Origin of the sequence: Staphylococcus simulans, from assembly GCF_002994445.1 — a bacterium.
GTDB classification, from domain to species: domain Bacteria; phylum Bacillota; class Bacilli; order Staphylococcales; family Staphylococcaceae; genus Staphylococcus; species Staphylococcus simulans_B.
Window position 1 is genome coordinate 286,633 of sequence record NZ_MRZJ01000002.1, and the last position, 41,815, is coordinate 328,447.

41 protein-coding genes (1 of these 41 cut by a window edge) are annotated in these 41,815 nt (G+C 36.7%); 32 read left to right on the forward strand and 9 right to left on the reverse strand.

The genetic code is table 11. The annotated features are described in order from the left end of the window. From C7N65_RS04810 to C7N65_RS04845, 8 genes are all read left to right on the forward strand, one after another. Positions 1-821, forward strand: the 3' portion of a protein-coding gene (locus C7N65_RS04810; RefSeq protein ID WP_105993332.1) for an energy-coupling factor transporter ATPase. Its footprint begins 40 nt before the window's first position; 821 of the gene's 861 nt are visible here — the last part of the coding sequence; the start codon falls outside the window, past its left edge; the stop codon is at positions 819-821. Then, a complete protein-coding gene (locus tag C7N65_RS04815) occupies positions 811-1,617 on the forward strand; it encodes an energy-coupling factor transporter transmembrane component T family protein (protein WP_105993333.1) in 807 nt (268 codons plus the stop codon). The genes C7N65_RS04810 and C7N65_RS04815 overlap by 11 nt, the downstream gene beginning before the upstream one ends. A 4-nt stretch (positions 1,618-1,621) precedes the next feature. After that, the gene (truA, locus tag C7N65_RS04820) at positions 1,622-2,425 is read left to right on the forward strand and encodes a tRNA pseudouridine(38-40) synthase TruA (protein ID WP_105993334.1); all 804 of its coding nucleotides are present in this window, start codon (positions 1,622-1,624) and stop codon (positions 2,423-2,425) included. Positions 2,426-2,636: 211 nt separating this feature from the next. Beyond that, on the forward strand, positions 2,637-3,074 hold the full coding sequence (gene rplM / locus C7N65_RS04825) for a 50S ribosomal protein L13 (protein WP_105993335.1): 438 nt from the start codon (positions 2,637-2,639) through the stop codon (positions 3,072-3,074). Between the two features lie 19 nt (positions 3,075-3,093). Then, positions 3,094-3,486 carry a 30S ribosomal protein S9 gene (gene rpsI, locus C7N65_RS04830; protein WP_199790651.1) on the forward strand — a complete coding sequence of 131 codons (393 nt, stop codon included), beginning with the start codon at positions 3,094-3,096 and terminating at the stop codon, positions 3,484-3,486. A 121-nt stretch (positions 3,487-3,607) separates the two neighbouring features. Next, on the forward strand, positions 3,608-3,841 hold the full coding sequence (locus C7N65_RS04835; protein ID WP_105993337.1) for a hypothetical protein: 234 nt from the start codon (positions 3,608-3,610) through the stop codon (positions 3,839-3,841). 49 nt (positions 3,842-3,890) lie between these two features. Beyond that, positions 3,891-4,193: a histidine phosphatase family protein gene (locus C7N65_RS04840; protein WP_105993338.1), complete on the forward strand. Its 303-nt coding sequence runs from the start codon at positions 3,891-3,893 to the stop codon at positions 4,191-4,193. A 96-nt stretch (positions 4,194-4,289) separates the two neighbouring features. Beyond that, entirely contained in the window at positions 4,290-5,507 is a 1,218-nt protein-coding gene (locus C7N65_RS04845; protein WP_105993339.1) for a PAS domain-containing protein, read from the forward strand. Positions 5,508-5,558: 51 nt separating this feature from the next. Here C7N65_RS04845 and C7N65_RS04850 read toward each other — a convergent pair whose 3' ends face one another. The 6 genes from C7N65_RS04850 to C7N65_RS04875 all read right to left on the reverse strand — a co-directional run bounded on the left by C7N65_RS04850 (position 5,559) and on the right by C7N65_RS04875 (position 10,637). Beyond that, complete coding sequence (locus C7N65_RS04850) at positions 5,559-6,389, reverse strand: CPBP family intramembrane glutamic endopeptidase (protein WP_105993340.1); 831 nt, start codon at positions 6,387-6,389, stop codon at positions 5,559-5,561. A gap of 148 nt (positions 6,390-6,537) precedes the next feature. Continuing rightward, positions 6,538-7,011, reverse strand: a complete 474-nt coding sequence (locus C7N65_RS04855) for a PTS sugar transporter subunit IIA (RefSeq protein ID WP_105993341.1) — start codon at positions 7,009-7,011, stop codon at positions 6,538-6,540. A 175-nt stretch (positions 7,012-7,186) separates the two neighbouring features. Next, positions 7,187-7,705, reverse strand: coding sequence for a YfiT family bacillithiol transferase (locus C7N65_RS04860; protein WP_105993342.1), 519 nt, complete (start codon positions 7,703-7,705; stop codon positions 7,187-7,189). Positions 7,706-7,817: 112 nt separating this feature from the next. Further along, positions 7,818-8,033, reverse strand: a complete 216-nt coding sequence (locus C7N65_RS04865) for a heavy-metal-associated domain-containing protein (RefSeq protein WP_105993343.1) — start codon at positions 8,031-8,033, stop codon at positions 7,818-7,820. After that, positions 7,981-9,909, reverse strand: a complete 1,929-nt coding sequence (locus C7N65_RS04870) for a heavy metal translocating P-type ATPase (protein ID WP_105993344.1) — start codon at positions 9,907-9,909, stop codon at positions 7,981-7,983. The genes C7N65_RS04865 and C7N65_RS04870 overlap by 53 nt, the downstream gene beginning before the upstream one ends. 86 nt (positions 9,910-9,995) lie before the next feature. Beyond that, positions 9,996-10,637 carry a Crp/Fnr family transcriptional regulator gene (locus tag C7N65_RS04875; protein ID WP_105993345.1) on the reverse strand — a complete coding sequence of 214 codons (642 nt, stop codon included), beginning with the start codon at positions 10,635-10,637 and terminating at the stop codon, positions 9,996-9,998. Positions 10,638-10,854: 217 nt separating this feature from the next. Here C7N65_RS04875 and ppdK point away from each other — a divergent pair, with 217 nt between their 5' ends. From ppdK to C7N65_RS04920, 9 genes are all read left to right on the forward strand, one after another. After that, complete coding sequence (gene ppdK / locus C7N65_RS04880) at positions 10,855-13,497, forward strand: pyruvate, phosphate dikinase (protein WP_105993346.1); 2,643 nt, start codon at positions 10,855-10,857, stop codon at positions 13,495-13,497. Continuing rightward, positions 13,484-14,299 (forward strand): pyruvate, water dikinase regulatory protein, encoded by an 816-nt coding sequence (locus tag C7N65_RS04885; RefSeq protein WP_105993347.1) that lies wholly within the window; start codon positions 13,484-13,486, stop codon positions 14,297-14,299. The genes ppdK and C7N65_RS04885 overlap by 14 nt, the downstream gene beginning before the upstream one ends. Positions 14,300-14,540: 241 nt before the next feature. Next, positions 14,541-15,416, forward strand: coding sequence for an alpha/beta hydrolase (locus C7N65_RS04890; RefSeq protein ID WP_105993348.1), 876 nt, complete (start codon positions 14,541-14,543; stop codon positions 15,414-15,416). A gap of 72 nt (positions 15,417-15,488) precedes the next feature. After that, positions 15,489-16,502 (forward strand): zinc-binding alcohol dehydrogenase family protein, encoded by a 1,014-nt coding sequence (locus tag C7N65_RS04895; RefSeq protein WP_105993349.1) that lies wholly within the window; start codon positions 15,489-15,491, stop codon positions 16,500-16,502. A gap of 136 nt (positions 16,503-16,638) precedes the next feature. Further along, positions 16,639-17,652 (forward strand): zinc-binding alcohol dehydrogenase family protein, encoded by a 1,014-nt coding sequence (locus C7N65_RS04900; protein ID WP_105993350.1) that lies wholly within the window; start codon positions 16,639-16,641, stop codon positions 17,650-17,652. A 152-nt stretch (positions 17,653-17,804) separates the two neighbouring features. Next, positions 17,805-19,367: a BCCT family transporter gene (locus C7N65_RS04905; protein WP_105993351.1), complete on the forward strand. Its 1,563-nt coding sequence runs from the start codon at positions 17,805-17,807 to the stop codon at positions 19,365-19,367. 155 nt (positions 19,368-19,522) lie between these two features. Further along, a complete protein-coding gene (gene amaP, locus C7N65_RS04910) occupies positions 19,523-20,071 on the forward strand; it encodes an alkaline shock response membrane anchor protein AmaP (RefSeq protein WP_105993352.1) in 549 nt (182 codons plus the stop codon). Positions 20,072-20,086: 15 nt separating this feature from the next. After that, complete coding sequence (locus tag C7N65_RS04915) at positions 20,087-20,326, forward strand: DUF2273 domain-containing protein (protein WP_105993353.1); 240 nt, start codon at positions 20,087-20,089, stop codon at positions 20,324-20,326. 64 nt (positions 20,327-20,390) lie between these two features. Beyond that, a complete protein-coding gene (locus C7N65_RS04920) occupies positions 20,391-20,885 on the forward strand; it encodes an Asp23/Gls24 family envelope stress response protein (RefSeq protein ID WP_105993354.1) in 495 nt (164 codons plus the stop codon). 120 nt (positions 20,886-21,005) lie between these two features. Here C7N65_RS04920 and C7N65_RS04925 read toward each other — a convergent pair whose 3' ends face one another. Beyond that, positions 21,006-22,973 carry an IucA/IucC family protein gene (locus tag C7N65_RS04925; protein WP_105993355.1) on the reverse strand — a complete coding sequence of 656 codons (1,968 nt, stop codon included), beginning with the start codon at positions 22,971-22,973 and terminating at the stop codon, positions 21,006-21,008. Between the two features lie 107 nt (positions 22,974-23,080). Between C7N65_RS04925 and C7N65_RS04930 the strand changes: the two genes are divergently transcribed. The 7 genes from C7N65_RS04930 to C7N65_RS04960 all read left to right on the forward strand — a co-directional run bounded on the left by C7N65_RS04930 (position 23,081) and on the right by C7N65_RS04960 (position 31,914). Beyond that, on the forward strand, positions 23,081-24,259 hold the full coding sequence (locus C7N65_RS04930; protein ID WP_105993356.1) for an MFS transporter: 1,179 nt from the start codon (positions 23,081-23,083) through the stop codon (positions 24,257-24,259). Next, entirely contained in the window at positions 24,260-26,014 is a 1,755-nt protein-coding gene (locus tag C7N65_RS04935) for an IucA/IucC family protein (protein WP_105993357.1), read from the forward strand. Positions 26,015-26,019: 5 nt separating this feature from the next. After that, complete coding sequence (locus tag C7N65_RS04940) at positions 26,020-27,090, forward strand: alanine racemase (protein ID WP_105993358.1); 1,071 nt, start codon at positions 26,020-26,022, stop codon at positions 27,088-27,090. A gap of 277 nt (positions 27,091-27,367) precedes the next feature. Continuing rightward, on the forward strand, positions 27,368-28,357 hold the full coding sequence (locus C7N65_RS04945) for an ABC transporter substrate-binding protein (RefSeq protein WP_105993359.1): 990 nt from the start codon (positions 27,368-27,370) through the stop codon (positions 28,355-28,357). A gap of 31 nt (positions 28,358-28,388) precedes the next feature. Next, positions 28,389-29,414, forward strand: coding sequence for a FecCD family ABC transporter permease (locus C7N65_RS04950; protein WP_105993360.1), 1,026 nt, complete (start codon positions 28,389-28,391; stop codon positions 29,412-29,414). Next, positions 29,411-30,373 carry a FecCD family ABC transporter permease gene (locus C7N65_RS04955; RefSeq protein WP_105993361.1) on the forward strand — a complete coding sequence of 321 codons (963 nt, stop codon included), beginning with the start codon at positions 29,411-29,413 and terminating at the stop codon, positions 30,371-30,373. The genes C7N65_RS04950 and C7N65_RS04955 overlap by 4 nt, the downstream gene beginning before the upstream one ends. A gap of 170 nt (positions 30,374-30,543) precedes the next feature. Continuing rightward, complete coding sequence (locus C7N65_RS04960) at positions 30,544-31,914, forward strand: YjiH family protein (RefSeq protein ID WP_105993362.1); 1,371 nt, start codon at positions 30,544-30,546, stop codon at positions 31,912-31,914. Between the two features lie 96 nt (positions 31,915-32,010). Here the strand turns inward: C7N65_RS04960 and C7N65_RS04965 are convergent, their stop codons facing one another. Continuing rightward, positions 32,011-32,346, reverse strand: coding sequence for a heme oxygenase (locus C7N65_RS04965; RefSeq protein ID WP_105993363.1), 336 nt, complete (start codon positions 32,344-32,346; stop codon positions 32,011-32,013). Between the two features lie 149 nt (positions 32,347-32,495). Between C7N65_RS04965 and C7N65_RS04970 the strand changes: the two genes are divergently transcribed. Further along, positions 32,496-33,593 (forward strand): low temperature requirement protein A, encoded by a 1,098-nt coding sequence (locus C7N65_RS04970; protein WP_105993364.1) that lies wholly within the window; start codon positions 32,496-32,498, stop codon positions 33,591-33,593. A gap of 67 nt (positions 33,594-33,660) precedes the next feature. On the opposite strand, the gene C7N65_RS04975 is transcribed toward C7N65_RS04970, so the two are convergent. After that, positions 33,661-33,921 carry a hypothetical protein gene (locus tag C7N65_RS04975; RefSeq protein WP_105993365.1) on the reverse strand — a complete coding sequence of 87 codons (261 nt, stop codon included), beginning with the start codon at positions 33,919-33,921 and terminating at the stop codon, positions 33,661-33,663. 188 nt (positions 33,922-34,109) lie between these two features. Here C7N65_RS04975 and C7N65_RS04980 point away from each other — a divergent pair, with 188 nt between their 5' ends. From C7N65_RS04980 to C7N65_RS05010, 7 genes are all read left to right on the forward strand, one after another. Next, positions 34,110-34,625 carry a metal-dependent hydrolase gene (locus C7N65_RS04980; RefSeq protein ID WP_105993366.1) on the forward strand — a complete coding sequence of 172 codons (516 nt, stop codon included), beginning with the start codon at positions 34,110-34,112 and terminating at the stop codon, positions 34,623-34,625. 198 nt (positions 34,626-34,823) lie between these two features. Beyond that, entirely contained in the window at positions 34,824-36,017 is a 1,194-nt protein-coding gene (locus C7N65_RS04985; protein ID WP_105993367.1) for a UTP--glucose-1-phosphate uridylyltransferase, read from the forward strand. Between the two features lie 21 nt (positions 36,018-36,038). After that, positions 36,039-36,722, forward strand: a complete 684-nt coding sequence (gene trhA, locus C7N65_RS04990; protein WP_105993368.1) for a PAQR family membrane homeostasis protein TrhA — start codon at positions 36,039-36,041, stop codon at positions 36,720-36,722. Positions 36,723-36,809: 87 nt separating this feature from the next. Next, complete coding sequence (gene sdrM, locus C7N65_RS04995; RefSeq protein WP_105993369.1) at positions 36,810-38,144, forward strand: multidrug efflux MFS transporter SdrM; 1,335 nt, start codon at positions 36,810-36,812, stop codon at positions 38,142-38,144. Positions 38,145-38,242: 98 nt separating this feature from the next. Continuing rightward, positions 38,243-38,710: a SepA family multidrug efflux transporter gene (locus C7N65_RS05000; protein ID WP_105993370.1), complete on the forward strand. Its 468-nt coding sequence runs from the start codon at positions 38,243-38,245 to the stop codon at positions 38,708-38,710. An 82-nt stretch (positions 38,711-38,792) separates the two neighbouring features. Further along, complete coding sequence (locus tag C7N65_RS05005; RefSeq protein WP_105993371.1) at positions 38,793-40,250, forward strand: MDR family MFS transporter; 1,458 nt, start codon at positions 38,793-38,795, stop codon at positions 40,248-40,250. A 173-nt stretch (positions 40,251-40,423) separates the two neighbouring features. After that, positions 40,424-41,494, forward strand: coding sequence for an Mrp/NBP35 family ATP-binding protein (locus tag C7N65_RS05010; protein ID WP_105993372.1), 1,071 nt, complete (start codon positions 40,424-40,426; stop codon positions 41,492-41,494). The last annotated feature ends 321 nt before the right edge of the window (positions 41,495-41,815 follow it).

Here is a 41,815-nt window from a genome sequence, read left to right on the forward strand (position 1 = left end):
AAGGTACACCTTTTGAATATGAAGCATTGCATCATATTAATACTGAATTTGAAGCAGGTCAGTATTATGCGGTTATAGGCCAAACAGGATCTGGTAAATCAACGTTAATACAACATTTCAACGGCTTATTAAAACCTACTTACGGTCATGTTGCACTTGATGATTTAGTCATCAAGAAAAAAACAAAAGATAAAGCAATTCGTCCAATGAGACAACGTGTGGGACTGGTATTTCAGTTTCCGGAAGCACAATTATTCGAAGACAGTGTAGAACGAGAAGTCTTATTCGGACCTAAAAACTTTCATATGGATTTAGAAAAGGTAAAAGACTATGCATATCGTTTGTTAAAGCGTTTGGGCTTTGACCGTAACATTATGGCGAAATCACCGTTTCAAATGTCTGGAGGTCAAATGCGTAAAATAGCGATTGTATCTATTTTAGCGATGAATCCGGATATTATCGTATTGGATGAACCGACCGCAGGACTAGATCCGCATAGCCGAGAACAAGTCATGGACCTGTTAAAACAATTACAGCAAGAGGGCAAAACAATTGTGCTTGTGACACATGATATGAATGATGTGGCACGTTATGCAGACCAAGTTAAAGTGTTGCAGCAAGGGGCAATTGTATATGAAGGGACACCTAGAGTACTCTTTGGCAATCAAGATAATGTCAATCAATTTCATTTAGATTTGCCTGATATCGTGCAGCTGCAGCGCGATTTTGAACAAAAGTACAATATACGTTTACCAGAAACAGCATTAACAGACCAAGAATTTATCAAGCTCTATAAGGAGTGGCAGCACCATGAAGAATAAATTTATCATAGGCCGCTATTTACCTTTAGATTCCATCATTCATAAAATGGATCCTAGAGCTAAATTAGCTTTTGTATTCTTTTATATTATATTAGTATTCTTTTGTCACAGCTTTACGATGTATGCCTGGATGTTATTGGTTCTGTTGGTATTTATGTATAGTGCAAAAATCAAATTGTTGTATTTATTAAAAGGCCTGACACCGATTTTGTTCTTTTTAATTTTCACCTTTTTAATGCATCTCTTTTTAACTAAGGGAGGCACCACGTTATTTACATGGAAATTCATTTCCATAGATTCAGGCGGTATTATAGAAGGGATATTTATCTCAATGCGTTTAATGTTTATTATGATGGCTTCAACGATTATGACATTGACAACAAATCCTATCGCATTGACCGATGCTTTTGATAAAATATTGTCCCCTTTAAAAGTTATTAAAGTCCCTGTACAGCAATTAAGCATGATGATGTCGATTGCTTTACGATTTATACCGACGCTTATGGAAGAGTTGGATAAAATTATTCTGGCTCAAAAATCCAGAGGTTCTGAAATTAGTTCCGGATCAATCGGACAGCGTATTAAAGCGTTTATTCCTTTGTTGATTCCATTGTTTATTTCTGCCTTTCAAAGAGCTGAAGATTTAGCAGTCGCAATGGAAGTCAGAGGGTATGATATGAATGCAAAACGTACAAGTTTTCGTAAACTTGAATGGCAATCAAAGGATACAATGCTCGTAGGTGCATTAATCCCGATTGCAGCAGTACTATTTGTATTGAAATATTTAGGAGTGTAGCCGTGTGCGTATATTAGTAAATATTACTTATCAAGGAAGCAACTTTTATGGCTTTCAGATACAGCAGCACGAAAGAACCGTGCAGCAGCAATTCGAAAAGATTTTAAAACGCATGCATAAACGTCATGTACGTATTCATCCTTCAAGCAGAACGGATCGAGGTGTGCATGCGCTAGAACAATATTTCCATTTTGATACAGAACTTGATATTGCGCCGAAGCAATGGCAATATGCGATGAACAGCGCTTTGCCTGACGACATCTATGTTAAAGAGGTATCTATTGTCGATGATGACTTTCATTGCCGCTACGACTGCGTAGGGAAGCGTTATCGCTATAAAGTGTATCAAGCAGCACACCGTGATGTATTTATGAGCGGTTTGAAGACGTTCAATAATTATGAATTAGATTTAGATAAAATGAACGAAGCAGCACAACAGTTTATAGGTACGCATGATTTTACCGGCTTTTGTTCTCAAAAGACAGAAGTTGAAAGCAAAGAACGTACCCTGTATCAAAGTGAAATTATTCAAACAGAAAACGGCTTCGACTATATTGTGACTGGCTCAGGTTTCTTATATAATATGGTACGTGTGTTAGTCGCATTTTTAATCGAAGTCGGTAAAGGCAAACGTGCACCAGAGGATGTATTGCCTCTGTTAGAAGCGAAAGATCGCAACCAAGTTCCGTTTACTGCACCGGCAGAAGGGCTTTATTTGGAGAAGATCTATTTATCGCCGGAAGCACTGACACAAGACTTCGGAACAGATATCAAAATTCATTGCAAAAAATCACTTGAAAATGATTGATTCGTATTGACAAATACATCAATAAATTATACGATTATAAACGGTATTGTTTTATATCACCCCACGATAAGCCCCGGAAACTTATTGTGTTACTAGATATAGAAGCAAAGTCGAACGAACTCAACAAATGAACTTATCTGAGCTTTGAATCGTAACATTGTTTTTTAAAAAAGCAACTCAACACGCAGTTATTATTAGGAGGACAATTATTATGCGTCAAACATTTATGGCTAATGAATCAAACATTGAGCGCAAATGGTATGTTATTGATGCGGCTGGCCAAACTTTAGGTCGTTTATCATCAGAAGTAGCATCTATTTTACGCGGAAAACATAAAGTAACTTTCACACCACACGTAGACAGCGGTGACTATGTAATCATCATCAACGCTGGACAAATCGAAATGACAGGTAACAAAGAATCTGACAAAGTTTATTACCGTCACTCAAACTACCCAGGTGGTATTAAATCAATCACAGCTGGTGAATTAAAAGAGAAAAACCCAGCACGTTTACTTGAAATTTCAATTAAAGGTATGTTACCAAGCAACCGATTAGGCGAAAAACAAGGTAAAAAATTATTTGTATATGGTGGCGCTGAACATCCACACGCTGCACAACAACCAGAAAACTACGAGTTACGTGGTTAATTAGAAGGAGGAAATTACATTGGCACAAGTTGAATATAGAGGCACAGGCCGTCGTAAACACTCAGTAGCACGTGTACGTTTAGTACCAGGCGAAGGTAACATCACTGTAAATGGTGAAGACGTACGTGAATATTTACCATTTGAATCATTAATCTTAGACTTAAACCAACCATTCGACGTTACAGAAACTCAAGGTAACTATGATGTTTTAGTTAACGTACACGGTGGCGGTTTCACAGGTCAAGCACAAGCTATCCGTCATGGTATCGCTCGTGCATTATTAGAAGCTGATCCTGAATACAGAAGTTCTTTAAAACGCGCTGGATTACTTACTCGTGACCCACGTATGAAAGAACGTAAAAAACCAGGTCTTAAAAAAGCACGTCGTTCACCACAATTCTCAAAACGTTAATTGTCGGAATATACGATGTTTCTATACAACACTTCCCAGATTTGTCGGGAAGTGTTTTTTTTATGAGAAAAAGTTATAATTAAGAAAATAGAGTTAGCAATACTTGAAAGAAGGGAACATCATGAAGAAAATCATCAGAAATATTGCGAGATGCAAAATGTGTGGAGACATTATTGAATCAAAACATAGACATGATTTTGTTGGTTGTAAATGCGGTTGTATCTATTTAGATGGCGGAACAGATTATCAAAGATTTTTGTGGCATACCCAAGAAGGAAAAGGGAAAGAAAGTTCGAACTACATTGATTTGAGCCTAACTGTTTATGAAGAAGAGGATGAAAATAAAACAGAATGAGAATATACTTTGTCAGACATTCATTAAGAGATAATAGTGTGAAAGAAAAATAGGACGCTGGGTAGAAAATTTTAATGAATTTGCGGAAAGTCAGTGGCAAGATTTTGACTATAAGTTGGAGAATGGTGAGTCATTAAATGAAGTTCAAGATCGTATTATGAAAACCTATCATCAAATTATAGAGAACAATGAAGCAGAAACATTATTAATTTGTGGTCATGGTACCGCATTGTCACTTTTATTTAATCACTTAACAAATGGTCGTTTTGGTTATAAAGACTTTCTACAAATGAAAATGCCATCTATCTATTTATTTGAAACAAAGTCACAAGCATTAACACGGATCCAGTGATATTTCGTATTAAAATCAGTGAATACGCTAATATCATCTTATGACGAATGTGTTTATACTTGAAGAGAGGAAATTTAAGAATTGCAGGTGTTTGTGATGTTTAATATTAGTTCAGTATCAAATGAGGTTAAAGAAGAAGTTAAAGCACTCATTGATCAACATATACATCAAGAAGATATTAATGGCATGTTAATAGAGCTCTCTCAAACTGTCTCAAGCAGTAAAATTACAGAAGCACTTAGACAGCTTTACTTTATAGAAAAATTTACGTCTATGTATGGAATAGAACGATTTGTTTTAACATATGAAAAAGTGACAAATCAATCACTGACAGAAATCACACTTTCACACGATAGCATTCATCCATTGAATATCTTTTTACAAGAAATTCGCGCACTTCAGTCATTGATTCAAGAAACAGGCAAGTTAATGTACAAAGTTGAAAGCAATGATACAGAAGCGGTGACATCATTTAAAGAGAACGTACAAGCACTTTCAGGCGTGATTCCGCATTTTAACCGTAAAGAAAAGATTATCTTTCCTGTTATTGAGCGAAGAGGCCAGTATATTATGCCTCGTAAAATGTGGGCAGATGATGACGCTATTCGTTTTGCGTTAAACAAATTGCAAAAACGTGCAGTTAAACTTGAAGAAGTAGAATGGCGACATATAGAAAGTGCCTATATTGAATTAGAAAGCAGTTTAATGGACATGTTGCGCCAAGAAGAGATCCTATTCATCCCCTTAATGCAAGAAGATATCAGTGCAGTTGAGTGGCAGCAAATTGCACAAGAAAGCAGCGCTTTTGGGTATGCGATAGAAGTTACTGAGACATGGCAAGATTCTGATATAGAATTAACACCTATTGATGCACAATTTGATGCAAAACAAGGACAACAGAATTTACGCTTTGGCGGAGGGTTCTTAACGACAAAAGAAGCAGATCTTATTTTAAATAACTTGCCAGTTGAGATTACATTCGTTGATAAAAATGGTACTTTTAAATACTTTAATGATTTAGTCGAAGCGTCAGAAATGATGTTTATTCGTACACCAATCTCGATTGGAAGAAATGTGGCAAACTGTCACCCGCCTAAAAGTTTAAGTAAAGTTATGCAGATTATCCGTGATTTAAAAACGAAACAGAAAGCTTCAGAATCTATGTGGTTTAAAAAAGGTGACAAGTTTATTCATGTCACATATAAAGCTTTGTTTGATGAGAACGATGAATATATGGGAATACTAGAATATGTACAAGATATACAACCATTCTTTGAATTGCCGCAGAAATTCAAAAGAAATGCGGAAAAATAATTTATGTGAAATAGAAAATCCTCGAGTCAATCTGATTCGAGGATTTTCTTATTATTTAAACCAATAAGTGATGAGATACAAAGGGAAATTCATACAAACGTGAATGAGTATCAATAAATAGATATTTCGATACTTTGCCCAGAAGAAACCAAGGAATATTCCTGCAAGTGCATGTGTAACTAGCGCTTGGGCTGATAATTCTAGCAGATTGCCTTGTCCTTGTATGCCAGCATGCCATAATGACCAAAGAATTGTACTGATACAAACAGAAGCAAGGACACCTAAATGTTCTAAACGAGTTTGAAGCCATACTCGATAAAAGACTTCTTCCAACACAGCGTTCATTAATATCGAAATCACTGTAAAGATAAGTACAAATAGATATGGCTCATCATAAGAGATATGAGATAAGTTATTCAAAGGACTAAAATACAATACTAACCAAATGACAAAGATAATAGGTGCTAACGACCAATTAATGAAGGGCTGAGTTATAGAAAGTATAGAGCGTTTTTCACGCTTGATTACCCATAAAGGAATTATTAACAACAACACCAGCTTATAAATATAAAACAACTCAAAATAAGGTTGAGGTGTAAGGAAAACCAAAACGATATAGACTATGCTTGATATAAGTAAAATACGTGTTGATTTTAAAGGTTTCTGAATGAGCGGCTGAAATTTAAAGTGCCAAGGCAATATAAATAAAGCAGCAAGCGGAATTAAATAGATCAGCCAAATGTTGATAAAATGGGTTTTATCTTGAGCATCTGCACTTGTTTGAATCAGACCGTGTTGTGCAGTCTGTACGTATAAAGCTGAAATCAAAACTAATAATAATGTAATAGCAGGGATAAGCAAACGTAATCTGTTTTTCTGCATGGCGTATCTCCTTAGTATTGAATTATAAAAGTATTTAACTAATAATACCCTACTTTATTCAACTTTGTCTTTTTAAATGAAAAATCCTCAAACCAATTTGATTTGAGGATTAAAGCCATATATTCATGCCATAAGCAGAACTTTGGTATTAAAATTTTGCTTGAAGATACTCATAAATCGCATCTGCATCTGTAAGTTTAAAGAATTTTTCCATCTCTTTTTTATCTTCTTTTTGGAAGAAAAGAATAAGATCAGATAATAAGTGCACTTGACTTGATTTGTTTGCGTTTAAAATCAAGAATACGAAATCAACTGGTAAATCTTTATGAGGTGAACTCATATTTTGGAAAACTACAGGATTTGTTAATTTAACAGGTACAATTTTAGTTGTGTTCACAAATTCTGGTTCTGTATGCGGTACAGCGATATTAGGGAATGTTTCACTGATATTAGATAGAATGAGACCTGTTGGATAATTTTTCTCACGCTCTAAAACATGTTCTAAATAATTGTCTTTAACATAACCTGCTTTTAATAAAGCCTCTGTTACTTCTGCAAGTACCGCTTCTTTACTATCCGCACTCGACACGAATACACTATCTTTTGAAAATAAATAACTCATAAGCTGCTCCTTCTCTGCTGCATAGATTTTTCGTTTTCTCTTTTCATTTAAAGTATAGAAAAGTAATTAGATGTCTGTCAATCTATTATGTGTGAAATATAACAGGTGAGCAGCAAGCCATTTAACATAAAAGACAAAAATAAAACTCTGCTGCTGAGCAACAGAGTCTTATTGATTATCTATGCGCTTCCAACGCTAATTTGATATGTTCTAAATGATGATTACCATGCCATGCCATTTTCGCGACAATATCTGCTAATCTGCCTTCTCCTTCTTCAGGGTGAGAGAAGGTACGCTCAAATGCTGCTTCAGGTAATTTGCGAAGCAGGATTGCCCAACGTTTGTGCATGCCGTCAATTAATTCAAGCGAATATTCTAAAGGTGCTTTGTTATCTAAAGTATTGACCCAATCATCTTGAGAGAATGTTGAGACGTGGGGATGATCTTCAGTTAATACTAACTTAGTTCGGATGAAACCATGCATATGGCTGTCCGCTATATGATGGATTAATGTTTCTACATCCCAACTGCCTTCACGGTATGTCGCATGGCGTTCAGGTTCAGAAGCGTTAGATGTCAGTGTCGTAAGTTTATCTGGAAGTGTTTCAATCGCTTCAATCCAAGTATTTAAATCTTCTTTACTATAACTGTCAGGTTTTTGAAACTTTCCAATCGGAAATTGATTTTGTAACATGGATACTCTGCCTTTCATCATATATTTAATTAAGTGTCAGTATATCACAGACGAAATTAAATAGATAATTTATGGGGTTACGACCATGTCATTTTACAAAATTTTAAAAAAGTTAAGCCGTTTTCAATACTTGATAGCCTAGTTGTTCAATTTTATGACTGATTTCCTCTGTACTAAGTTTCGATTCATCAAAGCCGACTTTAACTTTACTGCTGTTAAAGAGCACTTTAGCATTTTCAACGCCGTCAGTTTGGTTTAAGGCACCTTCAATTTTCTTAATGCACGTAGGGCATGTCAGTGTTTCTAATTGTAGTTTGATTTGTTTCATTAATATCTTCTCCTTTAATTTTAAATCGAATTAAGCGCATCGCATTTAAGATAACGATGAGCACGCTTGCTTCATGAATAAACATTCCAATGGCTAAATTCACACCGCCGAGCAGTACACCAATGAGTAAACTAAATACTGTAATCATGGCGATTGCTATATTTTGCTTGATATTTCTGCTGGTTGCTTGTGCTAATAAGAAGGCATGTGCATACTGTTTTAAACGATCGGCCATTAAGACTATATCTGCTGTTTCCATTGAGACATCTGTACCGCCGTCTCCCATCGCAATACCGATATCCGCTGTCGCAATGGCAGGGGCATCATTAATACCATCTCCAGCCATCGCTGTGTGATAACCTTCTTGTTTTAGTTTCTCAATATAAGCCGTCTTATCTTCAGGCAGCAATTCAGCTTTGATGACATCAATATTTAATGCTTCGCCGATTGCCTTGGCTGTCTGCGGATTATCTCCGGTCAACATAACGGTTTGTTTAACACCGTGTGCCTTCATTAATTCAATCGCAGCTTTTGCGTCTTCTCGTATTTCATCTTTGATAGATAGGATATAAGCTAATTGCTGGTTGACTGCGACATAGACTAAAGTATGTGCAGTTTGTTCTTCGGCTTTTGCGTGCTGCATTGCTTGTGGACTTATCTGTACATGTTCAGCTTCCATTAATGCACGGTTGCCCGCACTGATGTGATAGCCGTCAATAGTACCTTGCAAGCCTTTGCCTTTATGGTGATCAGTCGTTTGCACATTATAATCATTCAGGTTGTAATGCTTGCTTGCATAGTCGACAATCGCTTTGCCGAGATGGTGTTCTGATGTTTGTTCTAAACTGCCGAGCATCCCTAAAAGTTCAGGAGGTGCTGTGTTAAAGCTTTCAATGTGAACGACTTCAGGTGTACCTTTGGTTAATGTGCCGGTTTTATCAAAGACCATGACATCGATTTTTGAGAGTGTTTCCATAATATCGCTGCCTTTGATCAAAGCACCATGTTTCGCACCATTACCAATTCCTGCAACACTTGACACTGGCGCACCGATAATTAATGCACCTGGACAAGCAATCACTAAGAAAGTAATCGCAAGGTGCAGATTCCATGTGATGAGTCCGACAAGTACAGCTAAGATGATAACACCAGGTGTATACCATTTAGCGAAGCGGTCTAAGAAACGTTCAGTATCAGATTTGGTTTCTTGTGCTTCTTCAATTAAATCTATAATTTTCGCAAAGGCTGTATCTTCTCCGACTTTATCCGCAATCATTTCAACGTATCCTGAATCTAAAATCGTACTGCTGAAAAGTGTGTCGTTCTGTGTTTTAGTTTTGGGTACAGATTCTCCTGTTATTGAGGCTTCATTCAATGTGCCTTCTCCTTTGACAATATGTCCATCGACAGGGACACGGCTGCCGGGAGTTAAAACAAGTCGGTCGCCTTTAACGACTTCATCAACACTGATTACAGAACGTGTTTTGTCTTCATTAAGTAATACTGCTTCTGTCGGTGCGAGCTCTGTCAATGATTGGATAGAGCGGCGTGTACGTTCTAATGTTTTCTTTTCAAGGTAGGTTCCAAATAAAAATAAGAACGTCACGACGGCAGATTCAATATACTCTCCGATAAACAGCGCCCCAATCACCGCTATACTGATTAACAACTCGATACTAAACATTTTAAATCTTAAAGCTTGTATGGCTTTTAAACCGATGACCAACATTGCAAGAACAGTGGCTATGATTAATAAAGCATTGCTGTAGAGGTGCAGGTCTTTTGGCACAAAACGTAAAATAATACCGATAACCAATCCTATGAATGACAGCAATGTCAGTTTCTGTTCATTACGGTAAATCCATTTAGTAAACATAAAAATCCTCCTCTCGTTTTTATTTGATGTGTGCTGCTTTCATCTTTAATGATACGAGAGAAGGGGAGAAATAAAATTGACCTAGATCAATTTTTCAGTACTTTATAGGTATTGTGGTTGATTTTGTCTAAAATACCTTCTTGTTCCAGCTGTTTGAAGGTACGATTCAGAGTTTCCGGCTGCATGCTTAAATAAGTCGCTAAATGTTTTTTAGTCATCGGTAATTTTAATATATTATCTTTAGTTTCAAGTTCAATATAAGCCATGAGGCGTTCTTTACTGCTCATCAGTGCGATTTGCGTTGTCATAGATTCTGTCTGATTCAAACGTTTGGCTAAACCTTCAATCATCTTTATACCGATATCTGGATAATCTTGTATCAGCGCATGGATTGCGGATTGGTCGATGGTACAAACTTGACTGTCTTCTATTGCTTCTGCGTAGGTTTGTGCACTGGACACAGCATCGAATAATGTCAGTTCGCCAGTAAAATCGCTATGATCCAATATGCGTATTAATTGTTCTTCGCCCTCATCAGTAAGTCTGAAAATCCTCACTTTGCCTGAATGTATGACAAATAATGTATGCACATCATCGCCGGCCATAAAGAGATATTCACCTTTCTTTATGGTATTAGAATGTACTTTTGAAAAGACATGTTCTAGTGCTGTACGATCCAAATTTTGAAAAATCGGTACTTTACTTACACATAACTGATAGCCTTTCATAATTATTCGCTCCTTTTTCATCCTTATATTAAGCATATGCTAATTTTTAAAAAGGGTAAATAACCTTGCTTTTAAGGTAAATGTAACGAATTAGTGAAAAGATCAACAAATTAATTTGAGAAATAGTATGTTTTTTATTGTCAAAACGCTTTCAGTGTGACATACTTTAAAATAATTAGTATGACACATTATGAAAAATATACGAGGTGATCTACAAATGACAAAATTAATCTATGCATTTGAAGAAGGCAGTCAATCAATGAAGGACCTACTTGGCGGTAAAGGTGCCAACTTAGCTGAAATGATGCGCTTAGGCTTACCTGTACCTGATGGATTTACTATCACTACAGAAGCTTGTATAGAATATTTAAAACAAGGTGCTACATTATCAGATGAATTAATAGAGGAATTACATACACAATTAGCAGCTTTCTCAGAACGTACTGGGAAATCTTTTTCATCTGACGACAATTTATTGTTAGTTTCCGTACGAAGCGGCGCAAAAATTTCAATGCCAGGTATGATGGATACAATTTTAAACTTAGGTTTAAATGATGAAAACGTTGAAAAGCTTGCGAAGAAAACAGACGATGCACGATTTGCATATGACTGTTACCGCCGTTTATTACAAATGTTCGGTCAAGTGGTTTATGGAATTTCAATGACAGCGTTCGACCGCTATTTCGATCAATACAAAGCAGAACATGGTTATGAAACAGATGCAGAGATTCCTGCAGAAGGTTTAAAAACTATCAGTGAACGTTTCAAAGAAATTTATGTAGAAGAAGTCTACAAACCATTCCCTCAAGAACCGTTAGAACAATTAACAGAAGCAGTTGAAGCGGTATTCAAATCTTGGGATAACGACCGTGCGCGTGTATACCGTGATTTAAACGATATTCCGCATGATATCGGTACAGGTGTCAACGTTCAAGAAATGGTCTTCGGCAACAGCGGTGAAAAAAGCGGTACAGGTGTTGCATTTACTAGAAACCCTGTAACTGGTGAAAACCACGTCTTCGGCGAGTATTTATTAAATGCACAAGGTGAAGATGTTGTGGCAGGTATTCGTACACCTAAAGAAATTGATACATTAGCACAACAAATGCCTGATGTTTATCAAGAATTTGTAGATGTCACTGAAAAATTAGAATTACATTATAAAGATATGCAAGATATCGAGTTTACGATTGAAAACGGTAAACTTTATATTTTACAAACACGTAATGGTAAACGTACAGCAAGAGCAGCAATGCAAATTGCGGTGGATCTTGTAGACGAAGGGGTTATTACAAAAGACGAGGCGCTGACAAAGGTAGATGTGAAATCAATCGATACATTATTGCACCCCGCATTCAAAGCAGAAGCTATTGAAGCAGCAGAAGCAATTTCAGATGCAGGCTTGCCAGCAAGTCCAGGTGCGTCTACAGGTAAAGTCGTATTCTCAGCTGAAGATGCGAAAGTACAAGCAGAACAAGGCGAAAAAGTAATTTTAATGCGTCCTGAAACATCACCAGAAGATATCGAAGGTATGGTCGCAAGTGAAGCAATTGTTACAACACACGGCGGCATGACATCGCACGCAGCTGTAGTTGCTCGCGGTATGGGTAAATGCTGTGTGACAGGATGTTCAAACTTGAATATTGATACTGAAGGCAAAACAGTAACTTATCATGGTCAAACATTGCATGAAGGCGATGTGATTTCTGTAGATGGTTCTACAGGTAATATTTATCTTGGCGAAATTGAAAAGACAGATGCTGAGCATAGTGAAGCGTTCGATCGTTTCATGCAATGGGCACAAGATGCTGCGCGCATGAATGTACGTATGAATGCAGAAACACCTCAAGATATTACATCTGGCTATAAATTCGACGCTGCAGGTATCGGTCTTGTAAGAACTGAGCATATGTTCTTTGGTGCAGAGCGTTTAGTACAAATGCGCCGCTTTATCTTAGCTGCATCTCAAGAAGAGCGCATTGAAGCATTGAATGAAATCCGTAAATATCAAATTGAAGATTTCGAACAGATCTTCAGATTATCAAACGGCAGACCAACGATTGTACGTTTGCTGGATCCGCCATTGCATGAATTCCTTCCTAAATCAGAAGATGAAATTCAAATGGTGTCACAACAATTAAACGTCGAAAAAGATGTTTTAAGAAAACGTATTACAGACTTGCATGAAACTAACCCGATGCTCGGTCACCGCGGCTGTCGTTTAGCTGTCACTTATCCGGAACTTGCGGAAATGCAGACGGAAGCTATAATCGGAAGTGTACTGAAATTAAAAGAAGAGGGTATCGAAAGCGAACCGGAAATCATGGTACCGCTTGTTTCAACAGCAGAAGAATTTAAAACATTGAAATCAACAATTCAAATGACTGCAGAAAGCATGTTGGAAGCAGCAGGTGTCTCTATCGATTACTTAATCGGTACAATGATTGAAACACCGCGTGCATGTCTGATTGCAGGAGAACTTGCAAAAGAATCAGAGTTCTTCAGTTTCGGTACAAATGATTTAACACAATTAACGTTTGGATTCTCTCGTGATGACGCGGGTAAATTCATCGGTGAATATATTAATAGAGGCTTGCTTGCAGTTGATCCGTTCCAAACATTAGATGTTGACGGTGTAGGACAACTCATTAAAACAGCAGTAGAACAAGCAAAAGCAACAAATCCAGAGATTAAAATCGGGGTTTGCGGCGAATTAGGCGGTGATCCTAAATCGATTCATTACTTCAATGACTTAGCGATTGATTACGTTTCATGCTCTCCATTCAGAGTTCCAGGTGCTATGTTAGCTGCTGCACAAAGCCATGTAGAAAGCGAGAGAGTGGTCGGTGCAAAACAATAAAGAACATTTAGCTTTATATGTCGTATCAGATTCTATCGGAGAAACTGCACAACGTATGATTCATGCGACTTTGACGCAGTTTCCCGGTTTAGAAGAAAGTGCGGAAATAAAAAAGTTTCCATTCATTAAAAATGAAGAAGAATTTTTAACCATTTTAAAATTGGCGAAACAACGTGATGCAATCGTTGTCACAACACTTGTGAGTCCGAAGTTTAATAAAATCGGACGCACATATGCTGAAGAGGAAGGTATTCCTTATATAGATTACATGACAGATTTATTGCGTTTGATTGAAGAAAAGACACAAACGCATGCAGTGAGAGAAAGCGGTGCATTACGCAAAATGGACCAGCATTATTTCCAACGTATCGAAGCGATGGAATTCTCAGTGAAATATGATGACGGCAAAGTGTTTGACGGCATCGAAGATGCAGATGCGGTGATTTTAGGAGTATCCCGAACATCTAAAACACCACTCAGTATGTATCTAGCCAATAAAGGTTATAAAATTGCTAACATTCCATTAGTACCTGAAGCACCTATCCCAGAAGAGGTGTTCAGCAAGAAAATGCTGGTATTTGGTTTAACCGCAAGTCCCGATTATATTATGAATATCCGTACACAACGCATCCGTGTACTGGGTATGAAAGGTTCAGCCAATTACAACAGCTTACAAAGAATCAAACAAGAATTAAGTTATGCAGAAGAAGTATTCGATAAATTTAATGCCACAGTCATTAATACAGAATACAAGTCCATTGAAGAATCTGCATTTTACATTGAAAAATATTTAAACAAATAGTCATTCATCCATCCATAACTATAATAGAAAATTCCATAATAACTTCTCACAAATATAAACTTGAAGCCGCAGCTGTCTCCATTTAGTTGCGGCTTTTAAAATTGAAATCATTTATAAGCGTGCTTTTTCAAGAAAATTGAATTTTTCTATTCATATTTTTATTGCGGGAAATTCCAGAAACCACTATACTTAAGTGAAAATATACAACCACCAAGAAGACACAAAGTTAGGGGATAGAGAGATGGAGAAACAAAATCAACCTGATGCCAAGACAATAAGGTTAATTGCGATTATCGCAGTGGCTTTGGGCGTACTTGGAATTATTAAATATATCTGGACTGAACATAGTCAGAATAATCCGATAGATCAAGGTAATAAAATCGCAACACCGACTTTATTTATGCATGGTTATGGCGGCAGTGTAAATTCCGAACGCTACTTTGCACAGCAAGCCAAGAAAGAAGGTTACGCAAAAGACGCTGTGGTTGCGACAGTAGGTTCGAACGGTCACGTTACTTTAAAAGGGAAGATTGAAGCTGATGACAAACATCCGATTGTCTTAGTGAACTTAAAAGACAATAAGAACAGTGATATGAAGCTGAATGCTTTATGGATTAAAAATGTCTTAGAAGCTTTGAAACAAGACTATCAATTCAAGCAATACAATATTGTCACTCATTCAATGAGTAATCTGTCGTTTGCGAATTACATGCTCAAATACGGGAACAATGCAGATTTGCCTGAGTTAAACAAACAAGTCAATATCGCTGGTACATTCAATGGTATTATCGGTATCAATGATGAACCGGGAAAAGTGACAGTAGATGACAACGGCAAGCCTGATCAAATGACAGATGGTTATCTAGATTTATTGAATTTGAAAAAGGTTGCGGCTTATGAAAAAGTATCGATTTTAAACATTTACGGTGATATCGGTGATGGTTCAAATAGCGATGGCCGTGTGACGAATGCTTCTTCAAAATCATTAAAATATATAATGAATCATCATGCGAAAAGCTATCAGGAACACTTGATTAAAGGCAAACAAGGACAGCATAGCCAATTGCATGAAAGCAAAGAAGTAGCAGATCATATATTCAAATTCTTATGGAAATAAGTGCAAAGGTTAGAAAAAATACAAATAGGCAATATAATAAATAGAAGTATTAGAATAAATGAGGTGTAAAACATGAAAGCAATAGGTGCAGATAAAGCCTTTGAATTATCAGAAGGCAACTTATTTTATGAATTCGACAAAGAAAAACCTGTTCCTAAAGACAGAGAGTTATTAGTTAATATTAAGGCTATCAGTGTCAACCCGATAGATACGAAACAACGCAAGCGACCTATCGAAAATCCGCCGAGAATTTTAGGCTATGACGCAGTAGGTGTGGTAGAAGCAACAGGTCCTAATTGCGAACTGTTTAAGACGGGCGATGAAGTGTTTTATTCCGGCTCGTTATTATTTGATGGGTCAAATGCGGAGTATCAAGTGATGGATGAACGCTATGCGGCAGCAAAACCTAGCAATGTGTCATACAATGAAGCAGCAAGCTTCCCATTAACTTCTATTACAGCATATGAAGTGCTCTTTGATATTTTCAATATTTCTTCAAACCCTGATAACAACAAAGGCAAAACATTATTGATTATTAATGGTGCAGGCGGTGTCGGCAGTATTGCGACACAAATTGCTAAAGCATATGGTCTTAAAGTGATTACTACCGCAGGCAGAGAAGAAACAACAGAATGGTCAAAACAAATGGGTGCAGACTTAGTCATTAATTACAAAGAAGATTTAAAAGCACAGTTGGATGCTAATGGTGTCAAAGAGATTGATTTTATCTTCTGTACTTTTAATACAGATATGTATTATAAAACAATGATTGATTTAGTCAAACCAAGAGGCATTTTAGCAACAATCGTCGCATTTAATGAAAATCAAGACTTGAACTTGCTTAAAGGCAAAAGCTTAACATTTGCGCATGAAAATATGTTTGCACGTTCTATCAATGATACAGATATTATTCAATATCACCGTTATTTGACAGATGTGTCTAAAAAGGTAGAAGCGGGTGTCTACCAGCCGACAGTCACAAAAGTTGTTGATCAGCTGACACCAGAGACGCTTTATGAAGCACATCAATCTTTAGAACAACATAAGATTAATGGTAAATTAGTATTCAATTTAGAAAATAAATAATGAATAGAGACATCAGAAACAGTTGGAAATACTGTTTTCTGGTGTTTTTTTAAAATTGTATCAAAGCTAAACAATTGCTTAATCTTCAACTAAGTTCTATGATGAGGCAACAATCACAAATAAAGGAAGTGTTCATATGAAAGCGATTGGTGCAGATCGCAGTTTTGAATTATCAGAAGGTAATTTGTTTTATGAATTTGATAAAGAAGTACCGACGCCTAAAGGTAATGAAATTTTAGTGAAAGTCAAAGCTATTAGTGTGAATCCTGTCGATACAAAAATCAGAAAATCACCAGTAGAAAAAGCACCAAGAATTTTAGGTTATGATGCTGCAGGTGTGGTAGAGGCAGTCGGACCTAAAAGCGAATTGTTTAATGTCGGTGATGAAGTATTTTATTCCGGTTCAAGTTTCTATGACGGTTCAAATGAACAATATCAAGTGATGGACGAGCGTGTGGTTGGAAAGAAACCAAATAATGTTTCATACAGCGAAGCAGCGAGTCTGCCTTTAACAGCATTAACAGCTTATGAAGTGTTGTTTGATGTCTTCGGCATTTCTTCAAACCCTGATAATAATAAAGGCAAATCTATTTTGATTATAAATGGTGCTGGCGGTGTCGGCAGTATTGCGACACAAATCGCAAAAGTCTATGGTCTTCATGTTGTAACAACAGCAGGCAGACAAGAAACAAAAGAATGGTCTGAATCTATGGGCGCTGATATTGTCTTAAATTATAAAGAAGATTTAAAAGATCAATTAGCTGACCATCAAATCCAATACTTTGACTACATCTTCTGTACGCATGATACAGACGAGTATTATGACCTCATGATTGACTTAATCAAACCAAGAGGACATATTACAACGATTGTAGCTTTCAAAGAGAAACAAGATTTGAATTTATTAAAAGGCAAAAGCCTGACATTCACACATGACTATATGTTCGGAAGATTAGACTATGGTGTGGATGAAATTCAGTACCACCGCTATTTAACGGACTTATCCCAAAAAGTAGAGGCAGGCAGTTATCAACCAACGATGACAAAAGAAGTGAAGGGTTTAACATCAGAAACATTGTTTGAAGCACATCAATTATTAGAAAGCCAATCTATGATTGGAAAATTAGTTATTAATATGGAAAATGAATAAGATTAGGTTATGCACTGAGGTAAACACTTCAGTGCTTTTTTCTTAAAAAAAGTAATGCACAACCCAGTATAATACCGCAAAAAATAATAAAGGTTAAAAAGCGCCATATCGGGTAATGACATCATATCAACGTTTAGAAGGGATTTAGGTTTATGAAAGTCAATAAGATGACCAAAGTGTTTTGGTTTGCGCTTACGATATGCACGCTATTTGTGATTTTCGGCGCAATTTTCCCAAAACACCTTGAGACAGGGACACAACAAATTACAACTTTCATCGCAAAATATTTCACTTGGTATTATCTGATTTTATTATTAGTGATTTTGATTGTTTGTATTTATTTGTTGTTCTCACGTTATTCTAGTATCACTTTAGGTGAGGAAGGAGAAGATCCTGAGTTTTCACTGCAATCTTGGTTTGCGATGCTGTTTAGTGCAGGTATGGGAATTGGTTTAGTATTCTGGACAACAGCAGAACCTATCAGCCATGCTTATACACAAACTCCGTTACATAAAGCAGGGACGCAAGCAGCCATTGATGATGCGATGCAGTTCGCATTCTTCCACTGGGGTGTGCATGCTTGGGCAGTATACGGTATTGTCGCATTAGTCTTTGCCTATTTCAGTTTCCATAGGGGCTATGCAGGATTAGTCAGTGCAACATTAGTGCCGTTATTCGGCGAAAAGCGCATGCGCGGTCCTATCGGCGGAATGATTGACGTACTTGCGATTATTGCGACGGTAACCGGTGTAGCTGCAACTTTAGGATTCGGTGCATTGCAGATTAATGAAGGGCTGCACTATTTATTCAAACTGCCGTCTAACTTTGGAATGCAAGTTGTCATTGTAGTAATTTCGACAATCTTATTCACATGGAGTGCTTGGTCAGGGATTGATAAAGGGATTAAAACACTCAGCAATATCAATATGGTATTAGCATTTATCGTATTGATTGTCTTGTTTGCGGTCGGACCAACATTATTCACATTGAATAACTTTACGAACTCATTAGGGAATTATATTTTCAATTTCTTCGGTATGAGTTTGCGTATTCCGCAAAATGGCGGCGACAAATTCCAATGGATGCAGAACTGGACAGTATTCTATTGGGCATGGTGGATTTCATGGGCACCATTCGTCGGTATTTTTATTGCCCGTGTTTCACGCGGCCGTACAATTAAAGAATTTATTTTAGGTGTATTATTTGTGCCGGCATTAGTATGTTTCTTCTTCTTTGCGGTATTCGGTTCAGCTGCGATTTATTTACAGAAAAATGGTATTGCAGATATTGCAAAAGAGGCAACTGAAACAGCTACATTTGCGACACTGCAGCATTATCCTTTAGGTTTCATTTTAAGTTTAGTGTCGTTAGCAGTCATTATGATTTTCTTCGTCACATCAGCTGACTCAGCGACTTATGTATTAGGTATGCTGAGTTCAAAAGGCAGCATCAGTCCTTCATCTTCAGTCAAAGTTTCATGGGGTGTGATTTTAGCCTTGTTCGCATTGATCATGATTTATACAGGAGGAACACAAGCGATTCAAAACTTATTGATTATCGCTGCATTGCCTTTCTCCGTTGTCATTATTTTCATGATGTGGTCGCTGTTTATAGCGTTAGGCGAAGAAAAACCGAGGTATCACACGGCAAATCATAAACAGCGTAAAGTGCTGTCTAAAAAGCATAACCGCAATATTTCAGAGTCAGATTCTTAACTATAAAGCATAAGCTGCTATATACAATACGTCTTGTATATAGAGCTTATGCTTTTTAATTTTTAATTGGTTAAATTCAATGTGTTTTCCAATTGTTTAGCAGGGGTATTTAAATATTAAAGTAATTAACATTAGGATTGAGGAGGTGCAGCACCGTGAGAAGATTGAAAAATTTTATATTAGGTATTTTGATTGTGGCAGTTGTCGGTATGCTTGTCTTTATGCTTGTGAAAGTACCTCAAGTACCGCAAGTTGATACTTATCAGCAACAGCTTCTGACTTTCGCATGGTTCTTGCCAGTACTGTTTACCTTAGCAGGTTTACTGATTTTACTCGGCATCATACTGATTTTCAGTCTGTTTGCGCCCACACATCGAAAACCAGGGTTGTATAAACTCTATTCGGATGGTCATATCTATATATCAAGAAAATCAATTGATAAAGTTGCACTTGATACTATGGCACAATATGATCAGCTCATGCAGCCGAATGTGGTGACAAAATGCTATAGCAAGAAGAAAAAGTCTTACATAGACTTAAAGGCTGATTTCTTTTTACCAGATCAATCACATGCACAAACGATAACTGAAAATGTCAGAACAGATATTAAGAAAAACGTAGAGTATTTTGCGGAAGTACCTATTAGAAAATTAGAAGTAAATGTCAAGGATCAAAAAAGTCCATCAAGTCCAAGAGTGTTATAAAGGAGGGGGAACAGGATGTCTAACGAAAACAAACAAAAACCGAATGATTCTACACAACACGTTGTTGATTTTATAAAGAGTTACATTGGAAGAATTGTTGGCTTTTTAGTCTTTTTAATCATTGCGATTTTATTTTTAACCATCGGCTTTTGGAAAACCGTCCTGATTATCGTGTTGTGTTTAATCGGAATAGGAATCGGGTACATTAAAGACCGTAGACAACAATTTCTAAACTTTTTAAATCGGTGGAGCTAACTTATAATTTTAGTAAATATTTGAGACGCATATGGAAATTTCTAAATAAAAAGGAGAATGCACTATGGCAGTTGATAATACTAAAGCAAAACAAGCATATGACCAAGAAACAGGGGTAAACCAAGTGGAGCAGCAAGAAAACCAAGCGAACCAACAACCTAAATTCCAAAACAAATTAACATTCGCAGATGAAGTTATTGAAAAAATTGCCGGTATTGCGGCACGCGAAGTAGATGGGATTCTGTCATTGAAAGGCAACTTCGTAGACAGCATCAGCAACCAATTCTCTAGTACTGAAAATGTCACACAAGGTGTATCGGTTGAAGTAGGAGAAAAACAAACAGCAGTAGACTTAAAAGTCATTTTAGAATACGGTGAAGCAGCACCTAAAATCTTCCGTAAAGTGACAGACTTGATTAAAGAACAAGTAAAACACATGACTGGCTTGCAAGTTGTTGAAGTGAATATGCGTGTTGAAGATGTGATGACACGTAAAGAATTCGAACAAAAACAAAAAGATAATAAAGAGCAGCAAAAACAAGAAAAAGGATTACAATAAGTAATCTGAAGCATAAAGTAATGGCAGAGGACGGAAATAGGTTTCCGCCCTCTTTTTTTGGAAGAAATACAAAAAAGACAGGAAGTCTATGCTTCCTGCCAGAATATAAGAGTATTTGATTTAGTGAGATGCTAAAGGATTGTCGACTTTCACGTAAGTATATTCATGTGCCTCATCTTCTAAACGCATGGTTGTCACGCACTTATAGTCAATAGTCTGATCAAAGAAGACTTGTTCGATACGTGATAAACGTTCATTATCAATCTCTTTATCCTCATGCATTTGTTGGAACTTGGCTTGTGTTATACGTTTAACTTCGTTCCACAGGTTGTTTTCAAATGCGGCGCTATCTTCTGCGTGTTGTGCAATAGTAAGAATCATTTCGCCTAAATGATTTTGAATCGTTGAATAGAAGGCTTTGTTGAAAACAGAAACGGATTTATCAGTTAATATACGTGATTTCTCATGGAAATGAGCAGTTGGATAACCAAGTTGATTCAACTGTGATTCATCAATTCTCAGGCCTTCAAAATCTCTGATAAAGATATGGTTGAAGCTGCCGTCTAGGTTAAATGAAGCAACCGCATTTTGAAGGTGTGCTTCTAATGCAATGCCGTATTTAACCATCAGCGGAACAACTAAATCTACTAGGGCTTGTGCATAATCTGAAAGCCATGATAATGCGGCAGATTCGAATGCATCAAACTTTTGTGCTGCTTTGAAACGTGTAATCAATGCATTGACCACCGCAGTGCCTTCATTAGGGTTCACTGACACAAAGCTTGATGGAATGATATTAATCGTATTGTCTTCTGTAAGATGATAAACGTTTTCGCGCAATAATGAACCTAATTGTTCGCTGCGTTCAGTTTGATATTCGCCTTGATCATTCGCATTATAAAAATGAATACCTGCTGTTTCAGGAATCGTTGAAGCTTGGATGTCTTTAAATAATGCATCTTGTGCTAAGATGCGATTGACGATATGTGTCACTAACGGTCCATTGAAAGTAGTTTGTTCAGATAGGGTACGAATTTCACCTGTAATATGCACATTGGTAGATAACTTCACATGCGGTGTAGTTTGCGGCAGTTTCGGTATCAATGTTCTAAAGGATAGACCGGCATAATACGTTGTATCATAATCAATGTCTAAGATAAGCCCTTGATTGATTTCATCTTGGTAATCGCGATGTAAAATTTCATCATATTGCCACGGATGCAAAATAATAATACTGTAAGCTTCTTTGGCATCATTTGGTACAGCTTGCTCAAAAGCTGTTTTCAAACCATCAAAAGCATTAAAGAGCGTGTCATTATATGTATGCTCAAGTGTTTGTGTTCGAACTAAGTCATTATGCACAGCAATCCATTTTAAGGCTTGTTTATGCTGAAACTCTGAAGAATAGCGGATATTCATTTCAGGCGTTAAGCCTTTACGCAGTTTGGCACCCGGGTGAAGCGGATGACCTTCGATGACTGCTTGTTCAGAACGTAAATAACTGTCTGAAGCCTGTTCGATAATTTCAAGCATTGAATGTGTATCGTCTTTTAAAGCAGTTGCTTGATAGCTTAATGCAAGTGCCATATTGGCTGCACTGTTCATCATATCATCACTGAATTGCTGGCTTGCAGGACCCGTATATTGCGGCGCCTCTTTCAAGATGACATTCAATACTTCTTCTGGATGCATAATACGCTGTACATGATCAGAATCAGAAAGGGATACAAAATAAAAAGGTCCCTGCATATCAATGCGGTCAAAAGCATGGAATCCTGAGATAGGGGCATAAAGTGATTGATCAGAAGCCGGCCAATCCATTTTCATAACCTTTTGTGTTGGGGACACAAGCGCAAACGGAACTTCTTCAGCATTAAGAATTTGTGAAGTATGCGCTTGGTTCACCATATTTTCTCTATAAATTGAAACCACGAGACGTTTTGTAATTAAATCTCTGGCTGTAAGTAAAACTTTAGTAAATTGTTCAGCCCACAATGGGTGGTTGGCACTAAGAAAATCATATGCTGATTGTTCCTCTTGTGTCAGGTTGATTGGTTGCTGATGAGTATCTTGTAAATTATTTTTCATAATACACCTCTTAATTAATCATTTTACAAAACTACTAAAGATTTGTATAATCCATCATATCGGTAATGATAATCATTATCAATTAAAAAGACAGGTGGAATTTTGAAATGGCCAAATATTTTTTTCCAAGTTCATTCCTACTGTTTTTGGGGAATTGGATCGGACAAATTGCATTAAACTGGTATGTTTATGACTCTTACCATAATGCGTTTTATCTTGGTCTTGTCAATTTCGTACGGCTCATTCCTATTTTATTTTTAAGCATTTGGGCTGGTGCGATTGCAGATAAGTATGATAGAGGCGTATTAATTCGTATTACGATTACATCTTCTGCCGTTTTAACTGCAATCTTATGTTTTTTAAGTTTTGAAATCGGGGAATTGCCAATATACATTATTTTGATTTATGCCTGCGGGAGAGGCATACTTAATGCTGTAGAGACGCCGATCAGACAAGCAATTTTACCAGATTTATCTGAAAAGCTCAGTACAGTCAAGGCAGTTTCATATCATTCATTTATTATCAATATCTGCAGATCAATCGGTCCTGCAGTTGCAGGTGCTATTATAGCAGTGCTGAATGTAAAATTTGCCTTTTTAGCACAAGCTGTTGTTTATGTCGGTGCTGCACTTTTATGTGTACCGCTGCACTTTAAAACAGCTTCAGCTTCTACCGAAGAAGCAGATGCCCGCTTTTCAGTGTCGGTCGTCAAAGATTATTTTAACACTCATGTACAAGGACTCAATATTTTTATCACATCATTGCTTATCATGGCAACTGGCTTTTCATATACCACGCTTTTACCGGTATTAACCAGTTTGAACTTTCCAGGTCAAGCCTCTGTCTTTGGTATTGCAATGACATTTAGTGCACTCGGCGGTATTACTGCTACATTGCTTTTACCGCAATTATTGAAATTATTTTATTCAATCAATGTGTATTATTTGAGTTCGATTTTATTTGGTATCACATTATTGATGGTGATCATGCCGAACTCGATTTTACTTTTTGGATGTATCTTCTTAATAGGATTATTCAGTCAATGCGCACGTACGACCAATCGTGTTTATTTCCAAACACATATCGAACCAGAGAAGCGCGGTCGTATATTAAGTATAGTCATGATGGACCGCGGTATGATTCCGTTAGGTGCTGTCATTATGAGTGCTTTAACAGAGATGATTGGTATCGTGCCTACATTTATTACGATGGGAATCAGTACGATTATCATCGCGACCTTGTTTTACGGGGTTAAAGAACTGAAGAATAGAGGAAGTGTAATATAAATGGAAACAACAATTCAACAAGCAGATATGAATATGCAGCACCGTGTATTCAATGCATGGGTCAAAGAGCATATCTATCCAGAAGGTACGCATATCCGTCATTTAGAAGACAGATTAGAAGTACAATATAAAGGACAGCTGCTGTTTGTAAAAATTACTGACCGCGGTGCCTTTGAACGTTATAAAATGGTGGGTCAAATTCAATATCAAGTCGGTAACCAAACAACACCGATTGCTTCCTTAGAAGCTTTAGTAGAAATATTAGAAACACATTTCGATACACCTTTTCCTGAACGCTTGAAACAAGAATTGATTCACAGCAGAAGAGGTTTTGATTTAACCTATGCGCAAATGGAGCAGCGTAGAAACTTGATTCAAGACAGCATGAAATTCTCAAGGATGCCTGTAAGTTTGAATTACTTTGCGTGGATGTCGCATATGACTGCGTTGGGTGAAATGGATGATTTGCTTTACTCTGAAAGTTTAGTCGCAGAAGGGCATCCGACACATCCATTATCGAAAACAAAATTGCCCTTAACAAATGAAGAAGTGCAGCGCTATGCGCCTGAATTCGAACAAATCATTCCATTAAAAGTTATGCTGTTGAAGAAGGCAGATGCAGTGACAACTAGTGCATCGCACGATCAAGACTTTATGTTGAATGAAGTTTTGAAACATCACAAACAGCAACTGAAAGATTATGCGAAAGCACTCGGCTATAATATTGATGATTTTGAAGTGGTGATTGTACATCCTTGGCAATATGAACATGTCATAGTGGAGCAATTTAAGTCATGGATGATTGAACAGCGATTAATTCCGACACCCGTTACGTTGAAGTCTAAAGCGACTTTATCATTTAGAACGATGGCGCTGTTAGATGATTCGTTTCATATTAAATTGCCGGTACAAGTACAAGCAACAAGTGCTGTTCGTACTGTGTCTTCTGTAACAACAGTAGACGGACCTAAACTCAGCTATGAACTGCAAGATATGTTAGATGTTTACCCGCAGCTGAAAGTCGCAAAAGAACCGTTTGGTCTGCATGCTAAAACAGAACCGGATCAAGCGCGTCAATTAGCATATATAGTGCGGGAAAAACCTGAGCTAGATGGAGAAGGCGTCACTGTCGTCACAGCAAGTTTAGTCAATTTTAATCCTGTAGATAATAAGAAAATTGCGGAAAGCTATTTAGAATGGGTGGATAATGCAGTGACACCTGAATCCATCAAACAATTCATTACTGTCTATGCACATACATTAATACCGCCTTTGATTGCTTATATTCAAGAATACGGTATAGCATTAGAAGCACATATGCAAAATACCATTGTGAAATTAGGCAAGGATTATAAAATGACTTTCATGGTCAGAGATTTAGGCGGTTCGCGTATTGATTTAGAAACACTCAGAAAGAAAATACCGAATGTACGCGTTGAAAACGAAAGTTTAATTGCAAAAGACATGGAAGCAGTGATTGCGAAATTTCAACATGCAGTGATTCAAAATCAATTAGGAGAATTGATTTATCATTTGAGCCAATATGAAGGTGTGACGGAAGCGGAATTGTTTGAAATTGTGCAGCATATTACGAAACAAGCGATAGATCCTAACCAACCGCATGCAGAAGTACTGCATCGTGTGCTGTTCGGACCGACAATCAAAGTGAAGTCGCTGCTTCGAATGCGTATGGAAGGCAAAGTGAAACGCTATGTCAATACAGTTCTAGAGAATCCGTTGCGAAAAGGAGAGTGAGTCATGTGGCTTATGTAGAAATAGATTTAGCTAAAATCAAATTTAATGCGCTGATGCTGAAACAAAAGCTGGACCAAAGAAATTTGGAAATGATGCCGGTTATAAAATGTGTTGCCGGAGATAAGCTGATTGTAGAAGCTTTAAAAAGTTTAGGATTTGATCAAATGGGTGATGCACGTATGGTCAATATCGATCAACTTAATGATGAAGCACTCTCCTATATGCTGATACGGACACCGAACCGCAGTGAATTAGAAGATTGCGTCAATAAGACAGCCATCAGTATTCAAACAGATATTGAAACCATTCGTTTATTAAATGAAACAGCTAAAGCACAAGGGCGCAAACATAAAATACTTTTAATGGTAGATTGGAAAGACAGCCGCGAAGGTGTATTAACCTATGATGTCGTGCGTTATATCAATGAAATCATGTATATGCCTAATATCTGTCTAGCAGGACTGGCTTTCAACTTTATGTGTTTTATGGACTTTCCGCCGACGGAAGAAGATATCTTACGTATTAATCAATTCATACAAAATGTAGAAAAAGACACAGGCTATCCGTTGAATATGATTTCCGGAGGTAATTCTAGTGCTTTGCCGCTGCTGGATTATTGTACGTTCGGCAGAATCAATCATCTGCGCATTGGAGAATCATTATTCAGAGGTGTCAGCACAGTAGATCAGCAGCCGATTCATTATTTATATCAAAATGCGATTACGTTGAAAGCTGAAATTATAGAGATTAAACCAAGAATTGATGTGAAGCGGGATACATCTTACTTGCAAGCTATTTTAGATATTGGACATATCGATACAGTTGTAGAAGATATCATGCCGCTTAATAATCAAATCAAAGTGATGGGTGCAACCAGCGACCATTTAATGATTGATTTGCAGAATGCTGATTATTATCAAACTGGAGATGTGATTGAATTTACATTAGGCTATAATGCATTGGCACAAAGTATGTATCAAAAAACATTGAAGCATGTCTACATTAAAGATGCAGGTGTGCAAGTGTTAGTAGACCACTTTAAAACACATCCTGACCATGTACAAATCAGGCCTTAACGCTTGAAAATAAGAAAGTATTGTGAAAACCGGACTAATTTGTTCGGTTTTTTCTTAAAAAATTTATATCTATATTGACATTGAGAATCGTTATCAATAAAATAAAAAGTAAGATGATTGAATGAGCGCTAAATGGGATATATCATAATGAATGAAAGCGATTGTAATCCTTTCTGGCATACATAACTTGGGCGATTTTATGATAGCTTCAAAGTTAACAAAAGCGTCATTTCATTTGTGTCTCATAAAGCATCTAACCATATTAAGGAGTGAAAGCATGAACAGATTAAAGTTTCTTGGTATTCTTATGTTAGTACTCGCTTTGACAGTAGTTGCTGCATGCGGAAATAACAGCAAAGACAGTTCAAAGGAATCTGACAGCAAATCTTCAGAAGATACAATTGCAGTAAAAAATGAAGCAGGCACTACAAAAGTTAAGAAAGATGCTAAACGTGTTGTTGCTTTAGAATATTCATTCGTTGATGCCTTAGCGGCATTAGATGTGAAACCTGTCGGTGTGGCAGATGACAACAAGAAAGATCGTATTATTAAACCGATTCGCGAAAAAATCGGTGATTATGAGTCAGTAGGTACACGTAAACAACCTAACTTAGAAGTCATCAGTAAAGAAAAACCTGATTTGATTATTGCGGATGCGCAACGTCATAAAGGTATTTATAAAGAATTGAACAAAATAGCTCCAACAATCTTATTACCAAGTTTCGATGGAGACTATAAAGAAAATCTTGAATCATTCAAAACTATCGCAAAAGCCTTGAATAAAGAAAAAGAAGGCCAAAAACGCTTAGATGAACATAAAAAGAAAATGGATGAGTATTCAAAAGATATTACTTTAAACAAAGATTTAGCTGCTTTACCAGCTGTTTTAACTAAAACAGATATCATGGCACACTCAGATAAATCTTATGTAGGTCAAGTATTCAATGAATTAGGATTTAAAGAAGCGTTAAACAAAGATGTTTCAAAAGACTTGCCTAAATATTTAGAAGGTCCGTACTTGAAAATGACAACTGAACAAGTTGCTAAAGTAAATCCTAAACAAATGTTCATTATGATTGATGAAAAAGACAAACCGTTATTGAAAAAACAAGAAAATGACAAAGTATGGCAAACAATCGATGCAGTTAAAAACAAACGTGTTTACACTGTAGACCGCAGTACTTGGTCAAGATCTCGCGGCTTGATTTCATCAGAGGAAATTGCGAAAGAATTAGTAAAACTATCTAAAGAACAAGACAACAAATAAGCGATTAAGAATAATAGAAGGGTGAACGGCTATGACGAACCAATCTAGCCACAGCCTGGTTGAAAAGAAACAAAGAAGACGCACAACGCTCCTGTTTATCGGGAGTGTGTGCTTTCTTTTTCTTATTATCTATTTCAATTTGACTGTAGGCTCAACACATATGAAGTTTAAAGACGTTGCAGATTATTTACTTTGGCATCATGACACGAAAAACACATTTATTATACATAATATCCGTATGCCTAGAATGGTAGGCGGTTTATTGATTGGTGCGGCTTTAGCAGTAGCCGGTTTGTTTATGCAGGCTATGACACGCAACCCGCTTGCGTCGCCGCAAATATTCGGTGTGAACGCAGGTGCCTCATTTGTAATTGTTGTGATTACAGTAATTTTTCCGGCATTAACTGCGATTTCAACATTATTAGCATTTATCGGCGCTTTGATCGGCGGCAGTATTGTTTATATGTTGTCGGATTCTACGCGAGGTATGACACCAGTTAAGTTAGCATTAGCTGGTATGACTGTGCATCTTTTCTTCACAAGTTTGACGCAAGGGATTATTTTATTGAATGAAGATTCTACAACAACTGTTTACTTTTGGCTTGTAGGTACATTATCTACATTGAAATGGGCGGATGTCCTTTCCATTATGCCTTGGATTATCGGCGCATTTATCGGCGCGTTGTTTATGGCACGCCAAATCTCTGTATTGGAACTTGGAGATGAATTAGCACGCGGACTAGGACAAAATATTAAACTCACACGTATGCTGCTGGGGGTACTGGTTGTGATTCTAGCTGGTGCTTCAGTATCAATTGCAGGGCCAATCGGCTTTATCGGATTGATTGTACCGCATATTGTTAAATATTATACCTCTCATAACTATTTCGTGATTATTCCGTTGACGATGATCTTCGGTGCAGCATTGCTGCTGTTATCAGATGTATTAAGCCGTTTGATTTCATTTCCGTTTGAGACACCTGTCGGTATTGTGACATCATTCGTCGGAGCAATTTACTTCTTAGCATTAACATTGAGAGGGGTGAAACGGACATGACAAAGCATTTAGGACGCAAATATTCTATTGTCATCGCCATTTTGATTATTGTTTCTATCTTCTCATTATGTGTCGGTGCAGTGTTTGTCAATCCGCTGCAAGCAGTTAAAGGTTTAATTCTGCAAGATGACTTCATTGTGAATCAATATCGTGAGCCGAGATTATTTGTCGGCTTGCTGGTCGGCAGCAGTTTAGCGATTTCCGGTGCAGTCATTCAAGGTGTAGTCCGCAACCCGTTAGCTTCACCTGACGTCATCGGTATTACAAAAGGTGCAAGTTTAGCGGCAGTTACAGTCTTGATTCTGTTTCCGAAAGCACCTATTTATGTCTTGCCTGTCGCATCGTTTGCCGGTGCATTAGTCATCAGCTTACTATTGTCTTACTTAATTGCACGAAAAGAAGTGCAAGGTTCGAATTTAGCATTAATCGGTTTAGCAATCGGTGCGATTTGTATGGCGGTTGTACAATACTTATTAATCCGTTTCCCAATTGAAGCGAACTTAGCATTAGTCTGGTTGACGGGTAGTTTATTCGGACGTTCTATGGAACATGTGATTTCCATTTTACCGTGGTTCATTGTGACCGTACCGCTTATTCTCTTTTTAGCACAGCGCTTGGACATCTTGCATTTAGGCGATCAAGTGGCGACAGCACTAGGTACGCGAGTGCGTCCTGTTAAAATGGTATTGCTGATATTAGCAGTAATGCTTGCAGGTTCATCTATCGCTGTTGTAGGGGGATTAAGTTTCTTAGGCTTGATTGCACCGCATATTGCGCGTTCTATCGTAGGACACAAACATCTTCATATTATTATGATGTCTGGGTTGGTTGGCGCTATTTTAATTGTGGTCAGCGATACACTGGCAAGAGGAATTCATCCGCCGCTCGATATACCGGTCGGTGTGATCATTGCGATTGTCGGTGCACCTTACTTTATTTATGTTTTACGCAAAATGTAATAGGGAATGTTTAAACTGTCTCATTAAAACGTGAGACAGTTTTTTAACGGACTAAATTATTAGAATATTATAACAATTAATTTTATACATATTTATGTATTAATATTAAAATTCTTATTGCTTAGTCTTCTCAATATGATTATAATGTATTGTAATGAGAGGGAGATTCTATGAAAAAATATACAAAATCAGAAATCTTAAAGGGACGTATTAAATTTATTGTGATGTCAGCAATCGGTATCTTACTCTTCTTAGTGCCGATTCCAGTTACACAAGATGGGAAGAAACAAACAACATTAACGGTAGCCTTTTTAGCCAATTGGTTAAAAGAAACATTAGGGCCGTCAATGCCGTATCTCATCTTAATTGTTATAACTTTATCAGGAGTTTTAAGTTTATTTTGTTCTACTTTTTTAAAGAAGCACTTAAAACCTGACGGTTTAATGAATAAAGTCTTTAATGTAACTCCGATATGGCTGATCGTGAGATTGCTTGCAGTAGTATTTGCGTGGATGACATTTTTACATATTGGAACAAAGATGGTTTATTCAGATGATACCGGAAATTTAGTCTTTTCAAGCTTATTACCTACATTATTTACAGTGTTCTTCTTTGCGGCGCTTTTCTTACCGCTATTAATGGAGTTTGGTCTGTTAGAAATGTTAGGACCTATTTTCAGACCGATTATGCGACCATTGTTTACATTGCCGGGACGTTCAACGGTCGATAACTTAGCTTCATTTATCGGCGACGGCACTGTCGGTGTTATTATTACAAGCCGTCAATATGAAGAAGGCTTTTATTCAAGACGTGAGGCCACTGTTATTTCAACAACTTTCAGTGTAGTATCACTGACCTTTGCGATTGTTGTCGCAGAAACAGTGGGTATGCAGAATCATTTCTTCTATTTCTACCTAACAGTCATTGTTTCTTGTTTAGTAGCAGCAATGATTATGCCGAGAATCTGGCCGTTGCGCAGTGTACCTGAAGAATATGCAGTTGATAACAGCGACTATGTTAAAGATGAATCGAAGCCTGAAGGTGTTTCTGCAGTCAGACATGGTTTCAACTTAGCAACTGAAAAAGGTGTCAAATCGCCTGGTTTCGTACAATTCTTCAAATCAGGATTGGGTACAGTGATTGACATGTGGTTTGCGATTTTACCAGTAGTTATGGCAATTGGTACATTAGCTACAATTATCGCAACTTATACGCCGGTCTTTGAAATTATCGGTAAACCATTTGTGCCGATTTTAGAGCTGTTGCAAATTCCTGAAGCAGGACGTGCTTCTGAAACTATGCTGATCGGCTTTGCGGACATGTTCTTGCCATCGATTTTAATTGAAGGTGTGAAGAGTCAGATTACATTATTTGTTGTAGGAGCATTAAGTATTTCTCAATTGATTTACTTATCTGAAGTAGGGGGCGTCATCTTAGGTTCTAAGATTCCAGTCAGCATCGGTAAATTATTTGTGATTTTCTTACTCAGAACAATTATTGTGCTGCCGATTATTGCTATAATGGCACACTTATATTTCTAAATTAATGAAAGACTTAGAATAAAAATATAAATACGCAACACGTCGTGCACATATTGCATAAACGTGTTGCGTATTTTTGTTTCTCTTAAAGAAAAATCACGAAATATCTCCTAATGAAGATAGTACAGTAGATTTAATACGTCTGCTTTTGATAACAGGAGATTTGCTTTGTTCTTTATCTGAATCGGATTTAGGACGTTGATGGGCTTTTTTGAAAGCATCGCTGTTCACCCAGTTTTCATAGTCTTCTAGGCTATCCCACCAAGTTGTTACATTTATTGTTTCTGTATCTTCTATGTCATCTTCAAGCAAGCTGACTTCAACGCGATTGAAACCAGGTACCTTTTTTAGATCTTGGTTAGAAGTAAAACGAGGTGCCATTTTTTCGGCATAACCTTTTTTAATTTCTATTTGATTCGTTACAATATACATAACCATCAGTCCTTTCAAAATATGTCTCAATGTTCTTTACCCGATTTTTACATTTTGAATAAGAAGTAATTTTAGTTATTTTAAAAGCAAGTTGTGTGGTACAATATTTAAACAGAAAAAGAAGAGTCTATCAGTAGAGGGGAAAAGTGATGAAGAAAAAAGAAGTAAGTATGGCGGAATTGTTTTTTGACTTGGTCTTTGTTTACGTCCTTTCGACAATCAATATTACGGTTGAACAAATTTCCAGTTCGCTTGTGAATGTTGAAAGTCTGGGCAAAAATTTTATGTTGTTTTTAGTGTTTTTCTCAATATGGATTTATCATACGTTGTTTATTAATCGGTTTTTCGAGCAAAAATGGTATCAATACGTGTTCTTATTTATAGACATGTTCCTTATTTTATATTTGTCAAAAGCGATTAACGGACACTTTCAAGAGACCTTTATACCATTTGCGGCGACTACAACTGTCATATTTATCAGTATTATGATTCAATATGCACTAAGCTACAAGTTGATTGATCATTCGATTGATTCGCGTTTTTTAAAAGTTTATATTTCAGGATTAGCATTAACAGTTGCTTTTTCTATTGTAGGTATACTATTGCCTAAAGGCATTAACTTTTGGGTGTACTTCGTAGGTATCGTTATCTCAGCGATTTATCCGGCATTATTTGCGAGAGCATCAAAAGAGAATCCGGTTATTTTCCAGCATTTAACAGAACGATTGAGTTTATTTATGATTTTACTGTTTGGGGAAGGTATTGTACAAATTGTCAGCAATATGCATCTATCGCACTTTAAAATTTTAGATATTGTATATTTCTTGATGATCATTAGTTTATTTGTAATTTACTCTTTCCATTACAAAGGCAGCTTGGATCAAGAAAAAGATGAAGCTACCGGTTTTTTAACAATTTATCTGCATTTGTTCATCATTTATAATGCAAACTTTATTTTCCTGATTATGAATAAAGGATTATCTGAACATCCATTAAGTTTTGGAGAGGGCATCGGCTATACTGTTGCGTTTTGTGTCTTTTTATTTGGTGTATTCTTTGACACAATTTTGCATCGCAATATCACAAAGAAAAAAGGTGTATATATTGCAATTATATTAGTGACGACCTTGATAGGTTTTATTATTCCGAATATACATCTCATTACAGTTGTACAAATTATCGGTATTATTGTGTTATGCGGTATGTATTATCATGAAAACAAAGATATTTTAAAGAATTTTGAGTAATTGCATAACGAAAAAACTTCCGTTTCAATCAATACGAAACGGAAGTTTTTGTGCTTATTTTAAAGATTTATTTTGTGAGTTCATTATAGACTTTCTTATCATTGAAAGTGAAGATGATGTATTCGTGATCTTCAGTATCAATAATAACACGGTTAGTTTTACCGAATGTTGAACCGATACGAGAAACTTCTTTGTCTCCTGCATCTACAAGTGCGTGGATATCTTGATCTTCTGTTACGCTTTTAATACTTTCTGTAGGGATTTTGATATCTGCTACTCTCCATTGGATACGAACTTCGTTATTATCTTTCTTTACTGTCATTGCCATTATGGAACACATCCTTTATTTATTTTGTAAAGCTATCATACACTATTTAGAAACCGTTTTCAACAAATGTGAGATACTTTTTTGATTAATATGACATACTAATTAAAAAGCGAACATACAGTCCGAAAATATGTTCGTGTTTATGTGGAAAATGTGCTAAAATAATAAAATCAGAAAGGAGTATAGAGATGACAGGGAAAACACACTTATCATGCGGGTTTCTAATAGGAACGCTTGCGATAAATTATTACCATCCGGATTTATTCACTTCCGTGACTGCTGTAGTATTGGCAGGGGCTGGAAGCTTATTGCCAGACATTTGCCATGCACAAAGCAAAATCGGACGGCGTTTTAAATTTTTAAGCATTATCGTTCGGCTTTTGTTCGGTCATCGCACATTCACACATTCTATTTTATTTACGCTTATTATTGCGCTGCTGTTATCTACTATACATACACCGCCTGTATATATGGCAGCCATTATAGGCGGCATGGCTTCGCATATCATTCTTGATATGCTGACACCAAGAGGTGTTAAGTTATTATATCCATTTCCACTGTCAGTTAAACTGCCTGTGCAATTTAAAACAGGGGGAATGGTAGATCTCTCATTGGCTACTGCATTTACTTTCGGCGGGACATATGTTATATTTCGCGAAGTTATCAATCAATGGTTAACCCATTGGCTGCATTTAAACTTTTAATGATTTCAAGTTTGTGTTATGTATAGATTAATAGAATCGTTTTAAAAGGAACCTCTGCTTATGAATTAAGCGGAGGTTTGCGCTTGATGTATCTATTTATGATATAATTTGAGAATGTTGAAAGGTTCGAACATACCAATGTATACTGCATGAGGGAAAGAACGCTTTTTAATCGCGGAAAACTTAAGGAGAGGTATCATGTTTGATAAGAGTAAATTAGAGAAATTTAATCAACAGCATTTTTTAGAATTGGAAAAGTTGATGAGTGCCAATGAAAAAGAAAATATTGCTAATAAATTAGAATCATTAGATTTATCTTCTATTATGGATATGTATCAATCGTTATATGTTGAACAATCACAAAATAAATCAGAAGCGGCATTGGAAGCGTCAGAAGTAAAATACAGAGTACGCGAAGATTTCTCTGCTGAAGAGTTGAACGCATATTATGATAAAGGTATTGCTGCGATTAAGAATGGCGAATTTGCAGTTGTATTAATGGCTGGCGGTCAAGGTACGCGTCTTGGCTATGATGGTCCGAAAGGTTCTTTTGAAATTGAAGGAGTCAGCTTATTTGAATTACAAGCAAGACAGCTTTTAAAACTTAAAGAACAGACAGGTCATACTGTGGACTGGTATATCATGACAAGCGACATTAATGATGAAGCAACACAAAAATTCTTTAAAGATCAAAATTACTTTGGTTACGATCCTGAAGCCATTCACTTCTTCAAACAAGAAAATATTGTCGCATTGAATGAAGACGGCGGTATTATTTTAACTGAAAAAGCTGAAGTGATGGAAACGCCGAACGGAAACGGCGGTGTATTTAAAGCCTTAGATGAATATGGTTATTTAGATAAGATGGAAGAAGACGGTGTTAAATTTATCTTTATGAACAATATTGATAATGTATTAGCACGTGTGCTGGATCCGGTATTTGCAGGTTTTACTGCAGAAGCTAACCGCGACATCAGTACGAAATCCATCAGACCTAAAGAAAATGAAAGTGTCGGTCGTCTTGTAAATATCGACAGCAAAGATGCAGTGCTTGAGTATTCTGAGTTGGGCGATTCTGATGTACATCAATTCCAAAATGCGAACATCGGCATCCATGCATTTAAACTTGCGTTTATTCAATCAGCTGTCAATCGCGAAATGCCATATCATTTAGCAGTGAAACAGCTGAAACAATTAGATGAAGATTATAATGTAGTGAAAGATACGGCATTGAAATTCGAATTGTTCTATTTTGATATCTTTAAATACGCAACAAGTTTTATTACTTTGCAAGTTCCGAGAGAAGAAGAGTTTTCACCGCTTAAAAACCGTGAAGGCAAAGATAGTGTAGAAACTGCAACAGAAGATTTAAAACGAAGAAATCTTATTTAATGAAAAAAGGTGGAGTCATTATTGAAACAGACTTCAAATTCACACACAGGCCATGGGCTCAATCGCTTTAAAGATATTATTCCACTGTCATTCGGAGAAGAGATAGGCAATGCTGTATCTCATGGTGCAGCTGCCTTTATCGCATTGCTTGTTTTGCCGTATGCCTCTGTACATAGTTACATACATGGCGGCTTATTAGCGTCAGTCAGTGTCTCGATTTATATTATCAGCATCTTTTTGATGCTGCTGTCATCAACGATTTATCATGTGATGGAGAATAACTCTCCCCATAAGTATATATTGCGTATTATTGATCATAGTATGATTTATATCGCAATATCCGGTACATATACACCTGTTTCGCTGGTTGTTGTCGGCGGCTGGTTCGGTTGGATTATTATGCTGCTGTTGTGGGGGATTACCATTTGGGGTATCCTTTATAAAGCAATCGGAGAGAATGTGAATCCGAAACTGAGTTTGTTTATGTACTTGATTATGGGATGGGTCGGAATTTTATATCTTCCGATTATTTGGAGAGAAGCATCTTGGCAATTTATGCTGTTTATTTTATTAGGCGGCATTGCTTATACCATCGGTGCATGGTTTTATGCACAAAAAAATCGTCCTTATTTTCATATGATATGGCATATTTTTATTGTGATCGCATCCATATGCCATTTTATCGGTATTTTATACTTTATGTAGTGCTAAGAGGATGAGGCTTTTGATAATCAGAAGTCTCAACCTCTTTCTTCATTAAGAGAGATTAATCAGAAAGAAAGAGGTGTACGTATGAATATAAAATCAATTGGTGTCGTAACTGCATTGATTTTAATTATGTTTATGGCTGCTATCGAAACGTCGATTATTTCTTTGGCACTGCCGACGATTAAAACTGATTTGAATGTAACGAGTGCAATTTCGCTGGTATTTTCTATTTATTTTATTGCATTAGTCATTGTAAATCCGTTAGTCGGAGAGCTTTTATCACGCTTCAAATTAATTCATGTAACGATTGCAGGTTTATTATTATTCAGCATCGGTAGTTTAATGTCTGGTTTAAGCAGCACATTTGCGTTGCTGATTGTTTCGCGTTTTATTCAAGGTATGGGTTCAGGTATTATGATGGTACTGAGCCAAATTGTTCCTAAACTGGCATTTGAGATTCCGCTGCGTTATAAAATAATGGGAATAGTCGGCAGTGTTTGGGGTATATCCAGTATTATTGGACCTTTGCTCGGCGGTGCAATTTTAGAATTTGCGACTTGGCATTGGTTATTCTTTATTAATATTCCGATAGCTGCGATTGCAGCGGTACTTGCATTTGCCACTTTCCATTTTGATGAGGATAAAGTTTTAAACGAAGAACCTTTTGATACAAAAGGACTGTTATTTTTCTATTTAGCATTAATCTTTATTATGGGTGCAATTACGACGCCATTTTCAATGGCAGTTAAAATTGTTTTAATTGCAATCGGTTTAGTATTTGCGTACTACCTTACAACAATTGAAAAGAAAGTACGTGCACCATTCTTGCCCATTCAGGAATTCAACCGACGCATTACGATTATCTTTATTACAGATTTCGTCTATGCCATGATATTGATGGGTTATAACTTGTATATGCCGATTTATCTGCAGGAAGAAATCGGATTATCGCCGCTGCAAAGCGGGTTTGTTGTCTTTCCAATTTCAGCAGCTTGGTTATTGATTAACTTCAACTTACATAGAATAGAAGCAAGATTAACTAGAAAGGCATTATATCTTGTTGCATTTACATCATTATTGCTATGTAGTTTGATTGTGTTTGTCACACATGCTGCACCCTTGTTGTTAGCTGTTACATTGCTGTTGGCAGGTGCAAGTTTTGGTATTGTTTATACAAAGGACAGTGTGATTGTGCAAGAAGAAACTTCGCCGCATGAGATGAAGCGGATGATGTCGTTTTATTCATTATCTAAAAACCTAGGGAATTCCATCGGTTCAACAATCATGGGAGGCATGTATGCTTTACCATTTATTGTCGGCGGGGCACGTATTTTAAATAACGTATCGTTGATATTAGTCTTCATTGCTGCGTTATATGTATTATGGATCATTGCTTATAAAAATGAATCTAAGACTTGATAGGATGTCCCGCCGATGAGCGGGATATTTTATTTATAGAGGAAATGAGTTTGTGTTATTATACGGGTGTATAAAAAATGAAATGAGGTGAGGAAAACGTGAAATTTTTCAAATTTAATATTTTTAATTTGATATCTACATTGATTGTTCTATTAGTGTTTGTGATTTCGGGTGCGATTTTCCTCACACTCTTAGGATTTGTATTATATGGTTTAAGTCGTCTGCTTATCTTTTGGCATCTAGGGTATTTTGGATATAACAAAGGTTTTTATCAAAACTTATTTTATTACGGCAGCTATATTGTGCTCGGTTACTTCACGATGTTCTTAGTGGAATACTTGATGGATTACTTCAAAAAGAAATTACCGCAAAGTCCATATTTTCATGGAGAAATATTCCATTTGATTTCTTATTCGGTAACTACACTGATGTTCTATTTCGTGATCCATATTCATTACACTTCAATCAATATTGATTTTTGGGTGATTATGCTGATTATGGCATTCTTTTATGTATGCAAAGAAGTCTTTTATCCGGAAAGTGAGAACCTCAATAGAAATAAATAATCCGAATGAGCAATTAGTTTGCTTTGCTAACCATTTTTGTTGCATTATATTATGGTAAGTTTATAAAGGAGTGTTTATATCTATGCCAGAGCAGGCTACTATTTCACATCAAAAAAGAAACATTATCGTTACGGTAATGATTACAAGTGCATTCATTGCAATATTAAACCAAACGCTTCTTAATACAGCTTTGCCTGCTATCATGCGCAGTTTCAACATTGGTGAAAATACATCACAATGGTTGGTAACTGGCTTTATGCTTGTGAACGGGGTCATGATTCCATTAACAGCATTCTTAATGGATAAAGTAAAAACCAGACCTTTATACTTAGCTTCCATGGGTATATTTTTAGCAGGATCTATTTTAGCAGCCATAGCACCTAACTTCGGTGTATTGATGACTGCTCGTGTGATACAAGCAATGGGCGCAGGTATTATTATGCCGCTGATGCAGTTTACATTATTTACGCTCTTCCCTAAAGAAGAAAGAGGATTTGCGATGGGGCTTGCAGGATTAGTAATATCCTTCGCACCCGCAATCGGACCGACAGTTTCCGGTTTGATTATTGATGTCAGCAGTTGGCGTACACCGTTTATTGCGGTTGCGGTCATTGCATTAGCTGGATTTATCTTCGGTGCAATCAGTATTGCAAACTTTAATGAACCAAAAGACATTACACTGGATAAACGATCTGTTGTGTATTCAACATTAGGATTCGGTGTTATGTTATATGCATTCAGTAGTGCAGGTTCATTAGGCTTCCATAATTGGATGTTCTATGTACCGTTTGTGGCAAGTTTATTTGTAATTTATGCATTTGTGAAACGCCAATTAACGATTGAAAATCCGATTTTGAATTTACGTGTCTTTAAGAACAAGACATTTACTCTAACTTCTATTTGTTCCATGATTGTCATGACTTCTATGATTGGTCCCGCATTATTAATTCCGATTTATGTTCAAAACGCAATGGGGCTTTCAGCATTCTTATCAGGACTTGTTATTTTGCCAGGTGCAATCGTCAACGGTGTAATGTCTATCTACACTGGTAAGTTCTATGATAAATATGGTGTGAGACCTTTAGTGATTACAGGTTTCATTATGCTGACAGTACTCACAGCAGTATTAGCATTCTTAAAAGTAGATACACCTTATTGGTACCTCGTAGTGATTTATGCACTAAGAATGTTCTCGGTTTCTTTACTCGCAATGCCGCTGAACACAGCAGGTGTCAACGCACTGCCGAATAAAGATATCTCTCATGGTACAGCAATCATGAACTTCGCCAGAATGATGGCTTCGTCTATCGGAACAGCATTAATGGTGGCATTAATGACTTTAGGTTCAAGAACATTTGCTCCAGACCCTCATGAAGCAGCGACAAAAGAACTATTGCACAGAGAAGCAATTGCACGCGGAGTGGATTTATCATTCGGCGTTGTAACGGTAATTGTATTTATCGGCTTTATTATCGGTTTGTTTATCAGAGACCGTGTGAAAGGCCAATCAAAACAGCAAGTGAATGTACGTAAAATATAAAATTAAGACTATGAAATATAAACCAGTAAAAACATGAATCGCGTGTTTTTACTGGTTTTTTGTAATATATTGAGCGAAATTATTCATTTGGTCGGATTATTCGTTACCACTCCTACATTAAATTTGTTAAAATAAAAAGAGTAATCAATTATAAATATTTGGGGTGACTTACTTTGTTAACAGTTGAACAGGTCGACAAATTAGTGGGAGAATTAAAAGATCCTATTTTAGATGTCCCGCTTAAAGATACAGGTGGTATTGTCAATATCACAATTAAAGAAGAAATTGAACACGTTAGTGTTAAAATTGCAATGGCTAAGTTAGGTGGCAAACCTCAGTTAGACTTGCAAATGGCGATTGTCGAAACACTAAAAGAAAACGGTGCGAATACAGTCGGTATCCGATTTGAAGAATTAGACCCTGAGAAAGTTGCTGAATTTACAGGAGATGATCCGACTGATGAACCGCAAACAATCGAAGGCTTATTATCAAAAGATAACCCGGTCGAGTTTATTGCGATTGCATCAGGTAAAGGCGGCGTTGGTAAATCTACAGTAGCAGTCAACTTGGCAGTAGCGCTTGCTCGTGAAGGTAAAAGAGTAGGTTTGATTGATGCTGACATTTACGGATTCAGTGTACCGGATATGATGGGTATCGATGGACGCCCTGGTATCGAAGGAAAATCAGTTAAACCTGTAGAACGTCATGGCGTTAAAGTTATGTCTATGGCATTCTTCGTAGAGGAAAACGCACCTGTAATCTGGCGCGGACCTATGCTTGGGAAAATGCTGACTAACTTCTTTACAGATGTTAAATGGGGCGAACTCGATTACTTACTATTAGACTTGCCTCCAGGAACAGGCGATGTGGCATTAGATGTACACACAATGCTGCCGTCAAGTAAAGAAATTATCGTTACAACACCGCATCCTACTGCAGCATTTGTAGCAGCACGTGCAGGTGCAATGGCTAAACATACAGAACACTCAATTTTAGGTGTTATTGAAAATATGTCTTATTTCGAAAGTAAAGAAACAGGTAATAAAGAATATATCTTTGGTAAAGATGGCGGTAAGAAACTTGCAGATGAATTAAATTCTGACTTGTTAGGACAACTTCCTTTAGCGCAACCAACTTGGGATCCTAAAGACTTTGCGCCTTCAATTTACCAACCTGAAGACCAATTAGGTGAAATTTATCAACAAATTGCACAAAAAATTATTACTAAAACTATGAAAAAATAAGATTTTCTCATGAAGCGCAAGTTTTTTAAAAAAACTTGCGTTTTTCTCTTGCAATTTCTCAGAATCCTGTTAGAATATATTTTTGTGAGCAAGAGAACGAAACAACAGTTCAAACCACTTAAAAAACTTTGAAAAAAGTTATTGAATTAACGAAATCAAAGTGATATGATAATTAAGTCGCTGAAAAAAACGCGACAAATTATTTCGAGAGTGTAAAACTTACTCTTGCAAAGATGAAACAAACATTTTAAAATTGTAAAAGTAATGTTAATTAAATGTTGACTTCGCAAAAGAGAAGTGATATAATAAATAACGTTACTG

Coding starts and splice junctions, on each gene's coding strand:
- C7N65_RS04815 (WP_105993333.1), top strand. CDS start 811: ATGAAGAATAAATTTATCATAGGCCGCTATTTACCTTTAGATTCCATC.
- rplM (WP_105993335.1), top strand. CDS start 2,637: ATGCGTCAAACATTTATGGCTAATGAATCAAACATTGAGCGCAAATGG.
- C7N65_RS04835 (WP_105993337.1), top strand. CDS start 3,608: ATGAAGAAAATCATCAGAAATATTGCGAGATGCAAAATGTGTGGAGAC.
- C7N65_RS04845 (WP_105993339.1), top strand. CDS start 4,290: ATGTTTAATATTAGTTCAGTATCAAATGAGGTTAAAGAAGAAGTTAAA.
- C7N65_RS04850 (WP_105993340.1), bottom strand. CDS start 6,389: ATGCAGAAAAACAGATTACGTTTGCTTATCCCTGCTATTACATTATTA.
- C7N65_RS04855 (WP_105993341.1), bottom strand. CDS start 7,011: ATGAGTTATTTATTTTCAAAAGATAGTGTATTCGTGTCGAGTGCGGAT.
- C7N65_RS04860 (WP_105993342.1), bottom strand. CDS start 7,705: ATGTTACAAAATCAATTTCCGATTGGAAAGTTTCAAAAACCTGACAGT.
- C7N65_RS04865 (WP_105993343.1), bottom strand. CDS start 8,033: ATGAAACAAATCAAACTACAATTAGAAACACTGACATGCCCTACGTGC.
- C7N65_RS04870 (WP_105993344.1), bottom strand. CDS start 9,909: ATGTTTACTAAATGGATTTACCGTAATGAACAGAAACTGACATTGCTG.
- C7N65_RS04875 (WP_105993345.1), bottom strand. CDS start 10,637: ATGAAAGGCTATCAGTTATGTGTAAGTAAAGTACCGATTTTTCAAAAT.
- ppdK (WP_105993346.1), top strand. CDS start 10,855: ATGACAAAATTAATCTATGCATTTGAAGAAGGCAGTCAATCAATGAAG.
- C7N65_RS04890 (WP_105993348.1), top strand. CDS start 14,541: ATGGAGAAACAAAATCAACCTGATGCCAAGACAATAAGGTTAATTGCG.
- C7N65_RS04895 (WP_105993349.1), top strand. CDS start 15,489: ATGAAAGCAATAGGTGCAGATAAAGCCTTTGAATTATCAGAAGGCAAC.
- C7N65_RS04900 (WP_105993350.1), top strand. CDS start 16,639: ATGAAAGCGATTGGTGCAGATCGCAGTTTTGAATTATCAGAAGGTAAT.
- C7N65_RS04905 (WP_105993351.1), top strand. CDS start 17,805: ATGAAAGTCAATAAGATGACCAAAGTGTTTTGGTTTGCGCTTACGATA.
- C7N65_RS04915 (WP_105993353.1), top strand. CDS start 20,087: ATGTCTAACGAAAACAAACAAAAACCGAATGATTCTACACAACACGTT.
- C7N65_RS04920 (WP_105993354.1), top strand. CDS start 20,391: ATGGCAGTTGATAATACTAAAGCAAAACAAGCATATGACCAAGAAACA.
- C7N65_RS04925 (WP_105993355.1), bottom strand. CDS start 22,973: ATGAAAAATAATTTACAAGATACTCATCAGCAACCAATCAACCTGACA.
- C7N65_RS04930 (WP_105993356.1), top strand. CDS start 23,081: ATGGCCAAATATTTTTTTCCAAGTTCATTCCTACTGTTTTTGGGGAAT.
- C7N65_RS04935 (WP_105993357.1), top strand. CDS start 24,260: ATGGAAACAACAATTCAACAAGCAGATATGAATATGCAGCACCGTGTA.
- C7N65_RS04945 (WP_105993359.1), top strand. CDS start 27,368: ATGAACAGATTAAAGTTTCTTGGTATTCTTATGTTAGTACTCGCTTTG.
- C7N65_RS04950 (WP_105993360.1), top strand. CDS start 28,389: ATGACGAACCAATCTAGCCACAGCCTGGTTGAAAAGAAACAAAGAAGA.
- C7N65_RS04955 (WP_105993361.1), top strand. CDS start 29,411: ATGACAAAGCATTTAGGACGCAAATATTCTATTGTCATCGCCATTTTG.
- C7N65_RS04960 (WP_105993362.1), top strand. CDS start 30,544: ATGAAAAAATATACAAAATCAGAAATCTTAAAGGGACGTATTAAATTT.
- C7N65_RS04965 (WP_105993363.1), bottom strand. CDS start 32,346: ATGTATATTGTAACGAATCAAATAGAAATTAAAAAAGGTTATGCCGAA.
- C7N65_RS04970 (WP_105993364.1), top strand. CDS start 32,496: ATGAAGAAAAAAGAAGTAAGTATGGCGGAATTGTTTTTTGACTTGGTC.
- C7N65_RS04975 (WP_105993365.1), bottom strand. CDS start 33,921: ATGGCAATGACAGTAAAGAAAGATAATAACGAAGTTCGTATCCAATGG.
- C7N65_RS04980 (WP_105993366.1), top strand. CDS start 34,110: ATGACAGGGAAAACACACTTATCATGCGGGTTTCTAATAGGAACGCTT.
- C7N65_RS04985 (WP_105993367.1), top strand. CDS start 34,824: ATGTTTGATAAGAGTAAATTAGAGAAATTTAATCAACAGCATTTTTTA.
- sdrM (WP_105993369.1), top strand. CDS start 36,810: ATGAATATAAAATCAATTGGTGTCGTAACTGCATTGATTTTAATTATG.
- C7N65_RS05005 (WP_105993371.1), top strand. CDS start 38,793: ATGCCAGAGCAGGCTACTATTTCACATCAAAAAAGAAACATTATCGTT.